Source organism: Psychrobacter cryohalolentis K5, assembly GCF_000013905.1.
GTDB classification, from domain to species: domain Bacteria; phylum Pseudomonadota; class Gammaproteobacteria; order Pseudomonadales; family Moraxellaceae; genus Psychrobacter; species Psychrobacter cryohalolentis.
Genome location: NC_007969.1, coordinates 1,268,772 through 1,326,442, shown reverse-complemented (window position 1 = coordinate 1,326,442; position 57,671 = coordinate 1,268,772). Strand labels below are relative to the sequence as shown.

47 protein-coding genes (2 of these 47 cut by a window edge) are annotated in these 57,671 nt (G+C 42.5%); 14 read left to right on the top strand and 33 right to left on the bottom strand.

What is annotated here, in order from left to right; translation table 11 throughout:
- The 9 genes from PCRYO_RS05665 to PCRYO_RS05625 all read right to left on the bottom strand — a co-directional run.
- Nucleotides 1-997: the 5' portion of a quinone-dependent dihydroorotate dehydrogenase gene (locus PCRYO_RS05665; RefSeq protein WP_011513438.1), read on the bottom strand. 38 nt of this gene lie to the left of the window's left edge; only the first 997 of its 1,035 coding nucleotides appear in the window; its start codon is at nt 995-997; the stop codon falls past the left edge of the window.
- Between the two features lie 336 nt (nt 998-1,333).
- A complete protein-coding gene (locus PCRYO_RS05660; protein WP_226939338.1) occupies nt 1,334-1,735 on the bottom strand; it encodes a DUF4870 family protein in 402 nt (133 codons plus the stop codon).
- A 268-nt stretch (nt 1,736-2,003) separates the two neighbouring features.
- On the bottom strand, nt 2,004-2,567 hold the full coding sequence (gene gspM / locus PCRYO_RS05655) for a type II secretion system protein GspM (RefSeq protein ID WP_226939337.1): 564 nt from the start codon (nt 2,565-2,567) through the stop codon (nt 2,004-2,006).
- Complete coding sequence (gspL, locus tag PCRYO_RS05650) at nt 2,567-3,865, bottom strand: type II secretion system protein GspL (protein ID WP_011513435.1); 1,299 nt, start codon at nt 3,863-3,865, stop codon at nt 2,567-2,569. The genes gspM and gspL overlap by 1 nt, the downstream gene beginning before the upstream one ends.
- A gap of 117 nt (nt 3,866-3,982) precedes the next feature.
- Nucleotides 3,983-4,441, bottom strand: coding sequence for a phosphohistidine phosphatase SixA (sixA, locus tag PCRYO_RS05645; RefSeq protein WP_011513434.1), 459 nt, complete (start codon nt 4,439-4,441; stop codon nt 3,983-3,985).
- Between the two features lie 99 nt (nt 4,442-4,540).
- A complete protein-coding gene (locus PCRYO_RS05640; protein WP_041753072.1) occupies nt 4,541-5,836 on the bottom strand; it encodes an NAD(P)H-dependent glycerol-3-phosphate dehydrogenase in 1,296 nt (431 codons plus the stop codon).
- A 198-nt stretch (nt 5,837-6,034) separates the two neighbouring features.
- Entirely contained in the window at nt 6,035-6,694 is a 660-nt protein-coding gene (locus PCRYO_RS05635) for a nitroreductase family protein (RefSeq protein ID WP_011513432.1), read from the bottom strand.
- A gap of 182 nt (nt 6,695-6,876) precedes the next feature.
- Nucleotides 6,877-7,983 carry a cell division protein ZapE gene (gene zapE / locus PCRYO_RS05630; protein WP_041753069.1) on the bottom strand — a complete coding sequence of 369 codons (1,107 nt, stop codon included), beginning with the start codon at nt 7,981-7,983 and terminating at the stop codon, nt 6,877-6,879.
- A gap of 243 nt (nt 7,984-8,226) precedes the next feature.
- On the bottom strand, nt 8,227-8,886 hold the full coding sequence (locus tag PCRYO_RS05625; protein ID WP_011513430.1) for an alpha/beta hydrolase: 660 nt from the start codon (nt 8,884-8,886) through the stop codon (nt 8,227-8,229).
- 367 nt (nt 8,887-9,253) lie between these two features.
- Between PCRYO_RS05625 and PCRYO_RS05620 the strand changes: the two genes are divergently transcribed.
- From PCRYO_RS05620 to xseB, 3 genes are all read left to right on the top strand, one after another.
- The gene (locus PCRYO_RS05620; RefSeq protein WP_011513429.1) at nt 9,254-9,622 is read left to right on the top strand and encodes a hypothetical protein; all 369 of its coding nucleotides are present in this window, start codon (nt 9,254-9,256) and stop codon (nt 9,620-9,622) included.
- A gap of 199 nt (nt 9,623-9,821) precedes the next feature.
- Nucleotides 9,822-11,366 (top strand): exodeoxyribonuclease VII large subunit, encoded by a 1,545-nt coding sequence (gene xseA, locus PCRYO_RS05615; RefSeq protein WP_011513428.1) that lies wholly within the window; start codon nt 9,822-9,824, stop codon nt 11,364-11,366.
- 58 nt (nt 11,367-11,424) lie between these two features.
- A complete protein-coding gene (gene xseB / locus PCRYO_RS05610) occupies nt 11,425-11,670 on the top strand; it encodes an exodeoxyribonuclease VII small subunit (RefSeq protein WP_011513427.1) in 246 nt (81 codons plus the stop codon).
- A gap of 39 nt (nt 11,671-11,709) precedes the next feature.
- Here the strand turns inward: xseB and pncB are convergent, their stop codons facing one another.
- From pncB to PCRYO_RS05585, 5 genes are all read right to left on the bottom strand, one after another.
- Nucleotides 11,710-12,960 carry a nicotinate phosphoribosyltransferase gene (gene pncB / locus PCRYO_RS05605; RefSeq protein ID WP_011513426.1) on the bottom strand — a complete coding sequence of 417 codons (1,251 nt, stop codon included), beginning with the start codon at nt 12,958-12,960 and terminating at the stop codon, nt 11,710-11,712.
- A 406-nt stretch (nt 12,961-13,366) separates the two neighbouring features.
- On the bottom strand, nt 13,367-15,202 hold the full coding sequence (gene msrAB, locus PCRYO_RS05600) for a bifunctional peptide-methionine (S)-S-oxide reductase MsrA/peptide-methionine (R)-S-oxide reductase MsrB (RefSeq protein ID WP_011513425.1): 1,836 nt from the start codon (nt 15,200-15,202) through the stop codon (nt 13,367-13,369).
- Nucleotides 15,203-15,807: 605 nt separating this feature from the next.
- Nucleotides 15,808-16,722: an ATP-binding cassette domain-containing protein gene (locus tag PCRYO_RS05595; RefSeq protein WP_011513424.1), complete on the bottom strand. Its 915-nt coding sequence runs from the start codon at nt 16,720-16,722 to the stop codon at nt 15,808-15,810.
- A gap of 109 nt (nt 16,723-16,831) precedes the next feature.
- Nucleotides 16,832-18,772: a glycine betaine ABC transporter substrate-binding protein gene (locus PCRYO_RS05590; RefSeq protein ID WP_011513423.1), complete on the bottom strand. Its 1,941-nt coding sequence runs from the start codon at nt 18,770-18,772 to the stop codon at nt 16,832-16,834.
- A gap of 272 nt (nt 18,773-19,044) precedes the next feature.
- Nucleotides 19,045-20,517 (bottom strand): coniferyl aldehyde dehydrogenase, encoded by a 1,473-nt coding sequence (locus tag PCRYO_RS05585; protein WP_011513422.1) that lies wholly within the window; start codon nt 20,515-20,517, stop codon nt 19,045-19,047.
- 435 nt (nt 20,518-20,952) lie between these two features.
- Between PCRYO_RS05585 and lipB the strand changes: the two genes are divergently transcribed.
- From lipB to PCRYO_RS05570, 3 genes are all read left to right on the top strand, one after another.
- On the top strand, nt 20,953-21,810 hold the full coding sequence (lipB, locus tag PCRYO_RS05580) for a lipoyl(octanoyl) transferase LipB (protein ID WP_011513421.1): 858 nt from the start codon (nt 20,953-20,955) through the stop codon (nt 21,808-21,810).
- 186 nt (nt 21,811-21,996) lie between these two features.
- The gene (locus tag PCRYO_RS05575) at nt 21,997-22,527 is read left to right on the top strand and encodes an inorganic diphosphatase (protein WP_011513420.1); all 531 of its coding nucleotides are present in this window, start codon (nt 21,997-21,999) and stop codon (nt 22,525-22,527) included.
- A gap of 135 nt (nt 22,528-22,662) precedes the next feature.
- Nucleotides 22,663-23,127 (top strand): hypothetical protein, encoded by a 465-nt coding sequence (locus PCRYO_RS05570; RefSeq protein ID WP_011513419.1) that lies wholly within the window; start codon nt 22,663-22,665, stop codon nt 23,125-23,127.
- A gap of 162 nt (nt 23,128-23,289) precedes the next feature.
- On the opposite strand, the gene PCRYO_RS05565 is transcribed toward PCRYO_RS05570, so the two are convergent.
- Entirely contained in the window at nt 23,290-23,919 is a 630-nt protein-coding gene (locus tag PCRYO_RS05565; RefSeq protein WP_041753066.1) for a DedA family protein, read from the bottom strand.
- Nucleotides 23,920-24,132: 213 nt separating this feature from the next.
- On the opposite strand from PCRYO_RS05565, the gene PCRYO_RS05560 reads away from it, so the two are divergent.
- On the top strand, nt 24,133-25,137 hold the full coding sequence (locus PCRYO_RS05560; RefSeq protein ID WP_041753064.1) for a TerC family protein: 1,005 nt from the start codon (nt 24,133-24,135) through the stop codon (nt 25,135-25,137).
- A gap of 385 nt (nt 25,138-25,522) precedes the next feature.
- On the opposite strand, the gene PCRYO_RS05555 is transcribed toward PCRYO_RS05560, so the two are convergent.
- The 4 genes from PCRYO_RS05555 to PCRYO_RS05540 form a co-directional block, all read right to left on the bottom strand.
- Complete coding sequence (locus PCRYO_RS05555; RefSeq protein ID WP_011513416.1) at nt 25,523-26,410, bottom strand: SDR family NAD(P)-dependent oxidoreductase; 888 nt, start codon at nt 26,408-26,410, stop codon at nt 25,523-25,525.
- Nucleotides 26,411-26,575: 165 nt separating this feature from the next.
- Nucleotides 26,576-27,607 (bottom strand): tRNA dihydrouridine synthase DusB, encoded by a 1,032-nt coding sequence (dusB, locus tag PCRYO_RS05550; protein WP_011513415.1) that lies wholly within the window; start codon nt 27,605-27,607, stop codon nt 26,576-26,578.
- A 129-nt stretch (nt 27,608-27,736) separates the two neighbouring features.
- The gene (locus tag PCRYO_RS05545) at nt 27,737-29,785 is read right to left on the bottom strand and encodes a BCCT family transporter (protein WP_011513414.1); all 2,049 of its coding nucleotides are present in this window, start codon (nt 29,783-29,785) and stop codon (nt 27,737-27,739) included.
- Nucleotides 29,786-30,005: 220 nt separating this feature from the next.
- On the bottom strand, nt 30,006-30,446 hold the full coding sequence (locus PCRYO_RS05540; RefSeq protein WP_011513413.1) for an HIT family protein: 441 nt from the start codon (nt 30,444-30,446) through the stop codon (nt 30,006-30,008).
- 238 nt (nt 30,447-30,684) lie between these two features.
- Between PCRYO_RS05540 and PCRYO_RS05535 the strand changes: the two genes are divergently transcribed.
- The 3 genes from PCRYO_RS05535 to PCRYO_RS05525 all read left to right on the top strand — a co-directional run bounded on the left by PCRYO_RS05535 (nt 30,685) and on the right by PCRYO_RS05525 (nt 35,008).
- Nucleotides 30,685-31,458 carry a hypothetical protein gene (locus PCRYO_RS05535; RefSeq protein WP_011513412.1) on the top strand — a complete coding sequence of 258 codons (774 nt, stop codon included), beginning with the start codon at nt 30,685-30,687 and terminating at the stop codon, nt 31,456-31,458.
- A gap of 180 nt (nt 31,459-31,638) precedes the next feature.
- A complete protein-coding gene (gene ilvD / locus PCRYO_RS05530; protein WP_011513411.1) occupies nt 31,639-33,549 on the top strand; it encodes a dihydroxy-acid dehydratase in 1,911 nt (636 codons plus the stop codon).
- A 211-nt stretch (nt 33,550-33,760) separates the two neighbouring features.
- Complete coding sequence (locus tag PCRYO_RS05525) at nt 33,761-35,008, top strand: cation:proton antiporter (RefSeq protein WP_011513410.1); 1,248 nt, start codon at nt 33,761-33,763, stop codon at nt 35,006-35,008.
- A gap of 57 nt (nt 35,009-35,065) precedes the next feature.
- On the opposite strand, the gene PCRYO_RS05520 is transcribed toward PCRYO_RS05525, so the two are convergent.
- The 4 genes from PCRYO_RS05520 to PCRYO_RS05505 form a co-directional block, all read right to left on the bottom strand.
- Nucleotides 35,066-36,538, bottom strand: coding sequence for a serine hydrolase domain-containing protein (locus tag PCRYO_RS05520; RefSeq protein WP_011513409.1), 1,473 nt, complete (start codon nt 36,536-36,538; stop codon nt 35,066-35,068).
- Between the two features lie 166 nt (nt 36,539-36,704).
- Complete coding sequence (locus PCRYO_RS05515) at nt 36,705-37,274, bottom strand: beta-lactamase hydrolase domain-containing protein (protein WP_011513408.1); 570 nt, start codon at nt 37,272-37,274, stop codon at nt 36,705-36,707.
- A 49-nt stretch (nt 37,275-37,323) separates the two neighbouring features.
- Nucleotides 37,324-38,241 (bottom strand): MaoC family dehydratase, encoded by a 918-nt coding sequence (locus PCRYO_RS05510; RefSeq protein WP_011513407.1) that lies wholly within the window; start codon nt 38,239-38,241, stop codon nt 37,324-37,326.
- Nucleotides 38,242-38,539: 298 nt separating this feature from the next.
- Entirely contained in the window at nt 38,540-39,940 is a 1,401-nt protein-coding gene (locus PCRYO_RS05505) for a 3-oxoacyl-ACP reductase (protein WP_011513406.1), read from the bottom strand.
- Between the two features lie 642 nt (nt 39,941-40,582).
- Between PCRYO_RS05505 and PCRYO_RS05500 the strand changes: the two genes are divergently transcribed.
- Entirely contained in the window at nt 40,583-42,196 is a 1,614-nt protein-coding gene (locus PCRYO_RS05500) for an acetyl-CoA C-acetyltransferase (RefSeq protein ID WP_011513405.1), read from the top strand.
- 281 nt (nt 42,197-42,477) lie between these two features.
- Nucleotides 42,478-43,491: a polyphosphate kinase 2 gene (ppk2, locus tag PCRYO_RS05495; protein ID WP_011513404.1), complete on the top strand. Its 1,014-nt coding sequence runs from the start codon at nt 42,478-42,480 to the stop codon at nt 43,489-43,491.
- 106 nt (nt 43,492-43,597) lie between these two features.
- Here ppk2 and PCRYO_RS05490 read toward each other — a convergent pair whose 3' ends face one another.
- The 10 genes from PCRYO_RS05490 to rsmG all read right to left on the bottom strand — a co-directional run bounded on the left by PCRYO_RS05490 (nt 43,598) and on the right by rsmG (nt 53,477).
- Complete coding sequence (locus tag PCRYO_RS05490) at nt 43,598-43,945, bottom strand: PilZ domain-containing protein (RefSeq protein WP_011513403.1); 348 nt, start codon at nt 43,943-43,945, stop codon at nt 43,598-43,600.
- Between the two features lie 137 nt (nt 43,946-44,082).
- Nucleotides 44,083-45,201 carry a DNA polymerase III subunit delta' gene (locus tag PCRYO_RS05485; RefSeq protein WP_011513402.1) on the bottom strand — a complete coding sequence of 373 codons (1,119 nt, stop codon included), beginning with the start codon at nt 45,199-45,201 and terminating at the stop codon, nt 44,083-44,085.
- A 142-nt stretch (nt 45,202-45,343) separates the two neighbouring features.
- On the bottom strand, nt 45,344-46,150 hold the full coding sequence (gene kdsB / locus PCRYO_RS05480; protein ID WP_011513401.1) for a 3-deoxy-manno-octulosonate cytidylyltransferase: 807 nt from the start codon (nt 46,148-46,150) through the stop codon (nt 45,344-45,346).
- Between the two features lie 48 nt (nt 46,151-46,198).
- Entirely contained in the window at nt 46,199-47,317 is a 1,119-nt protein-coding gene (lpxK, locus tag PCRYO_RS05475) for a tetraacyldisaccharide 4'-kinase (RefSeq protein ID WP_011513400.1), read from the bottom strand.
- 2 nt (nt 47,318-47,319) lie between these two features.
- Nucleotides 47,320-49,116 carry a lipid A export permease/ATP-binding protein MsbA gene (msbA, locus tag PCRYO_RS05470; RefSeq protein WP_011513399.1) on the bottom strand — a complete coding sequence of 599 codons (1,797 nt, stop codon included), beginning with the start codon at nt 49,114-49,116 and terminating at the stop codon, nt 47,320-47,322.
- 136 nt (nt 49,117-49,252) lie between these two features.
- Entirely contained in the window at nt 49,253-49,684 is a 432-nt protein-coding gene (locus PCRYO_RS05465) for an ExbD/TolR family protein (protein WP_020443268.1), read from the bottom strand.
- A gap of 89 nt (nt 49,685-49,773) precedes the next feature.
- Nucleotides 49,774-50,508, bottom strand: coding sequence for a MotA/TolQ/ExbB proton channel family protein (locus PCRYO_RS05460; RefSeq protein WP_011513397.1), 735 nt, complete (start codon nt 50,506-50,508; stop codon nt 49,774-49,776).
- Between the two features lie 84 nt (nt 50,509-50,592).
- Complete coding sequence (locus PCRYO_RS05455) at nt 50,593-51,708, bottom strand: ParB/RepB/Spo0J family partition protein (RefSeq protein WP_011513396.1); 1,116 nt, start codon at nt 51,706-51,708, stop codon at nt 50,593-50,595.
- A gap of 145 nt (nt 51,709-51,853) precedes the next feature.
- A complete protein-coding gene (locus tag PCRYO_RS05450) occupies nt 51,854-52,633 on the bottom strand; it encodes a ParA family protein (protein ID WP_011513395.1) in 780 nt (259 codons plus the stop codon).
- A gap of 127 nt (nt 52,634-52,760) precedes the next feature.
- Nucleotides 52,761-53,477: a 16S rRNA (guanine(527)-N(7))-methyltransferase RsmG gene (gene rsmG / locus PCRYO_RS05445; RefSeq protein WP_011513394.1), complete on the bottom strand. Its 717-nt coding sequence runs from the start codon at nt 53,475-53,477 to the stop codon at nt 52,761-52,763.
- A gap of 352 nt (nt 53,478-53,829) precedes the next feature.
- On the opposite strand from rsmG, the gene PCRYO_RS05440 reads away from it, so the two are divergent.
- On the top strand, nt 53,830-56,757 hold the full coding sequence (locus PCRYO_RS05440; RefSeq protein WP_011513393.1) for an ATP-binding protein: 2,928 nt from the start codon (nt 53,830-53,832) through the stop codon (nt 56,755-56,757).
- A gap of 119 nt (nt 56,758-56,876) precedes the next feature.
- Nucleotides 56,877-57,671, top strand: the 5' portion of a protein-coding gene (locus tag PCRYO_RS05435) for a helix-turn-helix transcriptional regulator (protein WP_011513392.1). Its footprint extends 342 nt past the window's final position; the window shows 795 of its 1,137 coding nt (coding positions 1-795); the start codon lies at nt 56,877-56,879; the stop codon falls past the right edge of the window.

The following is a 57,671-nucleotide window of genomic DNA, read 5'->3' as shown; positions in this document are numbered from 1 at the left end:
GTATACAAGACTGTACAAGCCCAGGCCCTTTATAAATAAGCCCTGAATAAAGCTGAACCATATCTGCGCCCGCTTCGATTTTCTTGACAGCTTTAGCGCCGCTATCGATACCGCCGACCCCAATCAATGCCACTTTACCATCCAGCTGATCAGAGAATTGTTGTAAAATCTGCGTACTAATGTGGCTGACCGGACGACCTGATAAACCGCCTGCTTGATCGCCATCGGGCAAATCTTCGACGCCTACGCGGCTCAATGTGGTATTGGTCGCAATCAAACCATCAATCTCGAAATCCAGCAGTTGCTGAGAGATATAATCTACCTGTATTGGATCTAAATCAGGCGCGACTTTAAGAACCAATGGCACATAAAAACCGTATTCTGTTGCCAATTGACTGTGGCGGTTTTTGATCGCATCTAACAGATGGGTTAATGCTTCTCCGCTTTGCAGGTCACGTAAATTTGCGGTATTTGGCGAAGAGATATTGACAGTGATGTAGGAAGCATGTGGGTAAACACGCTCTAAGCAGTAAACATAGTCATCAGCCGCTTTTTCAACTGGCGTTGCAGCGTTTTTACCGATATTAATGCCGATATTGCCTTTGTATTTACAGCGCTGCACATTTTCAATGAGGTAGTCGACACCTTCATTGTTAAAACCCATACGGTTAATAATGGCGTCTGCTTGTTTGAGCCTAAATAAACGTGGTCTATCATTACCGGCTTGCGGCTTTGGGGTGACCGTACCTACTTCGATAAAGCCAAAACCAAGTTCAGCTAAGGCGTCAATATAATCGCCGTTTTTATCTAGCCCAGCAGCGAGACCAACAGGATTAGAGAACTGCAAGCCCATGCAATCAGTTGGCTGCATAGATTGACCATAAACCAAACCTAAAACACGCGCTTTATGAGCTTTATCCAATAAGGATAAGGTCATTTCATGCGCGTGTTCAGGGTCCATATTAAACAAAAAAGGGCGAAGTAAGGCATAAGACATAGTAACGACAGACCCTGCTTGAAAGTGAAAATGAATAAAGAAAACCAATGTGGTCAAGCGCAGCGATTATATCAGCTTAGTCGAAATAAGACCAAAGTTTCATCAGCCAATTTTACTATAGAGAATATATAGTGAATTCAGTATTAAAACGATACAGCGGGACTGGAATAAATTTTACGCAGCCTCTGTCGGCGTAGGCACAGCACGCCAGAAAAATTTATTCCAGTTCCGCGTTGCAATATAGCGTATCTATTTTATTTGGAATCGACTATAGATAGCTACTCTCTATAGTAAGATATAGAGAGTAGCTATCTATAGTAAGATATAGCTCAATTATTAAGGGACAGGTCGACCATCCGCCAGAGCAATCCAGCCTCGCACGATACGGTATAAATGCCAAATAAAGGCAACGCCCATAATAATAAAACCAATGCTAGCCAGTAATACCGAGCCGACAGCGATATTACCGCTATCCGCCATAATACTCACGCCAAAGCTACCAAGAGCAAAAGTGATGATGCCAATACCCACGATAAACCACACAATACTGTACCAAAATGTTTTAATTTGCCAGTCAAAGTGCGTGGCAAGCCATGTTCCATCAGCATCACGACGTTTGGCATAATTCATAAAGATAGGCACAATCCATAGCAAACCGGCAGTAAAATAACTGAGTACATATAATAAATACGTAATGTGGTTATACGTTACTAAAGAGCGGCTTTGTTTATTATTCATATTATCACTCATCGGATTATTTATATGATCACCTGTCATGGCATACATAGCATATTGTGCTGATTATAAAACCCTACACATAAATGAGTCATGAATTTTAAAGTGAAACATTTGTTATAGCTATTTTATAGTGTCTAAGAAGCACTTTTTCAATAAGGTCTGCTGTATAAATGGGTTTGTTAGCATAAAAGCTACTGACTACTTTTGAGTAAACTTTATTCCCATGATGCCCATGCCCCATGCCCCATGCCCCATGCCTCTTGCCCCTTTATGATAAGGTCACGGTAGCCTGAACCTGAATCGCTTTAGTGAGTAAATCTTGCTGCATAGACAACTGAGTGAATTGCCAGCCTTGTTGTTCAAGCTTACCAAGGGCAGCACTCACCACCGCTTGACTCGGATTATTAAAGCTCAATTGTACCGTATTACCATTAGCAATCACTTGCGCATCTACAATGCCTGAGTTAGTCAACAGCGCATTGACACTACTAGTAGCAGGTATTACCTCTGCACCATCAGTAGTATTGGCAGCCGCTAACGCATTACTATCTATATTACCTGCTTGAGCACGCAACCAAAAATAATCAGCAACCTGCTCTTGGTACTCGCTTTTGCTATGATTGGCTGCCTGATGAATACTATAACCGCCATAACCGCCAATAAACAGTAGTAAAAAAGCAGACAATAATAGCAAAGCCAACTGGTCACGAGAAGACAGTGCTTGCCAGCGTACAAATAGCAGGTTTTGATAGCCTGTCATTCGCGCTGATAATGCACTTTTCTGCAGCATCGTTGTGCTACGTTTGGTACGGCGCTGTAGTATTTTCATCATTACCCTTTATTGCCGACACTGCTGTTGTTTTCTATGACATTGACCGTTACTTGACCGCTAAACTGCCCTTGCTCATTACCATTCACTTGCTCTAGTTTTGCCGTTAGACCTTGCGCGACGAGTGTAGCAGTAAACTGATCAAGACTGCCGCGATCAGGAGCAATCAACGTAAAGCTAAGTGCCGAAGGCTGCATAACCAATGCTTGCGCCTTTAATGACGACTGTTTAATCAAAGGGGATATACGCGAAAGGACTGCCATATGTGACGCGGGTGCTTGGCTATCGCTACGCAATTTTGGCTCTAATTGAACTTGTAGTTTGGTACGCGTACTGAGTGGCTCATTTGGAAACCAAGACTGATATTGTGTCGCAATCTCAGTCTTGGTCGCAGTTGTTGCCTCATTATATTGATACCACTGCACCGCATCGGTCGCCATCTGCAATACCAGTGCCGATAACGCCACCATCATCGCCACACGAAGATAAGGCGACAACTGCGAATCCATTGACTTAACAAAAAAGTTTAGCGCATGACGCTCTGCGTTATCAAGTGATTTTGGCGTCGTCACTAGTGTGGTTAATAACAGTTGATGCTCAGCTATCATGTCAGCTGTAATCGCGGTAAAGCTGCCTGCTGCTATAGAGTTTTCAATCTCAGTTCGATTAGCAAGCTCATTATCAGTCGTAATGATGTCAGAAACGTAGCCGGTATCGTAAACAGGGTCATCAATGGCAGGTACTATCAAAACCTCGCTTAAATGCGGAAAACGCTCAAAAATTAGCGGTAAATAGCTGACTGCCATACCTTGATATAAAGATTGGCGAAGCAACACAGTTTCTTTGTCTTGATATAGGGTGATTTGCTGCCCAGCCCCTTCTTCTGGTAGTGGCAATAATAGAAAATCAGGCAATAAAGCAACGATATTCATGCCAGCAAGCTTTGCGCTCTGTTGCCATAATTCGATATCAGTTTGTGCCAGCGCATATAGATGGTGCGTGTTGTTATGACTCATTTGTCGAATAGCTAATTGCTCAACAGGCGTTAAAGAAGTCTCTTCAAATAAGTACTGCTTGCCACTACTGCCTAACTGCTTAAGCTGAGTGCTGTTTAGCTCCGTATCGACTTGTAGCATATGGTTAGATGGAAAATAAAGACAAATGGCTTTTTGGCTATTTGCTTTATAGCGACTATAGATATCCTGTAGCTGCTGCCAACCCTCGACCAACTGCCAGTGTTGACTGTCTTCATGCCAGACCGCTAGTGGACTGTGCTGCGCTCTTAACCAAACATGTAACACCAAATGTGTCCTCAATTGTTAAAGCCATAATATATCAAAGCTATCGTTTAGCTAAAATGCAGATGATCTAGGACCATCAACAGCAGCACTATTATTAACCATCAATAATAACTTAGATTAATAAGGCTGATCCGGTACAAAGCGGGCAATCTCGCGTGCCATACCTGCCATCACAAAATCCATCTCAAACACACGTGCTTCTGCCAAAGAAAAAGACTCAGGATAGTCACTGGTTAGCAACCCTGCGATATAAGCAACGATAGACATATGACAAACCACCACCAGACACTTAGCTTCAATATCAGCAATCTCATTTAACGCTTGACGCGCATCGTCAGACGGCTTGAGACTGTCTTGTATGCTCGATGGAACAGTAGGCAATTGTGCCTGTAGTTCTGCCAGTGTTTGCTGTGCCCTCGCATAAGGACTGACCAAAAAATAATCGGGATGATAATGCGTAGTGATATATTTTGCGGTCTGCTTTGCTTGCTGCTGACCAAAATCCGTCAGCTGGCGGGCGCTATCGGGACGCGTCTCGTCTTCTGCTTGACCATGGCGCATCAAAATAATTTTCATAAGTTATCAGCCTTTTTTATTGTTGTTATATCGCCAGTTCAAATTATAAGTAACTCTCTTTTAGTGACACGCTATTGCTATTGCGCTAACAACCTCTTATTACTTATTACCCTGCTTACTTTTATCCTCTTTTGATTGGCTGTTTGCAGTTTGCATTTGCGCGGTCAGCGAAGCATTACTGTGGTCGTGCTCCATGACAAATTCAACATCACTACGAAAGCCTGCTTCCATCAAATGCAGGGCAACACCAAGCGCCGCTTTGTCTTCATAAATGACGGCATATAACGCATGAGTAATAGGCATATAAATGCCTTCTTTAGTGGCTTTTTCATGTACTTGCTGAATGGTATTCACACCTTCAGCAGTTTGTCCCAATTTTTTGACCGCTGCATCAATCGTCATACCACGACCAAGCATATTACCAATACGATAATTACGACTTAACTCGGAGCTACAAGTGGCATATAAATCCCCGACACCTGATAACCCTAAAAAGGTCAGCGGATTGGCACCAGCATGTACACCAAAGCGACTCATCTCTGCTAAGCCACGGGTCAATATCATCGCTTTGGTATTTTCACCAACCTCGTAAGCAGCTGCCATACCCATAGCAATGGCATAAATATTCTTTAACGCGCCGCCAAGCTCAACACCGCGGATATCATCACTAGCAAATACTCTAAAGAAAGCACTATGTAATGCCGCTTGTACGGCATGACGCAGTGGTTCAGATTCACTAGCGATTACCGTGGCAGAAGGCATGTTTTTCATAATTTCTATAGCAAGATTTGGACCAGACATCACGCCAAAATTTACTTCAGGTAGCTCGTCTTTGATGATGTCACTCATCAGAGAAAAAGTGTCTTTTTCCATCCCTTTGGTCAAAGAAACAATAGACTGCCCACTAATAAAAGGGGCGATACTTTTAAGCGTTTCGCGAAACGCCAATCCCGGTACGGCAATGAAGATAATATCCGTATCTTTGACTGCGGCTTGCAGCTCATGACTGTATTTTAGGCGGTCATCAAGCTTATAGCCTGGCAAGTATTTTTTATTCATTTGCGATTTTGCCATCGCTTTGACCGTACGCTTGTTGCGCACCCACAGCGTGGTATCGCAGCCATTGCGTGCCGCTAAGTTTGCCATGGCGGTGCCAAAGCTACCGCCGCCTAATACTACTAAACGCAGCTTGGTCGGATTTTTATGTATCTCTTCCATTTTTTTTGCTACGGCAGATTCCACCACACTTGGATTTAACTTTTTACGTCCAAGACTAGATTTGGTAGCACGCTCAATGATACCAGATAACAATTTATTTTGTTTTTCAGCTATTTTTTGCTCAGCTTGAGTGCTGTCTACGTTGGTATCTGTGCTTTTGTCATTAGCGCTTATCATATGTTTTATCCGAATTAACTGACTTTGTGATAAATTCATTTATGCTGAGTATACAGTGAGCGCAGCAAAATGTATGAACAATTATTTGTACAAATTAACAGTATTTTTTAGGCTACTAGCTCAGCCAAACAGCCATTCTCGTTAAGTCATTACTTAGCTATGCTCTTGGTTGCCCACTATATTATGCAATAAAGACTTTTATTGCTCAAAGCGCGTCAGTGGTTCAATATCAATCGGCTTGCGCGTTGGCATATCACAAGTGCTGGTGCCGGTATAAACAAAAGCCGTAACATAATCATCTGCACTTACATCGAAATATGCTTTAACAGCAGGCTCATTACAAAGTAACCCAGTACGCCATACCGTACTAAAACCTTGTGCCTTTAGCGCTAAGATGAGGTTTTGAACCACCGCACCCGCACTAAGCATCTGTTCAAAGGGTGGTACTTTTTTATGCGCTTGCATTTGTGTGACGACAGTAATAATAACGGGTGCACGTAATGGCATATTATAAGTTTTTTGCCGATCTTTTTCAGATAGGGTATCGCCTTCTTGTGCTGCTTTGGCTTCAGCTGCCACCAAAAATGCACGACCTAGCTCATGACGAGCATTACCCTGTGTGACGATAAAGCGCCATGGCTGTAGTTTCTTATGATCTGGGGCAGTCACTGCGCAATCGATAGCGGCTTTTATCTGGCTTTCTGTCGGTGCAGGGATACTCAGATTACCGATACTGCGCCTCGATTTAATCCAATTGATCAGTTGTTCATCGGTCACTTGTGAGTTGGTTACTATCGGACTTTCGGTATTATTTGGCTCATCATTATTATGGTTGTGACTCTTTTCAGAGGTACTCATGGTCTATCCTTATTCATTATTATAAGTGTTTAGCGGTTAGGCACATTTGCCTATTATAGGTAATATTATTATAGTTTTATGGGATATAAGTAGAAACAACCCAGCTGCTGCTATATTGTTATAGAGTAGCCAACAGTATTGGACAACAACTGGTTTTTAATATTTAAAGAATTGAATAAAATCTATGCTGCATCCGAATCTTCAGTACGATGCTCCATTTTCAGATAATCTTCTGACTGCATCTCAAGCAGGCGCGAACGTGTACGTTCAATCTCGAACGCCAGTTTTTGTCCTTGATATAACTCAAGAATCGGCTGTTGCGCGCGCACCAATAATTTGACACGGCGATCATAAAACTCATCAACTAAATAAATAAAACGTCGTGTTGGATCCCGCAAATCATCATCGAGCGCTGGTACGGCATTGATAAGTACGGTGCTGAACTGCTTAGCGATTTCAATAAAATCAGATGCCGACCGCGGCTCCATGCATAAATGACGGAAGTCGCAAAATAAGATGTCATCGGTACGCGCATTAATCCTGATTTCACGACCATTAACAGTGATAGGCTCATTACTGAATTTTTGATTGTTAGACAAGCTGGCAAAACGGTTGGCGAGCCAGTGATGATTGGCTTTGGTCATGGGCGACTCGTATAGCTCAGCTTGTTGCAGTACACGCAAGCGATAATCAATACCGGAGTCGATATTCATAACGCTGGTATGCTTCTCAACTTCGGCAATAGCTGGCATAAAGCGATCTCGGTGCAAGCCATCTTTATAGAGTCCAGATGGCTCAATATTTGATGTCGCTACCAAGGTAATACCGCGATTGAATAGCATGGTGAACAAATCACCCAAAATCATCGCATCAGAGACGTTAGAGACAAAAAACTCATCAAAACAGATAATCACCGCTTCAGCATAGATGATATCAGCGACTTTTTCTAACGGGTCGCTCTCGCCTTGCAGCTTATATAGCTCTTGATGTACCCGCTGCATAAAATGATGAAAATGTTGACGCATCTTGCGCTCAATGGTCAATGAATCATAAAACATGTCCATCATCCATGTTTTACCACGTCCTACCCCGCCCCACATATACAAACCTTTGGGTGCAACAGGTTTTGCTTTTAAAAAACTAAAAAAGCCTTTTTTCTGTACCGCGTTATCATTGAGCTGATGGTAAAGACCATCCAAGTAACTCATCGCCAAATACTGCTGCTCATCACGAGTAAACTCATCCGTGCTGATGGCTTGCTCATAACGCTGTAAGGGAGATAAACTCATAATACGACTCATCATTAAACAAAATAAATATCAGAATAAAGTATTAATACCGACAATCGCTACTAACTTATGATTTTTACACTGAGATAGTAGCAACTGGTTTATCAGAATGGCTTATCACAACCATTCTTTAGGTTAACACAGCTTAAGGTTGTAAAAATAATCCGTTAACTCTTAACAATACTGATTAGCGCAAAGCTATTTTAGGTAGCTTAAAGAGTATCAAGCGATCTGTAGCTAATACTATATGTCGCCGTTATACGTATGCTGCTCCAAAAGCTTTTTCAGCTCAGACAAGCGCCCATGGAAAAAGTGTCCTGCGCCATCAACAACGCTCACAGGAATGCCCAGTCGATCAGCAAATTCTTGCATATTATCAGGGTCGATGACTTCATCTGCATTACCATAAATCTCAAAGGTTTTATCAGCAGGTAAGTCTATATCACTGCTGTCATTTTTTTCGACTGAGGGAGCAATGAGAGCAATCTTAGATATTTCAAAATCATCCAGTCCCCATATATGAGGTGATACCAATACTTGCTCAGCCACACGCGCTGTCACATAACCACCAAAAGAGAAGCCGCCAAGCCACAATTTGCGTGCCGGAGTTTGCTCAGCAATCCATTGTAGCACGGTCATTGCATCAACTACTTCCCCATCAGCATAATCATGCTCACCGGTCGATTGTCCAACACCACGAAAGTTAAAACGTACCACGTGCATACCATTATCACGAGCAAAGCGGTACATGGTCGTCACCACTTTATTATTCATCGTGCCATCGAACAACGGATTGGGATGGCAAAGCAGCGCAACGGTATCCGTATTTGGATCATTAGAATTGTCTTGTTGCCAAAGCGCGTCAACTTCTAACACGCCAGCAGGAGCGGGAATCAATTGCATATAATACTTATTAGTTAAGAATGAATAGCTCAATTATCCTAGATATGGTTTATATTTCAAGTGATTTGCTGTGTATTGCCGCTATCTGTCGAATTTTTACTATTAATCATAGAAAATTGTCAAAAAAATATAGCAGACAGATATTGCTTCAGACAGACATTACTTATGACTTTTGGGCAAACTTAGCGCACCTTTATAGCTGTCTATTTCGGTAGGTAATACAAGCGCAATATCGAACACAATAACCGTCTAGACACTCAATATATCAATAGGGTAAATTCATCGTTTGATAAAAGCTTTAACGTATTTGTGTGTCACTTTTAAGTTCATGCTTTCATTTTTACTTTATCGGAATTAGGAAATACTTATGAAGACTTTTAATAAAACGGCTACCTTAGCAGCCACCTTAGTCGCTGCCCTCACTTTGAGTGCCTGTCAAACCACGCCTTCATCGCCCGTTATTCAACGTGCCAACTCTATTTATGAAACAACTGGTATTGCCAAGACCAAGATAAAAGCTCAGCAAAACGCACTAGATAGTGCTAAGACTACTTGCCGAGGCAAACAAGTAATTATCGTTGAGGATCAAGTGAAATATAATGGCATCTTAAATGAGAGTACAGGGCGTATGATTGGTCAAGCGAGTGCCGTGCTCGGTACTATTCTTGGCACAGGCTCACCAAATTTATCACGTGATGATGACTATGAGTATATGATCAGTTTCCGCTGTCAGTAGGTTATGTCATAAAGCTGCAGTTATATATGTAGTGTATTAGCGATAACTTAAAGCCAATAAGCTTGCGATAAAGATATAATATCAATCGCTGCTTGTTGGCTTTGCTTTTTGTGTAGAGGCTTTTAGGTTAAACTACCTTATCTTATCTTTTACCTCACCTAGCTGGTCTCTAAGCCCTCACTATCTTTGGTCTATTATTATGCGCAAACCCAACCTGTCAAATACCAAGCAAATTAAAGTATTAGCGCCTGCCAAAGATTTAGCGACCTTGGAGGCGGAATTGGCAGAACAAGAAAACAGTGTAGAAAATAACTTAGAAGATACTGTCCTGCGCCTTAGTGATTACTTATCAGCGGTCGATATGGTGATCAAGCAAACTTTTAATCACCGTGTTTGGGTCAAAGCTGAGATACGAAATTTATCTAGCAAAGGTGGGCATTATTATTTTGAATTGGCAGAAAAAGATGACGACGGCAAAGTCATTGCCAGCTGCCGTGGTAACCTTTGGCGCTTTAAAGCGGCGCGGGTTTTAGCCAAGTTTGAGCGCGCAACGGGTATGCCACTGGATCGCGATTTGACGGTTTTATTAAAGGTATCGGCAGGTTTCCATGCGCAATACGGCTTCTCTCTCACCATTGAAGATATTGACCCAAGCTATACGTTAGGCGATTTAGCGCGTCAATATGCTGAGATGGTTGACCGCTTGGCAGGTGAAGGATTATTAAACCTGAATCAGCAGTTGCCAACTCCGTTTGATATCGAGCAGGTGTTGGTCATCGCTCCTGAAAAAGCCGCAGGGCTAGGCGATTTTCAAGCGGACGCCAACAGACTCGCTAGTACAGGCGCTTGTCATTTCCATTATCATAACGCCACTTTTCAAGGTAATCATGCCCCAGCGGAGATTCGTCAAGCAATCATCAGTGCTCAGCAGCAATTTGAAAATACTTATCAGCGCCTTCCAGATTTATTAGTAATTATCCGTGGTGGCGGCGCTGTTGGTGATTTGGCTTACCTTAATGATTATGAGCTTGCTGCTTTAGTCGCTGAGCAACCTGTCCCTGTTTGGGTTGGGATTGGTCATGAGCGTGACAAAGTTATCTTAGATGAAGTGGCTCATACTAGCTTTGATACGCCATCAAAAGTCATTGCGGCTATCATGGCACATTTAGCACAGCTGGTCACTCAGACACTGCAATATCAAATGCAAATCAAACAAGCAGCGCAGCGTCAATTAAATACCGCTGAACAACAAACTGCGCGCCAATTGAGCCAAATACAATCGCAAACCATTGGTCAATTAACGGCACTACAAAAAGACAGTGCTTATGCGTGGCGTAGTATCCAACAAAGTGCACATCGTCAAGTGAAACAAGCTGCCAGACAAGCAAGCGAGCTGCATATACAGACTCAAGCCTCTGCTTATCAACAACTTTCACTCGCCTCTACTTATAGTAAAAATCATCAGAAAATTATTATGCAAAGTGCTCAGCAGCAGTTAATACAAGCGCAGCGTGATAGCGCACATCTGCGTGATATTGTACTCTTGCATCGACCGTCTCGCGTGCTTAAGCAAGGCTATAGCATGCTGACTGATGAACAGGACCAACGAATACTGACCAGTAGCAACCAGCTTTACCCGGAGCAGACCATTCATATCGTCCTAAAAGACGGTAAAGCAAAAGCACAAATCATTGACATTAAAATGGATAAGAAGCCCACAGAATTTACAGAAGCTTCCACTTAACCCCATAATAATATTTCACGATTATTTATTACTTTTACTTTAGATATTAGGAAACCTTATGACTACCCCTATACGTAAACGCAAAAAAGCCGCCCCAAAAACTTTTAAGGCGGCCTACGATATCTTAAAAACCAATGCTGCTGAATTGCAGCAACAAGATGAGCCTGATATTGATAATCTCATGACCACTGTTGAAGAATCGATTGCCGCTTATCACATTTGCGAGACTCGTATTAACGCAGTACAACAAGCTTTAGATGCCGCATTCTCTGAAGAAAACAAAACGGTTGCAAGCGAGAGCTAAATAGCCGTTTTGTCGTGCCTAAATGGCTTTTAATGAAAGCTATTCAGGCTCGTCAACTTCAAACACTTGGCGCAGATAGGCAAGATAGGTATCATTATTGATCATTGTCTTGCCTGGACTATCAGACAGTTTAGCCACTGGCTGACCGTTGCATTCAACCAATTTCAGAACAATATTCAATGGCGTGATGCCCATATCGTTGGTGAGATTGGTGCCAATACCAAAGCTGGTTTTGATTTGACCTTTAAAATACTGATGCAAATCCCACGCCTTATTCAGATCCAAGCCATCACTAAAAGTTAACACTTTGGTTCTTGGATCTATTTTTAGCTTTTGATAATGAGCAATCGCCTTATCACCCCAAAGATACGGGTCGCCGCTATCATGACGCAGACCATCAAAAAGCTTGGCAAAATACAAGTCAAAATCGCGTAAGAAAGCATCCATGCCGACGACGTCAGTCAGCGCAATACCCAAATCACCGCGGTATTCATGTACCCAAGCTTCAAGTGCGGCTTTTTGTGAGTCACGTAAGCGCACATCCAGTGCCTGAAATGCCTGCATAAACTCATGTGCCATCGTACCAATGGGCGTCATGCCAAGATTTTTTGCCAAATAAACGTTGGACGTGCCGCCCACTATATTTGGCTCAGCTTTGTGCAAAGTCTCAACCACATGAGCTTGCCAGTCTTTATTAAACCGTCTACGTGTACCAAAATCAGCAACGATAAAAGGAGGAATATCACGGCTATTGCCTGCTTGTTCGGCAGCATAACGATGTAACAACTCCACTTTCTTCTCTAAGCGGCGCTGCCCTTCTTCAAGCACACTTGCATCCGTTAATACTTTAAAATATAGCTCGTTGACAATGGCTAGTACGAATACTTCGAAGAACATCGCCTGAATCATCGGACCTTCGATATCGATAAATAGGCGACCTTTGTCATCGGTAGTCACCGTGATAAAACGACGTTTTAATTTAAATAATTCCAAGTAATCAACGAAGTCTGAACGCATAAAGCGCAAGCCACGTAAGTATTCTAGTTCATCTTCTAAAAATCGCAATTCACATAAGCTGTCTAGTTGCTGCTCTAATTGCTCTTTGATATCAGAAAGTGGATAAGCGGCATCTTTGTTATTACGGCAGCGAAAGCGGTAGACACCATGGGTCTGAGGAAACTGATGTAGCATGGCTTGTAGCATCGTAAATTTGTACAAGTCGTTATCAAGTAACGAGGTAATAATAGGCTCAAAAGTAGTAGAAGTATGGGTAATATGGGTAACGGTCATGTTACAGCCTTAAATACAAAAATGAAAAATCGCTAAACGAAGCAATCGACAAATAGATGGACATAACGATATAGTCAATGAAAAGTAATATCGACACATTATGTACTGCTGGTATCAATTTTTCTTGCTTGCTGTGCCTACGCAGACAGAGGCTGCAAAAAATTTGTACCAGCAGTACCGTAGCGTTTCTAGAGTATTTTGACTATATATATTACTGATATAACAATCATAAGCGTCTGAGTATAACGAAATTTAGGTTATTTTTCAGAGTTCACTATGGATTGCAGCAAAATTACTACGATTCATAGCAGTATTCATCACATGATTAGCCGCCTATCACCTATAAAAAAGACGCTAAGAATACTCTTAACGTCTTTTTTATAAAATTATTAAACCATGTTATTTACTAAGGTTTCGCAGGTTTGACCAGTTTGACCAATGGCGCATAGCCTGACTGAGGCATCACACTGACTGGGATAAACTGCAATGCCCCGCCATTGATGCAATAACGCAGACCGCCACGGTCTTTTGGACCATCAGGGAACACATGACCCAGATGCGAATCCGCCACTCGTGAACGAATCTCAGTACGTACCATATTAAATGCCGTATCGTCATGCTGAGTAATCACTTGCTTATCAATTGGCTTGGTAAAACTTGGCCAACCGCAGCCTGAGGCATATTTATCGGTTGATAAGAATAAAGGCTCACCGCTGACCACATCGACATAGACACCGGGTGCAAACAAGTTATCATATTCATGACTGAACGCCCGCTCAGTGCCTGCATCTTGAGTAATATCATATTGCGCTTTGGTCAAAGTATTTTTTAGCGCGCCTTTATCAAACCCAGCATAACGCTTAGGATCTAACGTCTCAGCGACAGTAGTTACTGGTGCAAGCTTAGTACGTGCCGTGTCTTCAGGCTTGTCATCAGCAAGGCTTAAATCAACATGGCAATAGCCATTCGGATTTTTCGCTAGATAATCTTGATGATACATCTCAGCTAAGTAAAAGTTGTCCAATATTTTGTTTTCAACGACTACCTTTTGCTTATATTGGCTTTGTACACGCTTAATTGCAGCATCAACTACCGCTTTATCTGCTTTGTCCCTGTAATAAACGCCTGAACGATACTGTACACCGCGATCATTACCTTGCTTGTTTAAGCTGGTTGGATCAACCACGCGGAAATAGTATTTTAAAATCGTATCAAGATCCGTTTTATCAGCATCATAAGTGACTTTGACTGCTTCGGCATGCCCTGAACCACGGATTACTTGCTCATAGCTTGGGTTGACTGTGTCGCCATTGGCATAACCTGATACAGCATCTACGACACCGTCGACTCGCTCCATATAGGCTTCTACGCCCCAGAAACAGCCACCTGCTAGATAGATTGAGCGGGTATTAATCGCCTTACCTTTGTCATTATAATAAACGCCATCATTTTGCTTAATAGTCTCAATTTTACTGTTGTTATCTAATGTTTGTACATTTGCAGGCTTAGCACTACCAGCTTTGAGTTCAGCAAAATCATTACTGGCATTCTCAGCAAGGGCATAGGCTTGCTCTGCTGACATATTACCTTTGACCAAATGCACCAAATTACCGTTTTTATCGAGTATTGCCCAGCTTGGATAAACCTGTACGCCAAGCGTATTAATCAGCTCACCTGAGGCATCAATCAATACGGGAAGCTTAGGGTAATCGGCTTGCACGCCAGCATACCAAGTGCTGAATTCGCCATCGGCTTTTTCATTCAGATGACCGGGACTTGCCACAGTGACGACATTTAAACCAGAAAATTTAGAATCCGTGCGCCATTCTTCAGTTTCTGCTAGAGTCCCTAAGCATAATGGGCACCAGCTCGCCCAAAACTTAACCAAGGTGGGTTTATTAGGGTCAATCACAGCAGCGCCATTTTTGCCCAAACCTTTAGTCAACTGCGGCAATGCTTGCATTGTTTTGAGCATATCGGATGGCAACATATCACGTGAGCTTTTTACCCCGCTATTTTGCTTGCTTGTGCTACTACTGACGTTATTCTCTGCACTACTCATCTGTCCACACGCTACCAATATACCGGCACTCAAGACCGTCGTGACACCAAACGCACTGATATTCTTTAACCAATGTGACACCGCATGCGGTGAGACTGTCGCTAAATCATTAGCGTTCTTATTTTCATGACTATTAGTATTATGATTATTCGCGTCATGATGGTTTTTTTTATGTGGCATGAGAGATCCTTTTGACGAAGTCTTACGACCATAAGCTAAAGGTTATAGGGCAGCTTATGATCTTCTTGCGCTATTAGTTAAAGTGAATGAGTAAAGGTTTTGGAGCGATAAACATACTGTAAAAGGGTGAGTCAGGCTTAGTAAAAGCTATAAGACAAAATATAAATAGAGTGTGAGGCTAGAGTTGAAACCTAATGCTGTATCTGTATCTGTATCTGTATCTGTACCTGTACCTGTACCTATAGTGGCTTTAGCTTAGATAAAGATATGACATGCTTTAAATATGACTTCCATATTAGACTATCTTAATAGTATATACTGATAATGGAGTTTTCTTTAATAGTAAAAGAGATGCTGCTACACTTTTTTAACAGCATGGAAATAGTAGAGTGATAGATTACTTTAGCAAAAACCTACCTTTTAGAAAATAATAACGATGACATAAGTCGCTATATAGTCAGTTCAAAATAAAAGCGATACGATTGTAATAACGTGCTATTGGCTATAATTTTTTCTTGCTTGCTATTCGCAGGCGTGACAGAGGCTGCAAAAAATTTATAGCCAATAGCACTGTATCGCTTTTAAAATGAATCGACTATATACACCTAGTGCTTAGCACCCATAAATCTAGCTACATATTCGTCAGTGGGATTATGACGTAAGTCGCTTGGTGTGCCTGTTTGCACCAAACGTCCACCATTCAAAATACTAATACGCTGACCTACCTTGATAGCTTCATCAATATCATGGGTGATAAACACGATCGTCTTATTCAATCGTGCTTGTAGCTCTAATAATTGATCCTGTAGTTGAGCGCGAATCAAAGGATCGAGCGCCGAAAAGGCTTCATCCATGAGCAATATAGGATTGTCCATTGCCAAAGCACGTGCCAGCCCAACGCGTTGCTGCATGCCACCTGACAGCTCATCGGGATAGCTACGCTCTAGATTGGATAGACCAACTTCATTCAGCCAGTGCCGAGCCACCTCATGACGCTCCTTGATACTCATTTTTCGCACCCGCAAGCCATAGGCGACGTTTTGAATGACGGTCATATGAGGTACCAGACCAAAATGCTGAAATACCATACTGACCGTTTGCTGACGATAGTGCTGAAGCTCTTTATCATTGAGCGCTAAGATATTAATAGCAGAAGATGGTTCTCCTTTCTCTATTGGCAAGGCATCTTTATTTGTAACTACTGAGTTAGATACTATTTTATTCACAGAGTTTTTAGCATTGATATCTGTATTTACCAATATCTTGCCACTGGTTGGATCAATCAGACGATTGATATGACGTATCAAGGTTGACTTGCCGGAGCCTGACAACCCCATAATACAATGCAGCTCGCCTGCTTTGACCGCCAAATTAATATCATAAAGCCCGACCGAATAGCCGGTTTGCTCTTTTACCGCAATACTATCCATACCCTCAGCCAGCAATGCCAATGCCATTTTTGCTTGTGCGTGACTGGCGTTATATATCTTACTGATATTTTCTAGCTGAATATGATTCATTGTCGTTCTCTTTGTTTTTATTTTTAGAATTGTTATCTATTAAGATTGATTGATGTAGTTGAGTTATTTTAAAACCGACACAAGGCATTATTATGTCTGCAAATAATCGTTAACCAATCGGGCGTCTACCAGCTTCAATGGTTTTTTGGCGCGCACGCTTACCTTGCCCAAACGCCTGAGTAATGCGGTCAATGATAATCGCCACAATGACAATCGCCGTACCTGCTTGTAAGCCTTGGCCAATATTGAGCGTTTGAATAGATTGCAATACATCTTCACCAAGACCTGGCGCTCCGATCATGGACGCCAATACCACCATAGACAGTGACATCATGACGGCTTGATTCACCCCTGCCATGATACTGGGCAGCGCTTGTGGTAGCTTAATCCAAATAAGCAATTGCAGATGCGTACTGCCAAACGAGCGTCCTGCTTCCACCATTTCATGATTCACTTGAGTAATACCCAAGGTCGTCAGACGAATAAGCGGCGGTAATGCATAAATAATGGTGGCAAACAGCGCTGGCACTTTACCAATACCAAATAGCATCAGTACCGGTATCAGATAAACAAAGCTTGGCATGGTTTGCATCACATCTAATACAGGCGTCACAATCTTACGCAATAGCTTACTTCCTGACATGGCAATGCCGATAGGAATACCAATAACCACCGTTACCCATACTGAAACGATGAGCAATGCCAAGGTATCAATCAATGCGCCCCATAAACCAAATGCCCCAATCAAGAACAACCCAGCACCACATGCTAAGGCAAACCAAATTTTACGTACAGCAAACCATGCCAATACCGTCACAAGGGCAATAATTAGCCATGGTGGGATAAGCGTTAATAGGCGCTCAATAGGAAGCAATAAATACGTTAAGGCGACGGTACTGATCGTACGGAATACGTCGCCATGATTGCGAACGACGCTGGCTAAGGTGTTATTCAGTGGAGATTCAAGTGACCATGAAGGGAAGATAGATGATAGGTCTGCTAGGTTCGTGCTAGAAGCTGTATTATCAGTCACGATAGTAGCGCCTGTTAGACTAATACCTAATTTAGCTGCAAGGTTGGTAGCTGCCTCGTCCGATAACCACTGCTGCCAAACTTGGGGGTTATCACGCAGAAAAACAAAGGCTTGCTCCTCCCCGCTACGTTTGCTTTCACTCATCTCTAAAATAGCACCATTAAGCTCAGCGGGGCTAAATTGGATTTTTTTGAAAACATCTGCAAGCTCAGGATTGGCATTGATAAACGGGGTAGATACAGCGATACCTAAAGGCGATACAGGAAATCCAGACACGCAATCAGCTGTGCCATCAGCAAGTAATAAGTCTTGCCAGCAGGCATCATCATGGGCTGGAAATTCTAATGCGGCAAAATCGTATTTTGCCATCAAACCTGTCGGCTGCCAGTAATAAAATAAGAGTGGCTTATGCTGCTCAAAAGCAGAGGCAATTTCGGCATCAAGGGCTGCGCCTGTGCCGGGATGAGCATTGTTAAAATCACTCTCCAAGCCAGTATTTTTCAGCAATCGCGTATTAAAAATCTCACACGTCCAACCAGATGGACAGTTCATAAAGCGTGATTTACTAGGGTTTTCAGGGTCTTTAAACAGCTCAGCGTATTTAGGCAGATCTTGATAACGGCGTAGACCCGGGTTTTCGTCCAGTACATATTTAGGAACATACCAACCTTGAGTTGCACCGCCCTTAAGCGTGTCACCAATAACAGCGACTTTATTCTGCTCAATAGCTTGTGTCATGATGGGTGAGCGCCCTACCCACTGCTCTCCAATGATTTGGATATCATCTTGCGACAATGCCGTTTCAAGTGCAGGACCTGCTCCCGGCACCTCCTCTACCTGACAGCCATAGCCGCTCTCAATGATATATTTTAATACACCGCTTGTGAACTGACCACTCTCCCATGTCAATGCCCCAAATTTAATCGGTGCTTGGCATGTTGGCACAGCAGCTGATACTGGCAAAGACAGTAAAAGCGAGCTTACAAGCAATAAGCTAAATGCAATCCATTGGCGCACGGCGTTATCCTATTTATTATCTTTATTATCTTTATTATGAAAGCGGCTGTCATTAGCCTTACCTGAGCAATTAATAAGCCTATCATCTACTACTGATTTTTATCTAAAACAAACAAAACTATCGTTTAGTGTTACCACAAAGTGTAGCGATTTATAACACTGATAACAAATGATTCTTTAGACAAAAAAAATAGCACCTACCGTAGTAGATGCTATTGATGGATAAATGTGAATAAATACTATCTATTCAATAAGGCAACTATTTTAAACTACTATTTCAAAAACAGTGCCATTGCCTTTTTAAATAATCCACCATAGGGCGGTAACAATATATTTAGCCCATTCAATTTGGATTGTACAAAGATAGGTTTCATATGGCTCAAACGATCAAATCCAGCTTTACCATGGTAAGCGCCTGTACCTGAATCGCCAACACCGCCAAACGGCAAGTCATGCTGCGCTACATGCATAATCACTTCGTTGATACATAGTCCGCCCGATACCGTATTGGTGCGTACTTTATCGATATCACGGCTATTATCACCGAAGACATATAGCGCTAACGGTCGTGGACGGGCGTTAATAAATGCAATCGCATTATCAAGAGTGTCATAGTGCATGAGCGGTAAAACGGGTGCAAATATCTCGTTTTGCATCAAATCACTCTCAGGCGCAGGCTCGCTGACAATAACCGGTGGCATGAGACGCGTTTCAAGATTAGACGTCGCATCAGTGAGTCTATATACACCTTCACTGGATAAATTCTCTAAATAGCCTTTAACACGCTTGAACTGCTGAACATTAATAATGCGCGAGTAATCAGGATTGCTTTCAATATTGGGATAGTGTTTCTCCATCCACTCTCTTGCCAGATGCACAAATTCATCATGATGTTGGCGCTGAATCAGTACATAGTCAGGCGCGATACACGTTTGACCAGCATTTAAGGTCTTACCCATCATCACGCGATTGACAGCATTTTCTAAGTTAGCACCCTCTAGTACTATGACTGGTGACTTGCCACCGAGCTCAAGCGTGACCGGTGTTAGATTGGGTGCTGCCGCTGCCATTACCTTTTTACCAACAGCAGTAGAGCCAGTATAGAGCAGGTGATCAAAAGGCAGCTCACTAAAAGCCGCTGCAATCTCAACTTCACCGATGACCACACAAACCATATCTGCTGAAAAATAACGTGAAATGGTTTCTGCAAACGTTTGCGCAAATTGCGGCGCCGCTTCACTCATTTTAACCATGATGCGGTTACCAGCGGTAATCGCGTCAATCATCGGTCCTATCGCCAAGAATAAAGGATAGTTCCAAGGTACCATGATACCAACCACACCTAATGGCTGTGGCAAAATCTCATTATGGGCTGGCATATATAGTGCTGAAATCGATACTCGCTGCGCCTTCATCCACCTCTTACCGTGCTTTTTGGCATGACTGATACCCGTAAAGCTCGGAAACAGCTCGGCAAATTGAGTTTCTGATTCACTACGATAGCCAAAATCAGCACTGATAGCATTAGCAAGTAGCTGTTGATTGTCACTCAGCATTAGCTCTAGATTATCGAGTTGGTCTCTACGCGTTGCCCAATCATTGATAGGCTGAGTACGGCTTAGATTTTGCATGCGTGAAAACTGTGACTGCATATCTGCTACGGTTTTGATAATACTAAGCCCTTCGTGCTCATCGTATTTAGGATGCATCGCTTGAACCTGATTGTTTTGATCGCTGTCTGTCATATATCTTCCTTGTCGTATACGTGAGAGTCAGCACGTTTTGTCAAATTTAAGACTCTATAGCTATTATTAGACACTAAGAATCACTGATATCACTCTATTATCCTCATAAAAGCGTTATCTATGCAAAAAAGTCTAGTAGTGAATAAGGCTAAAACATCATTTTCTTAGATATTACTTTTGTTTAGTACCATTTAATGTAGCCCATTGATTCCTGAATGAACAGCATCTTTAATGCACCCATGCGTTTGTATACGATGCGTATCTGCTCACTACAAGGTGGCCTTTTGTGGCTATTTTATTCTTTTATATTTTTCCAGTTCAATATAATTAAAATTAAAATTTGGGCGGCAATATGAAAACTGCTACACTCAATGACAGTAATATTAACAATAGATAGCCCATTTTACATAACAAAAACATAAGACAGCCACTCTCATGCCAAATACTATGCAGGCGCTTCATACGCGACCACTTAATGAAAATCTCATCACAAAGTCACTCACTGCTGCTGACTATGTGGCTACTCTTGATGCCATGCTATCACGCACGTTAGAGCGTATCTCTCTTAAAAAAGAGCAAGGACTGCGTACGCCTGACGAGTTATGGATTGTCGATCACAATGACGTTTATACCCTTGGGCAAGCAGGTAAAGAAGAGCATATCCTGCAACGTACTAATACGCCTATCATCAAAACGGATCGCGGTGGTCAGGTAACATGGCATGGACATGGTCAGCTGGTTATGTATTGGCTGTTTGATTTGGACAGTATCAGCTGGAGTGTGCGCAATATGGTCTCACACGCTGAGCAAGCGATTGAGGATGTGGTCAATGACTGTCTCAAGAGCACAGCATCAACTGACACCAACCATATCAGCGCCCGTGCCCGCCGTGATGCCCCAGGTGTCTATCTATATGCTGATATGGCTACAGAAACGGACAGCGCTCCTACTAGTGATGAGATAGAAGTTGATAATACCATTATGATTGGCAAAATCGCGTCGCTTGGCTTTAAAATCAAGCATGGCTTTAGCTACCATGGTATTGCCATTAATTTAGATTGTGATTTATCAGCATTTAATGCTATCAACCCTTGTGGTTATGCTGGCATGCAAATGTTGCGTTTGGCGGATTTTGTTAATATGAACCAAGCGACCAATATACAGCCAAATAACCTACCGCTTACCGATGACAAAAAAACTCTTACCTACGAGCAATTTACGCAACAGCTCATCGACAATATCGCCCAGCGTCATGCAGGAGACATCCCATTGCGTGAATTAGCGCCAAAATAGGTATTTTTTGCATAATCCTTTTTTGCATAATATCGTGCGCGCTTAGACTTAAGCATTTTGAGAAAATTTGATTCAAACTTGTTATAATCGCACACGGTACAAATTGGGCGCAGTAACAAACCTTATACGCCGACTTTAACCCTTTACGATTCAAACATTCATAACAAAAGCAAATTGGAGTATTTTATGGCAGATTTTAACAAAATTTTGGACGCAGGCGATGTTGAGGGCGGCATTATTAATGTCGTAGTAGAAATCCCAGCTGGTAGTAGCCATAAAATTGAGTGGAATCGCGAGTTGGCCGTATTTGAGCTTGATCGTGTTGACCCACAGATTTTTGCCAAGCCTTGCAACTATGGTTTTATCCCACAAACTCTTGATGAAGATGGCGACGAGTTAGATGCGCTTATCATCACAGAACAGCCTTTACCGACTGGTATTTTCTTAAAAGCGAAAGTCATCGGTGTGATGAAGTTCGTTGATGATGGCGAAGTCGATGACAAAATAGTTGTCGTACCTGCTGACGACCGTGATACAGGCAATGCTTATAACAGTCTAGCGGACTTACCAAAGCAGCTGATCAATCAGCTAGAATTCCATTTCAGTCACTATAAAGACCTCAAAAAAGCAGGTACAACGGTGGTTGAATCTTGGGGTGACGTAGAAGAAGCCAAAGAAGTCATTAAAGAGTCTATCCAACGCTGGAAAGATCTATAAATTAAAATGAAATAAAATTGATAACAGTACCGCAGATATGATGATAACTGCGGTATTTTTTTGCTTGAATTTTGACTGTACAACAAGGTTATAATACCCCAATCTACTTATTATCATGTTCAAATAAGGACAGTCATGTTTGATTCTGATTCAGGCTCAAAACCTGCCAAAGTAAAATTACCGAAAACGGTTGTTATGATGGTCGAAAAAGGCAATCTGGTCATGGCAATTAAGACGTTAGCCGCTGACGAAAATATCAGTATGGATGCTGCAAAATCTCGCATCGATGCATACGAGCTTGCTCTCAAAAATCAGCAGCAACAAAAATTAAACAGTATCGCTAATAAACAAGGGATTCCTAGTCAAGCCATGAGCTTCGACAGAGAACAAGCCGAGGACGATACTGAGCGCTTGATTAAGAGTAAAGTAAAAAGCACACCAACGGAGCAAAGCTTCCAAAGCCTACAAGAAGGCGTTGACGGTCAGCTCAATGATTTAGGCTATAAAAAACCCCTACTGCCCTACTGGGCAAAGCGACTACTCATCATTGCTATCATTATGGCTGGGTTATTTTGGATAATGTGGCGTGTGTTTGGCTAGCCTATTCTAAATGGTTCCAATATAGCGGTCTGTTTTAAGTGGTCTGTTAATAGGTTTGAAAGGTGAAAACACTGGTTCCCTTGGGGTATACATAAAATAAAATATTGAGGAATCTATCGGTAAAGTAAAGAACCGTCATTTTCCCCATAAATCGATTTTGTTTTAAACAGTTTTACTATTATGCTGATCAGATAGTCGACGTCTAATAAGCCAAACAACAATCATGACTATGGCAAGTAATAAGAAAACCTTAGAGTAAGGCGCTAGCATAGCTGCAATGACCTCATAGTTTTTACCCAAGTAAAATCCTGAAAGAGTCAATATTGTCGTCCAAATACTTGCCCCTAAAGCCGTTAATATTACAAAAGAAACCAGCGACATTTTATTCATCCCTGCAGGAATGGAAATTAGTGAACGAATACCAGGCACCATGCGACCAAAAAAAACCGCTTTTTTACCATGTTTATCAAACCAAACATTGGACGATAAAATATCCTCAGGCTTAATAAACACGTATTTGCCGTACCTTTTAGTAAAAATCACTAGTCGCTCTTCATTGAATAAAGATCCTAGATAGTAGAGAGGTAGAGCGCCTAAAACGCTGCCAAATGTACCTGCTGCTATGACCAATAGTATATTTAAATCACCTTTAGCTGACGCAAAACCTGCTGCTGGCATAATTAGCTCAGAAGGTATAGGTGGAAAAACATTTTCAGCAAACATGGCAAATATAATGCCAAGATAGCCAAACTTTGCCATAATAACTAGCACCCATTCACTCATTTGATGCATTGGTTTACCTTATCTTGTTAGTGATTTATTTACCATTTAAATAGGTTCAAATAGTAATATGTCATTAGCTTTTCTAAACTAAAATTGGTGTAGATGAAAAGAAATAAAATCTGTATATTAGATTTTCTTCTTAGGGCTTTGGCACTGATATAACGGCATATCAATTGCAGCTAAATATCATAGCGACCCCTATTATTATACTTGAGGAACATTGTGGAAACCATCGGCACCCCTTGGCTATATGCCATTTTTTTTGTAATAGTCGCAGTTATGTTACTGATCGACTTTTTAGGCTTTAAACACAAAGATATCCCAGAGAGTTCCAACGTAGACGTAGTAAAAAATCAACACCAACCTGTATCTATTAAATTGGCTGCGCTATGGAGTATCGCTTGGGTCAGTGTATCTGCTTTATTCGCAGGCGGATTATGGTGGTATTTAAATGCAAATTTGGGTACAGCAGTTGCTAACCAAAAAACTTTAGAGTTTGTGACTGGTTATTTAATCGAAAAATCACTAGCGATTGATAACGTGTTTGTCTGGCTCATGATTTTTGGCGCGTTTGCTGTTCCACCTGCATTACAGCGTCGTATCCTATTATATGGCGTGATAGGCGCTATTGTTTTACGTACTATTTTTATTCTTGCAGGCGCATGGCTCATTCAAGAGTTTTCATGGATACTTTATATATTTGGTGCGTTTTTGGTTTATACCGGCTATAAGTTTTTAAAAGGTGGCCATGACGAACCTGTCGACCTTGAAGAAATGAAGCTATTAAAATGGCTGCGTCGCCATATGCGCATTACGCCCACGATGCGAGGCGAAAAGTTTTTAGTGCGTGAAAACGGTCTATTGTGGGCGACACCTATGTTGGTAGTGTTGATTTTAGTCGAAATCTCTGATGTTATTTTTGCAGTTGATTCTATTCCGGCTATTTTTGCTATTACCACTGATCCATTCATTGTATTAAGCGCCAACTTATTCGCTATTCTAGGTCTACGTGCTATGTTCTTTCTATTAGCCGGCGCAGCAGCCACAATGCACTACTTACCATATGGGCTAGGTGTAATCATGACCTTTATTGGTATAAAGATGCTTCTACTTGAGGTCTATCATGTACCAATTGCAGCTTCTTTAAGCTTTATTGCAATAGTGCTTGTTATTACTGCATTGATGTCATGGCGTTATGCTAAAAATAATCCGCAGGCGCAGATATAAACCAATATAGTACTAACTTGGTAAGCGCTTGATGCCAAGTTGGTACTAAATATATCAAGTCCCTCTAATATTTTCTAAATACTAAGAATTGAAGCAAGGAATAAAGCTTACAGTAATAGGAATTAAGATAGTCATGATGGATGTCTTAATTTCCATTACGTATATGCTTAAGAGCACATCTGCATTTTTTTAATGAGTTAGTTCATCAACATATCTCTTGTAACAAAAGGCTTAAGTTCTCATTAGGAAACCGTCCTTCTTCCCATAACGAGCCTTATGTTAAATAGAAATCCACCGCCTACCTATTTATTAATATTTTAAGGCACTAAAAAAGGATACCGAAGTATCCTTTTTGATTTTATGTTAGCGCTAATAGAATACTATTCTAGTGATGCTCACCCGGTAAGATTCTGGCAAAGGCACGTTGAGCAAGGTTTGGTTTTTTATCTGTGGTCTGAGCGGCACGAGTGCTCGGGAAAATGCGATAACCCATCGATTGAATACCAACGTTAATCGCTGGTGCTAATGAATAAGTAGCCGACGCAAACTTGCCCATGTTACTGGCAATACTGTTTGGTTTATGAACAATCGCTTTGGCGACCATCATTGCGGCCTCATCTGGCATAAGCGCTGGCATATAACGATAAAGCTTAGTTGGCTCAATCATCGGCGTGCGTACCAATGGCATAAAGATATTGGTTATCGTCACATTATCGCCTTTGACTTCGGCAGCTAGACAACGGCTAAAGGCATCCAAGGCCGATTTTGAGGCGACATACGCGGCAAAACGCGGACTGTTTGCCAATACGCCAATGGATGAAATATTAACAATTTGACCCGTTTGACGTTCAATCATCGTCGGCAAAAACCCAAGAATGATTTTGACTGCGCCAAAGTAATTAATATCCATGGTACGCTCAAAATCATGGAAACGTTCAGTGGATTCGTGAACCGAGCGTCGAATCGAGCGACCGGCATTATTTACCAAGACATCAACGTGACCAAAGTCCGCCAAAATTTGCTTGCTAACTTTTTCAATGGCATCCATATTGGTCAAATCACAAGGATAATAACTTGCCTTACCACCAAGCTCTTCGATACTTTCTTTAACCGCTTTTAGCTTCTCTTCAGTACGTGCCAACAAAATGACATGAGCACCACATTCACTAAGCAAAAAAGCAGTACGCTCACCAATACCGCTTGATGCCCCCGTTATAATAATATTTTTGTCTTGAACTGCTTTACCGATTGCTTTTTTTGAGGGGTTAGCCATGAAACATCCTTTTAAAAATTAGACTTCCGTTAATATTTACCTAAATCATAACAAAGAAATATAGGTTAAAGGAAATAAATAAGCAATAAAGCCAGTTTAACTGGATAGACATTCTTACTAGATGAAGTATGGATCACTTTGTGCTCGACATATGCTCTTCATTGTTTATTCATGAGCATTCAAAAAATCCTCTACCACACGGAACTGTCCGGCGGTACTTTCCTCACCATACATGGCTTGCCTAAAGGCGTTAGAGTTCGGAATACCGGTGGTATACCAAGCAATGTGCTTGCGAGCAATACGGCAGCCTGAGTATTCACCATAAAAACCGTATAGCTCTTCTAAATGTGTCAGTACAATTCCTTTTATCTCGCTAACACTGGGTGATGCCAGCGTCTCACCTGTGCGCAAAAAATGCTCGATATCGCGAAATATCCATGGTTGTCCTTGTGCAGCGCGTCCAATCATCACCGCATCGCAGCCGGTCAGCTCATAAACACGCTGCGCTTTTTGCGCACTATCGATATCACCATTGGCAATTACTGGAATACTGATGCTTTCTTTGACTTCACGAATCAGCTCATAGCGCGCCTCTCCGGTATACATATCTTCACGCGTACGCCCATGGATGGCAATAGCAGCTATACCCGCTTGCTCTGCTCGCTTTGCAACACGCAAAATATTTTCACGGCCATTCTCATAGCCCAAGCGCGTTTTTAAAGTAACGGGCGCATCGACGGCATTCACCGCAGCATCTAGCAAGCGCGCAACCAAATCCTCATCTTGCAATAGTGCAGAGCCTGCCAATTTACGGCAAACTTTTTTGGCAGGGCAGCCCATATTAATATCAATAATTTGTGCACCATTATCAATCTGATAACGCGCCGCTTCTGCCAATTTATCAGGTTCAGCTCCAGCAATTTGTGCCGAAATTGGCGCGATTTCATTATCAAAATTGGCACGATAGAGCGATTTTTTGCGCGCATACAATGCCGTATCAGCGATAATCATTTCACTGACTGCATGACCTGCACCAAAAGATTTGCACAATCTGCGAAAAGGGTTGTCTGTCACGCCAGCCATCGGTGCAACTATCAAACGGTTCTCAATCGTCAAGCCGCCAATCACGAGTGGCTGCAATAAAGGGTGGTCTGAGGTAGGATTAGACGAAGGTAAAACTGGAGAATCAATAGACATAAAAAACGGCTTGATTGGCAATGAAAACAAGCCGTTATTCTAAGGATTCGTGCGCATATTGCAAGGGATTACGTAATCATTTGCTCAGCTCATAAAGTTTATCAACATTGAATGTCCTGTTTAATATACCTATTTATCAAACACACTGCCCTGCTCAAGCGTTATATCTTCATCATGCTCTTGCATACGCCACGGTAGAATATCTGGTGAAACATTGACAAAGTGTAGATATTTCTCAAACTGATCGATAATGTCATTAATAATCGACACTGATTCATAACCATATAAATCATAGGTCTGACCACCACGGCGCAAATACACTTCAGCACGGTAATGGTGCTCTTGCGGCAATTTGTTTGCCATATCTTCCGTATAATAATCAGGAATATCATGCTCTGATAAGCGAACCTCGTACCAGAACTCCACATTATCGCCACTTCTCAATTCTAATACAGCGCGGTTATTGATCTCATCATAATTCACATCAGGTAACCAACCTGTATCGGCGAACTTCTCAGCCACTTCGTTCATAGAAGATAAAATTGTTCCTCTGATATAACTAAGCACTTTATCGCGTGTTGGCTGCTCAGTCATATAATCAATACGCTCGCGCCAAGCCTCTAGTTTCAGTAGATGCGGCGGCAAATGGTTATCGTTACCTAAACTCTGGTTACGATGACCTTCAATACGTAGCGCTCGCCACATGCCAAATATCGAAATCAATATAATAACGGCAAAGGGTAAGGCGCTGATAATAGCAGCAGTCTGCAATGCTGTCAGTCCACCAGCTACCAGTAAAGCCGCGGCAACTGCCCCTTCAGTCACTACCCAAAAGGTACGTTGCCACCATGGCGTATCACTGCGTCCACCCGCTGCAAGAGAGTCAATCACCAACGACCCTGAATCTGATGAGGTCACAAAAAAGGTAATAATTAATAGTACTGTTAATGACGACACTATCTGAGTAAAAGGCAAGTTCTCTAATAATTTAAATAACGCAATTGCTTGGTTGTTCTGCACTTCAGTAATGAGTGCATCGTAGCCATCAACCATAATCATATGGAGCGCTGTATCACCAAAAACCGCGAACCAAAAGAATGTAAAGAAGGTTGGTACTAACATCACGCCTAATACAAACTCACGGATAGTACGACCCCGACTAATCTTGGCAATAAACAATCCGACAAAGGGTGCCCAAGCAATCGTCCATGCAAAGATAAAGAGTGTCCAACTGCCGATCCAATCACTCGATTGATAAGCCTGTAAACTAAAAGTACGCTCAACAATATTGCCTAAATAGCTGCCCGTGTTTTCCATAAAGGCGTTTAGAATAAAGATGGTTGGACCCACGATAAAAACAAACAGCATCAGCCCCGTTGCTAACATCATGTTCAAAATTGAGAGTCGCTTTACCCCTTTATCCATGCCAGCGAGAACAGATGCCAAAGCTGCTAGTGTCACCAGCGCAATGATAATCACCTGAACTGTAATACTAACAGGTATCGTATTTGGTAATAGATAATTTAACCCGGCATTGATCTGTGATACAGAAATCCCCAAACTGGTTGCGATACCAAACATCGTGCCCACAATGGCAAACACATCAACAGTATGTCCAATCGGACCATAAATTTTATCACCAATGAGTGGATATAGTGTTGAGCGCATTGACAAGGGCAAGCCATGACGAAAAGAGAAATATGCCAGTGACAGACCAACCACGCCATAGATCGCCCAAATATGAAAACCCCAGTGAAAATAGGCAATTTGCATTGCTTCTTTTGCGGCCTCAATAGTCTGCGGCGTTGAGAGTGGCGGACTGGCAAAGTGTATGACTGGCTCTGCTACGCCGTAAAATAGTAAAGCAATCCCATACCCTGCAGAAAACAGCATGGCAAACCACTCAAGAAAATTATACTCAGCCTGAGCATGATCTGGTCCCAGTTTAATACTGCCATAAGACGAAAACGCCAAGACAAGGATAAACATCAAAAATATAGCGACTGCTAACATATAGAACCAGCCGAAAGTCTCAGTGGTAAAATTCAGAACGGTGCTAAATAGTTCCCCAGCAGACTCAGGATTAATGGCAGTACCAATCACTAATAGCAGCATAATGGCTGCTGCCGGCACGAAGACGGGCAAAAGAATAGTGGAACGGGAGGATTTGTTCTTCATAAGCAGATTCTTATATTAACGATCAAGTAGACTTAATGTTTACCACAAACCGATTACTAACCCCAGTATTGCTGCCCATTTGTCACATTACTTGAACTATTGTTACAGCACTATTACCTAAAAACAAAAAAGGCAACTTGTTAGTTGCCCTTTTATTATTATCTAAAGAGTAAGTACTATCTGTTCTTTTAACTCAGAACAACGATAGACGTTTTTAAAATTACGCAGTAATAATCGCTGCCAGTTGTTCAGCTGTTTTTGCAAGCTCGGCATGATCTGCTTGTGTGACGGCATGGCGACCAAGCTCATGAATACTAGAAGGAATCAGGTGCACATGATAATGAAACACCGTTTGCCCCGCTTCTGCACCATTTAGCTGCATTTGGACAATGCCTTCACGATTAAATACCTGACGTTGGGCTTCCATGACTTTTTTAGCCGTCATCAACACAGCTGCCGCATATTCAGGTTCAAGATCAGCTAAGTCCACCGCTTTTTGCTTAGGAATGACCAAAACATGCCCCTTTGCTTGTGGCATGATATCCATAAAAGCAAGAGTCTTATCATCTTCATAAACTTTATGATAAGGGATATCGCCATCGAGCATTTTGGCAAAAATATTATCGTCTTTATAAGTAGTTTGCGGATTGGCTTGGCTCATTATCTTATTCCTTTAACCTGTATTATTATTGAATCAAAGTTAGTATTGTTTGGATAGCGAGTATTAAACGAATACTTACACCATTAAATATAGTGGACGAAATCTCACTTAAGTACAAGTATCAGATAATCACTGATTGATCTTCATGAACTAACTTGCTGCTCTCGTTGATGATTAAATTATTGACGAGCCATGCGCGATAAATGTTATATTAATCTACTCTCTCGATGACCTTACCATGATGGATTTGACTGCCTTGCCAACTCAATTATCTAATAATACTGACGCTCATACGCAGTCTATCAATGACGCTACCATAAACGATGGTGAGCATGAGCAAACGCTTGGGGCAAATAACCCTCCAGCTACTGACCCAAATGCCATTATATTAGCGCAAGCATTGACTGATAAAGCCATCAGTTGGCGTATTCATAACTGTAAAATCAGTCAAAAGACCATCACTCAAGACTTACCGCTGCCATTTTTATATCATTATGACAGTTTGGACGATGTCGTTAAGCAGACCTATCCTTTAACCCCAAAGCTACTGGCACAATTTAATACACCGATGACAGCGCAAGAAGCTGCCAAGCTAATTGGTATCGATGAAGCACTCATATCCAATCCGTGGCATGTCAAGGTGATTGGCTCATTGGTGGTATTTAGCGAAGCATTACAACTCGCTGTGCGTTTGCATTGGACCAATACTGGTAAAGAGACGCAGCAGATTTATACTAAAGATAAAGATGATGCTATCATTGCAGCCTTTAAAGAATGGCAGTTTTTTGGTCGTATTGATATCCTGTATAAAAACAACAAACAAGCACTGATTAGTATTGACGAGCTGAGCATTGATACAGAAACCAATCAGCCGCTACCATTGACGATAGAAGCCAATATGGAGTATCAATACCTACCAGCGACTCACGCCTTAGTCGTCATTGCCAAGCTAGAAGCAGATAAAGCTGAACTCCCTTGGTTTGAAACCGCTATTTTGGAGCGCATTGCATAAATGATTGACCCTTAAGTCTTTTTTGTTATAGGTTAATTATTTTCAGTTACTCATATCTAATGGTATGGTAACGACTTAGTATTATTCACTAGTACTCGCCCGGTATAAAAAGCACACTATCAACATTGCAGCGGATGCTGCACATATTAATAAATCTCGCTCATTTGTAAGGAATACCACATGGATTACAATTCAAAAACCTCTACCGGCGGTCGTAATATGGCAGGTGCTCGTGCCCTGTGGCGCGCAACTGGCATGACTGATGGCGACTTTGGCAAACCTATTATTGCAATTGCCAACTCTTTTACCCAGTTTGTACCCGGCCATGTGCATTTAAAAGATTTGGGACAAATGGTTGCACGCGAGATTGAAAAAGCGGGTGGCGTGGCAAAAGAATTTAATACCATTGCTGTTGATGATGGTATTGCCATGGGTCATAGCGGCATGTTGTATTCACTACCGAGTCGAGATTTGATTGCTGATTCTGTCGAGTATATGGTCAATGCCCACTGCGCCGATGCGCTAGTATGTATTTCTAACTGCGATAAAATCACTCCGGGTATGTTGATGGCAGCCATGCGCCTCAATATCCCCGTCGTCTTTATTTCAGGTGGCCCAATGGAAGCGGGTAAAATTATCGCCAGCACGGTCGCACACAGTCATAATAATGATGGTAGTAGCGACGTCCATAGCACTGACAGTAAAGGTAATGCCATTCGTAAGCTTGACCTCGTTGATGCGATGATGGACGCGGCCGATGATAGCATTAGTGATGAAGATGTCGCTGCTATTGAGGCCTCAGCGTGCCCGACTTGTGGGTCGTGCTCTGGCATGTTCACTGCCAACTCGATGAATTGCTTGACCGAAGCATTAGGATTGGCATTACCGGGTAATGGCTCGCTATTGGCAACCCATTCGCTACGTCGCGAGCTATTCCTAGAAGCGGGTCGTACTATCGTGTCACTAGCCAAACGTCGCTACGAGCAAGATGATGATTCAGTCCTACCGCGCTCTATCGCTACTAAAGCCGCGTTTGAAAATGCCATGACTTTAGACATCGCCATGGGCGGCTCTACCAATACTATTTTGCATTTGCTTGCTGCTGCACATGAAGCCGAAGTCGACTTCAAAATGCACGATATTGACCGTTTAAGTCGTGGCGTCCCTTGTTTGGCTAAAGTTGCCCCTGCTTCACAAAAGTATCATATGGAAGATGTGCATCGTGCTGGTGGTGTCTTTGCGCTATTGGCCGAGCTTGACCGTGCTGGTTTGCTGCATACCGATTTGCCAACTATCCATAGTGCCACGATGAAAGAAGCGATTGATAAATGGGATATTATGAATCCTGACAATCTTGAAGCACGTGCACGCTATATTGCAGCCCCTGGTGGCGTACGGACGACTGAGGCTTTCTCACAATCAAAAGAATGGTCAAATCTGGATGTGAACCGAGAGTCAGGCTGTATCCGAAGTGCCCAACATGCTTATTCAACTGATGGCGGTCTTGCCGTTCTATACGGAAACATTGCTGAGCGTGGCTGTGTGGTCAAAACTGCCGGCGTTGATGACAGCATCTTGGTTTTCACCGGACGTGCACGCATCTTTGAATCACAAGATGATGCAGTAGCAGCGGTGCTTGATGATCAAATCGTCGCAGGCGATGTAGTTATCATCCGTTTTGAGGGTCCAAAAGGCGGTCCTGGTATGCAAGAGATGCTCTACCCGACGACTTATCTAAAATCTAAAGGCCTAGGCAAAGAATGTGCGCTGCTTACAGATGGTCGCTTCTCTGGTGGGACATCAGGCTTGTCTATTGGTCATGCCAGCCCAGAAGCCGCTGAAGGCGGCGCCATTGGCCTAGTGCAAGAAGGCGATACTATCCATATTGATATCCCAAACCGTACCATCAATATGCAGGTCAGTGATGAAGAGTTAGCTGCTCGCCGCGAAGAAATGGAAAGTCGTGGACGTGATGCTTGGAAACCCGTTAGCCGTGAGCGTCATGTCTCTCCTGCTTTACGTGCCTATGCTGCAATGACCACCAGTGCCGATACGGGCGCTGTACGTGACGTCAGCCAAGTTGAACGTTAGACAATAATATTTAAGTACCCTTCTTGAACTGAATTTATTAAGCCTGCGCAATGCAGGCTTTTTTTCACCAAAAAACAACGTATCTGTCTATTTAATCACTATCTGATAACGATTTTTTGCGATATTTAGATGTTTTTACCGTCATTATAAACGGCTACTAAGTGTGACTTTTTTAAACTTTAAATTAAATATAACAGCGTGCACCAACCTCATGATTGAAAATTACAATTTATTCTTATTGGTTTGCGGCATTGCCTTCGTATTCGGTGCGCTATTTCCGATTATCTTTAAACGCACGCCTATCTCCTTGCCCATGCTGCAATTAAGCTTTGGTTTGATGATGGGCTATTTTTGGACAAGTTTGGCATTTTTGAACCCTATCGATAATGGACTGATTATCGAAAAACTGACTGAAATCGTAGTGTTGGTTTCTTTGGTCGGTGCGGGTATCAAGATTGATACTGAGCTGTCTTGGCGATTATGGCGTCCGACGATGCGCCTACTCCTGATTACCATGCCCATCGGTATCTTTGCGATGGCAGTATTAGGTTACTATGCCTTTGGTATGACAATAGGTGCTGCGATTTTACTCGGCGCTGTCCTTGCCCCAACGGATCCGGTATTGGCCTCTAGCATTCAAGTTGGACCGCCCAATACCGGAGGTGAAGATACACCACGCTTTACCTTAACCTCAGAGGCAGGGTTAAATGATGGGCTTGCCTTCCCTTTTGTATATCTTGCGATTAAGATCGCAGAAGCCTATAGCGAAGGAGAGCGTTTTACGGGCGATATGCTGTGGTCTTGGTTTACCCATGATGTATTGTGGAAGATTGGCGCAGGGTTACTGGTCGGCATCTTCGTTGGCAAAGTCATGGCAAAGTTGGTGTTCTCAAAGTATAGCCGTGAGACGACTATGTCTCAAGGTTATGTGGTCATTGCCTTAACTTTGGTGGCATATGGATTGGCAGAATACGTCCATAGTTATGGCTTTATTGCCGTGTTCGTCGCGGCATTTGCGTTCCGTCGTTCAGAATCTGAACACACTTACCATCATAAATTACATGATTTTGCTGAGCAATCAGAAGGTTTACTCATGTCACTGGTGCTTGTCATCTTTGGCATGTTCCTTGGACAAGGTCTACAAGCTGGCGTTGAGCTAACATGGCGCGTCTATATCGTCAGCTTTACTTTTTTATTATTGATTCGTCCGCTTGGCGGCTTTATTGCCTTATCAGGGCTGAATCTACCGCGTACTGAAAAATACGCCATATCAGCCCTAGGTATCCGCGGCATCGGTACCCTGTACTACTTATCTTATGCACTCAACCAAGGGTTTTTTAATGATGAAGATGCCCTTAAACTTTGGATAGTGTGCTCAATTGTAATTTTAGCGTCTATTTTTATACATGGTCTAACAGCAAAACAGCTGCTTAAAATGACACCAAACAAAGCGCAATAATAAGATGAACAGTATTTCTTTAACTAAAAAATGCTATTTATAAAGCAATAATGCTGATTAAATCTCAGCATCAATTAGACCTAGTATGGCTTCCGTCAGCGCAAACTGGCGGATATCATTGAGCATGGTCACATCAAAATTATGGACAAAGGCAAACGATAGCTGCCGCTCAGGGTCGCACCATGCAACCGAACCGTTATAGCCCATATGTCCAAAACTTTGTGGCGCATGAAATTTTGTATCGTGAGTGTTTACCTCAAAACTATCGCTATCACAGATACTAAAGCGGCGATGATAACCCAAGCGCCAATCCATATGGGCTGGCATAACGGCATCCATACCAGTGACTTGCGGCGTTGATAGCTGCTTAAAAGTTGTTTCATCAATGAGTGTTTTCCCTTGCCACATACCACCATTAGCCAACATCGCATAAATCGTCGCCAGTGCATGTGCTGATGCGACGCCATTGGCAGCAGGGATAGTAGCTTGTAAAGTCTGCGGATGGTAATAGTCAATCGGCTCTTTGCTCGCAAGTAACAGGGCTGCTTTATAGTTTTTAAGATTCAGCTGACTGTTATCAAAGTATAAACGGTTGATTTGTGCCGTATCCAATGTTGGCAATACTTTCCCTCTCTGCTCTTTATTATCAGCTGTTACTGATTGGATTACATACTGATTGGCTGCTTGTTGTTGCCAGCAGGCATAGCTTGGTAAATCGCTATAAGTTTGCAAGGTATCTACTGAATCTGGTTTTAAAACTGGTTTATGACGGCGGGAACGTGACTGCGGTTGTGAGCTTTCTTGTGCATTTTCTGACACTTCTTCTACTGACTCAAAGTTTTTAACCAATCGCGCAACCTTGTCGACCTGATTTTCTGGTACACCAAAGTAGCAGCTGTTGGCAATACCTAATGGCTCTGTTAGATAATGGCGTAATGCTTGAGCCAGTGGCATCGCAGTAACGGCTTCTATCATGCCGCCCAGCACCCAACCATAGACCAAGGCACTGTAAGCACTGTCGTATAATTCCGCCTGCTCAGGGGCAGTCACAGGCATTGCTGCAATTTTCTCTAGCATCATATTCCAATCAAGGACAGTTTCATTATCGAGGTCAATACTTTGAATCGAAAATAGATCGGCTTGATGCGACATCACACTGCGTAAAGTAATTTTCTCTTTATTTTGCGCGCCAAATGCTGACCAGTAATAGGCAATCGGTAGGTCATAATCCAGTTTTTTCTGTGATACCAATACATGAACCAGTGTCGTCAAGATGCCTTTACCAGTCGAAAAGTTCAATGATAAAGTATCTGGATTCCATGATAAATCAGCACGTGCCAGTCCCACACTTGCCTGTGCGATACATTTGCCAGCTTTATAAACCACTAATGCGCCGCCTGCCGGCGCATCATCAAGCTGCAAATCTGTTAGCAACTGTTGAAGGCGACGTTGGATATGATTGTCAGTATATGTACCTACGGTAGCGTTTTGCTGGGTAGCTGTAGAGATGCTTTCATTATTATTTTTCATAAGTGCCCTGTTCTATTTTATATTTATGAAGTTATTCAGTTTAAAGCCTGTCATACATCTTATCAGCATAAAAAATCTCTATCCTCCAAAATATTTTTATAATGTATCACACAATAAAAAAGGCAACCCTAAGGTCGCCTTTTTTATTGTTAGGGATATTTATGATTTAACGCGGTACTAGCAATCGATTATGAACCTCTTCTGCAAGTTTAGTCAAACCATGACTACGCCCACGCTCCATAGCCGTATCCATTTTACGTCCACGTAACCAACCAGCCCGTAAGGCTATGGCAGCGCCAACACGATTGCCAGAGCCACAATGCATGGCAATTTTTTTGCCATGATGCTGACGTAGTATGTTATCAAACGCCAGTATTTTAAGCTGTTTCAAGTCAGCAGTACCATTGATAGGTAAATGCTCGTATTGCATGCCTGCCTGCTCTACAGCTGTACTTTCATCGAATTTCAGCTCTTCATCAGGCTGCAAGTTAATAACCAACTCAACTCCAGCTGCTGCCAATGCGGCCACCTTTTCATCATCAAGCGCACCGCATACGATGGTATTTTCATCAGGACGAAAATATGGCTCAAATATGGTGGCAAGATCGATGCCATTATCGTTGCCATTATCGTTGCTACTAGTGTCGGCACTGCTAGCATCAGCAACTGTTGCTTTGTCTACCGCAGCTGAATGAGCAGAGCATTCGGTGCTTTTTGAATTTTCATGTAAAGTCATAAGGATAAATGTGTTCAATAGTAATGATTTTTGATATAAAAATTATATTTTACTTTGCTTCATCCTGCAAGGTAATCACACCAGCAAGATGCGGCTTGTCATTTTTTGCACTAAACAAACCAAACTGGCAAGTATCTTCTGCGCCTTTTAACTGAGCAAGTGGATCAGCGATAAGCTCTACTTCAGATGGTAAGAAAATAGGCAGCTTAAATGACACCTCAACCGTACAAGCATCAGGCAGCTCGCCCATCATCGCCAAACACTTAGCTTTTGACCACATACCATGAGCAATAGCTTTTGGAAAACCAAAGGCACGCGCTGATAATGGATGCAAATGTATCAGGTTAAAATCACCAGAGACAAACGCATAACGGCGACCGATATCTTCTGGCACTTCAAAAATACTGTGAACACCCTCTTCATTGATTGATGGCTTAACGGCTACTGGACGCGGCGTACTCTTTTTGTCCTTACTGCTGGCAGGTTTTTTGCTGCGTGATAGATAAGTCGACGTGCCTTCCCAAATGATTTCGTCTTCTGCTTTTACCGTGGTGACAAAATCAAACTGCTGACCTTGGGCATGGTCACGCAAATTATCAAACATCACTGACATAGCAACTGTTTCACTCTGCTCAATGGCACGATACTGGGTCACGCTGTTATCGACGTGAACCAGTCCTAGCATAGCAAATGGAAATGGCTCTTTGACCATCATATTCATCTGTAATGCCTGTGACAGCACCGAAAAATACGTAATTGGCACATTGCCATCGTCTGCAAAGCCGCAAATTTTACGATAATCATTTAGATTACTTTGATCGACATGCAAATCATCTACAAAATACGTCGCTTGCGGCAACTCATCGCGGCTAACTTTACCATTATTACCGATAGGCAATAGGCTTTTGACAATATTTGCATAGGTAGTATGCGCTTTGGGCAATGCATCATAATGTTTGTCTGACATAATACATCCTAAGTTGGGATTGAGTAGTTTTTTGATGGCATTTAATATGCTATGAATTCGATGACTAAAATATAAGATGAAATCCTAAAATAGGCGCAACGGTGTTTGGCTTATTGTCACTTTGTTTTTATCATAAAAAAGCCACCCTTGGGCAGCTTTATTACAAGTTATGAGCAGTTTTTTCGTAAGCATATGTGAAGTAACCTCAATACCTTGCTTAATAAAAGCAATCAGCGACCAGCTTTATGGCTCACATATCCCTCGTTATTATCTGCATTTTCATATGGTATTAGGACAATTATGCACCCAATAAGCTTTGACCACAAACGCGGACAACGTTGCCATTTAGACCACCAGAAGCAGGCGATGCAAACCATGCGATGGTTTCTGCAACATCGACTGGTAAACCGCCTTGGCTCATCGAGTTCATACGACGACCTGCTTCACGGATAGCAAATGGAATCGCTTCAGTCATTTGCGTTTCGATAAATCCTGGCGCAACTGCATTGATGGTCATGCCTTTTGCATTGTCTTCTAGCTGCTTGGCGGTTGCATTGACTAAACCAATGACACCAGCTTTTGAAGTCGCATAGTTGGTTTGACCCAAGTTGCCAGCGATACCTGAGATTGATGACACACAGACGATACGTGCAGCATCTTTTAGTACATCGTTATCTAGTAAATAACGGTTGAGCTTAGCGATACTGCCCAAATTGATATTGAGCACCATATCCCACTGTTTATCATCCATGTTTGCTAGTGTTTTATCGCGTGTGATACCAGCATTATGAATCACTGAATCCAAACCACCACGTTTTTGTGCAGCTTCTGCGATTTCTTTACCAGCATCAGCACTGGTAATATCCACCGTCAAAGCCGAACCACTAATTTCACTTGCCACTTTCTGCAAGTCAGCTTGCTGCTGTGGTACATCTAAACAAATAACATGCGCCCCTTCACGAGCCAATACACGGGCAATTGCTTCACCAATACCGCGACTTGCGCCAGTGACTAGCATGGTTTTGCCACCTAGTGGTTGGTTCCAATCGACATCGACATTGGAACCATTACTGACACGTACGACCTGTCCTGACACATAAGCTGAACGCGCTGACGTGAAAAAACGTAGCGTTGAGTCTAAATTCTGCTCTGCGCCTGCTTCCACATAGATAAGCTGTGCAGTAATACCACGTTTAAACTCTTTACCAACTGATTTTACAAAACCTTCAAGGGCACGCTGCGCCAATGCGGCTTCGATATCAGTCAACGCTTCTGGTGGACGACCAATGACGATCACTCGACCTGATTTTTCGACACGGCGCGCAACGCTATGAAAGAACTCGTACACTTGTTTGAGCTCTTCAGCATTGCTAATATTGCTGGCATCAAACAATAAAACTTTAAACTTATCATCACTGCCAGTATTGGCTTTGGCTTTGACGCCTGCATCCGACAGGGTATCTTTTACGTCATCACCACTATTTACAAAGATTTCCGTATGCAGCTCTGACAAAATACGAGCCACTGACGCACTAACTGCGTTATCGCCACCATTAGCACGACCAACCAGCACGCTGCCACGTACCAAAGGTTGACCACTATCAAAACGGTCAAGATCTACTGGCATTGGTAAGCCCAAATTCTTTGCGACCTTTTTACCAATAGACGACTGAACAAAATCACCATAACGGTCTGACATAATATAATCCTTTAATTGATGAGTAAGATAATAGTAAACAAGAATAAAATGTATCTATGATGAAATGCGCGCTACTAAAGTGCATTGATTATAAAAACTACCTGTATAAAGCGACATTAACATCATCATTTATAAATAATAAGTACTTATTAAATAGGTTAGAAACGGTCTTAACTATACACATTCATACCGAATAAGTCCAAAAACCACTAATGTCCATAGCAATATGTAGACAAGCCAGTATACAAGATGGTCTATTTTTCTGCCGTTAAAGGATTTTGGTTTGTGCTAAAATAAGACCTATAAGTTATAGAAAATCCATTTATCGATAACAATATATTATCAAACCTACGATTATGCAATGCTTTTAATCAGTACTAGCCAGTTTATAAAGCTTGTATTTATCCTTGTAAACACTGCAATATCTACGGTTAAGCGTCACATCGTTTGCTAAAGATATACAGTAAGGTTATAAAAAGCGTCTTATGCTGTATGACAATAATGTGTAATATATATCGCAATAAATGGTAATACGTATCTAGAGTATTTTAGGTGTTTTTAGAATAAAGACTTCTATTATTTAAATATTTTTTTGATAACTTCCCTCTTCTATTTCTACCCATATTTTTTAAGGATAATATTATGAGTAACAAAAACAATCATCCAGATAGTCCTATAGTTGAGACCACCGTGGTAAAAGCCAGTGATGCTAAGAGCACCGATACTGCTGTAAAATCAGACACCACTGATGCTAAAAAAACAGATGCCAAAGCAGAACCAAAAGCTGATAGCGCTAAAAAAGACACCGTAGCAAAAGATAGTAAAACCACTGCTACGAAAGAGGATAACGCAGCTAAAGAAAGTGCGGCAAAAAGTAACAGTGATAAAAAAGAAGCATCTAAAAAGGCTGACGCGACTCCTGCTAAGAAAACAAATACTGTGGCTAAAAAAGCAAGTACGACTAAGCTTAGCTCAGGTCAGAACCGTGTGGCTATCCTAGGTGGCAACCGTATCCCATTTGCTCGCTCAAACGGCTCATATGCTGATGTTAGCAACACGGATATGCTCACTGCTGCGTTAGATGGTTTGGTCGAGCGTTTTAACTTACAAGATGAAAAAATCGGTGAAGTCGTTGCTGGTGCAGTTATGAAACTGAGTCGCGATATCAACCTGACTCGTGAAGCGACATTAAATACTGCACTTAACCCACATACCCCAACGTATGATATCTCTCAAGCTTGTGGTACTGGCTTGCAAGCGACGTTTGCTTCTGCCAATAAAATCGCGCTTGGTATCATCGATTCAGCTATTACTGGCGGTGTTGATACTACTTCTGATGCGCCTATCGCAGTCGGCGATGGCTTACGTAAAGTATTGATTAAATTGGGCGCAGCTAAAGACAATAAACAACGCCTAAAAGCATTGATGGGTCTAAACCCGAAAGATTTACTTGATACGCCGCAAAATGGTGAGCCACGTACTGGTTTATCCATGGGCGACCATCAAGCGATCACTACGCTAGAATGGAACATCAGCCGTGAAGCGCAAGATGAGCTTGCCTTCAATAGTCATCAAAACCTAGCACGCGCTTATGACGAAGGTTTCTTTGATGATTTAATTACCCCATATAAAGGTCTGACCCGCGATAACAACTTGCGTCCAGATACCACTTTAGAGAAGCTAGCTAAGCTCAAGCCTGTTTTTGGTAAAAAGAATGCCAAGCCAACCATGACTGCTGCTAACTCTACCCCATTGACTGATGGTGCATCTTGTATCCTATTGGGTACTGATGAGTGGGCGGCAGCACATGGTCTAAAACCATTGGCTTATATCGTCCATCAAGAAACAGCGGCTGTTGATTTCATCGGTAAATCTGGTGATACAGAAGGCTTGCTCATGGCACCGGCCTATGCCGTACCGCGTATGCTTGAGCGTGCTGGTTTGACGCTACAAGATTTCGATTTTTATGAAATCCATGAAGCTTTTGCTTCACAAGTATTATCAACGCTTGCTGCATGGGAAGACGAGAAGTTCTGTGAAGAGCGTCTAGGTCTTGACGCGCCACTAGGCTCTATCGATCGTAGTAAGCTAAACGTCAACGGCTCATCACTTGCTGCAGGTCATCCATTTGCTGCAACCGGTGGTCGTATCCTAGCCACTGCTGCCAAACTATTAGATCAAAAAGGCTCAGGTCGTGCGCTTATCTCTATTTGCGCCGCTGGCGGTCAAGGTGTGACCTGTATCTTAGAAAAATAGTGATATGTAAATACAACGTGTAAGACTGATGCAGTTTTAAAAATACCCTTTAATCTATTGATTAGAGGGTATTTTTTTATCTAAATAAATATTGGCTACTTTATTAACACAATAATGAAGCTTACTCTACTCATAGAATTGAGCGGGCTATGCTAAAGTAAAGATGGGTATAAAACAGAATAAAGATATTTGTAAAAACGACACTTATATCGACGTACTTTTGGATTCAACGGGCTATAAGATAGTAACAGCATAATAAAAATATTTATCAGGAGCGCATCATGGGTAAAAAACCCTTAATAATTGACCCGACATCTTTAACCGAGCAAGAACGCAGTAAATTAACTACACCTGAGCAAGTGACATTCATAGAGCGTATGGATAAAGATCTTTTGAACGATGAGTTAAAACGCAAGATGCATCAAGACTTAATTGACAGTTATGATGAAGAGCTTGAGAATGAAATAGACGATTATGTACGCGATTTCCGGTTTGATGGTCGCGAGATGAGTGAGCAAGAGCGGTTAGATCGGCGTACCTACTTTCAAGAGCTGGTACGTTTACAACGTGAGCTGATTAAACTGCAAGATTGGGTCGTTGATCGCGGTGAGCGCATTGTGGTGATATTTGAAGGGCGTGATTCTGCGGGTAAAGGTGGGGCGATTAAACGTATCACCCAACGATTAAACCCCCGTGTTTGTCGAGTGGCTGCGCTACCTGCACCTACTGAACGTGAACAATCACAGTGGTATTTTCAGCGTTATGTGGCGCATTTACCTGCTGCAGGCGAGATTGTCTTATTCGATCGTAGCTGGTATAACCGCGTGGGCGTCGAGCGTGTTATGGGGTTTTGTACGGATGCGCAGTACGAAGAGTTTTTTCAATCAGTACCAGAGTTTGAGCGTATGCTGGTACGTTCGGGCATACGTTTGGTAAAATATTGGTTTTCAATTACTGATGATGAACAGCATTCTCGATTTATGAGCCGGATTCATGACCCACTGAAACAATGGAAGCTGTCAGCGATGGATTTGCAGTCACGGCGACGCTGGGAAGATTATACAAAAGCAAAAGAGACGATGTTTGAGCGTACGCACATTCCTGAAGCGCCTTGGTGGGTGGTTGAGGGCAATAATAAAAAACGTGCAAGGCTCAATTGTATTGCCCATTTACTTGAGCAAATTCCTTATAAAGAAGTGCCACGCGATGAGGTGGAGCTACCTGATCGTAAGCGTGATGATGAATATTATCGCGAGCCTATTCCTGATGATATGTATGTGCCGCCGCGCTACTAATTATTAGCATTCACACTGTCTAAAAAATATTGCTCATAAAGAAGCCTTATAAAGAGTTATAAGGCTTCTTTTATATAGTTATTATGATTGCTGATAAATATTAAAACTACATAGTATAAGTAGCCTGCAAACTGTCGATCTTACCTGCCAATAGACGCTCAACTTCGTTCTTTATTCTTAATCCCGTAATGTCCGTGCCCATTTGGACTGCAAAACCTACTGGTCGACCACTTTGAGCTTTAGAATTAATCCAAACTACCTTGCCATTCATAGGCAAACGCTCGCTAGAATTGGGCAAAGTAACAGCAATAAAAACTTCGTCACCCAGTTTTTGCGCTCGATCAGACGGCACGAACAATGCCCCATTGGTAACAAAGGACAGATAGCTTGCATATAGCATATCTATGTTTTCAATATGACAGGTTAAAATCCCACCACGTCCTGGCATTGCCATATTCAGCTTCCTTTATCCATGAGGTTTACAGTATTTTTTCACACAGGGTTATCTTGTATAGTATTAGAGTATACATACTGATAATAAGTTAGTGGCATGCACTGATATGCGAAAGCATCTTTAGGCTTTGTTGTCTATTACAAGCAAGCCAAATCTTGCATCAGCTTATCATAGACGAATTTTTCTTGCACGTTTTGTTGCAGCGCAATTTTTGTCTGTTGTAAGCTATGCGCAAACACCTCTAACCCACTATCAATAGGTTGATAATCATTTAAATTAATTAAAAAATTAATGTCTTTTTGCTGCGCTTCAAAGCCCAAACCAACACGGCGGATATCGATTATCATGAGTTCAGACAGCTGGATAAATTCGACAATACCAAGCTGGGTTTGCCAATAATCACTTGCCGCCACGCTACTGCGCTTACCGCTACGTAATGCCTGCCATGTTGTCAGCCATAGCGCGCGCTTGCTATACCACGGTGCCTGAGCCAGTGCCACAGCTGCTAAAGGCGCACCATTTGCTAACTGGATAAGCTGCTCAATGGCATCTGTACCAACTGCTTCACGATGGACATTGCTGCCCAATGCTTTAGTCACATAGTCCACTGCGACAGCAGGGTCAATCGTCTGTAATGCCAATTGCTGAACGCGGCTTTTAATCGTTGGGAGCAGCTGCGCAGGGGCATCACTAATCAGAAATAAATGGACTTGGGCTTGGGGTTCTTCCAAGGTTTTAAGTAGCGCATTGGCGGCGGCAATGGTCATTTTCTCAGCATGATCTAATACACAAATACGCATTCCCTGCCCGCCTTGATAAATAAAAGGCTGCAAGGCACGAATATCATCCACCTTTATTTTTAATGACGCGTTACTCGCTGTCTTAGCAGATTTTTTATCTTTTGTACTATTAGCTAACGCTTCTTTTTGAGCGCTGCTATCAGCATTGACTGGCAGGCTGACTAGCGGTAGCACTTGTAAGCTTGGATGCGTACCTGATCTAAGCCATTGACAGCTCTCACAATGACCGCAAGCGCCGAGTGGATGCTCATCACGCGCGCGGCATAATAACCATGCCACCAATCGCCATACAAAAGCGCGCTTGCCCATGCCTTGCATACCAGCTGCTAACAGCGCATGAGGTAGAGATTGCTGCGGCGCTAGTACCCGCATTGTCAGCTGCGACCAAAGTTCGTGTTGCCATGGCAATAGTGGCGCAAAATACATATCATCTGTCATATTTGTCAGCTCACTCATGGCACTCACTTAATATTTCTCAATTAAAAATCTGTGTTAGAGCATAATTTCTAAGAGTAATTTGGAATAAAAATAATGCTATAAAATTTAATTAAAACTATTTCAATAGAAACTGTATTTTTATTGCTTAGGCTATTCCGCATTAATAATCTTGGAAATCTGTCAAACTCATGGCATTTAAACGATCCAAATCTTCTTGCGTATCGACACCTGCAGGTAATGAGCAGGCGGCTTTAGCAATGGCGATATGTCCACCATTTTCCAACACACGTAATTGCTCTAAGCTTTCCAGTATTTCAAGCGGCGTTTGTGAGCAGTGGACAAATTGCTGTAGCAAACTGACGCGATAAGCATATAAGCCTAGATGACGATAGGCATTTTTTGGCGGCTGTTTACTATTCTCACTGGTTAATACCACATCACGATTACAAGGAATCGGCGCGCGACTAAAATAAAGCGCCCGTTGTTGATCATTGGACGTCTGACTGACCACTTTAACGACGGATGGGCGCATAAAAGTATCATAGTCCTCGATTGGCTCACATAAAGTTGCCATGACGCTCTCTGCATCTTGTACCAATAATGTTTTAACTTGCTCTAACAACAATGGCGGCACTAGTGGTTCGTCACCTTGCATATTAACCACTATATCATGGGCAGCCCAGCCTTTGATGGCAGCCACTTCAGCCAAACGGTCCGTGCCTGAAGCATGTTCACTGCTTGTCATCACCACATCAAAACCTGCATCTAGACAAATTTTTGCAATCGATTCATCATCGGTTGCAATACACATATCATCGGCAAAATCCGCCAATCGTGCTTTTTCAGCCACCCAAAGTATCATAGGCTTGCCATGAATGGTTAATAATGGCTTGTTAGGTAAACGCGTACTTTTTAAACGTGCAGGAATGACGATATGAGTTTTGACGGGCATAAGGGCTGATGACATAATCTGTTCCTATAAAACCTTTTAAATCTTTATATGATAAACGCTATATTATTGCTTTCTCATGCTTATATCGATGTCCAAGGTTTGCAATTGCTGTTGTAAACTCTCGTAACAACTGTCTGACAATACTGCCGTCACTGGCAATACCCATAATCTGCTGACCAGCTCTTTATACTCATCACTCAGCGCTTGATTAATAATGGCTTGCATTATCAAAGCTCTTATTTTCACGGCATCTTTACTGGTCACGATAATAGGATGGTCAGCATACTGCAACAGTTCATCCAGACTAAAATCATAATGGTCAGGATAAGGATGCGGAATAACTTCAAAACCAAGCGCATTTAAAGTATCAAAAAAACGCTGAGGATACCCAATACCGCTCACCGCATGTACCTGACTGCCTTTCTCAGGTGCCATGGCTACTACGGCTAAATTATCTATCTGATTATTAGATGACCACAACAGTTCTAAATCATCTGGTTGTAAATGCATCGTTAAATGCTCAGTTAGAAGGGTATTATGATCAGATTTATTGTATATCGATGATGCGTCTGGCTTGTGATGATAAATGACATTTGCATCCTTTAGGCGTGATATGGGTTCGCGTAAAAATCCTGTCGGTAGCAACTGTTTATTCCCAAACCCTCGCGCCGCATCTACCACAACCCATTCAATATCACGTTGCAGCGCATAGTGCTGCAAACCATCATCAGCTATAATAAGCTGTAGATCTGGATAAGCCTCTAGCAAAATAGCAATCGCTTGCTGACGGTTAGGAGATACGGCCATGGCTGTCCCTGTCGTATTAACAATGAGACATGGCTCATCACCGACCACATTAGGGGGGCTCTCTGTAGTAACCAATGCTGGCATCTGGCTACTATCACCGCCATAACCGCGACTGATAACCCCTACTTTAATGCCTTGCTGCTGCAAATGTCGAACCAAAGCAATAATTAATGGTGTCTTTCCGCTACCACCCACCGTGATATTACCAATCACCATAACTGGAATAGGCGCACGGTAACTGGCAAGAATACCTACTTTATAAGCTTGGCGGCGCAGTACCATTAACAGTGCATACAGCCAACTCACTGGCAACAGTAGCCAAAGCCAAGCTGCTTTGCGTTGCCATGCACGTGTTATTATCGTTTCAATATTCATAATTATTCAAAATCACGCGCATACATCTGCGCATAATGACCATGCAATTGCATCAGCTGAGTATGGGTACCAAGCTCAACAATCTGACCACCATCTAGTACAGCAATACGGTCGGCGGACTCAATTGTAGTCAATCGATGCGCAATAACCAATGTTGTGCGATTCTTCATAATATTATCGAGCGCTTTTTGTATATAATATTCTGACTCATTATCTAAAGCACTAGTAGCTTCATCCAATATCAAAATTGGCGCATCTTTTAGCAGAGCACGTGCAATCGATAGACGCTGACGCTGACCGCCAGAGAGTTGTAAACCTTCAGCACCGATTTCACTTTGATAGCCATTTGGCATTTGCATAATAAAATCATGAGCAAAAGCATCTTTTGCTGCTTGCTCAACTTCAGCTGGAGTTTTATGAGCCAAACTGCCATAAGCAATATTATTAAACACAGTGGTATTAAACAGTACCACTTGCTGATTGACCATCGCAATCTGGGCACGTAAGCTTTCAAGCTTAATGTCTTCAATGGGCATACCGTCTAGCGTAATCTGCCCTGAAGAAGTGGTTAATGTACGTGTGAGTAAATTGACTAAAGATGATTTACCCGCGCCACTACGTCCAACGAGCGCTACTGTCTCGCCTGCACGTATATCCAAATTAAAGTCGTGTAGTGCCACGGTTGAGTCTGGATAAACCAAGCTGACATTATCCAGTTTAATCTCACCTGCCAAGGTAGGACTAAGCACACCAGTATCTGCTTCTTCCGGCTCATCTAATAAAGCAAATATCGATTCACCAGCTGCAAGCCCTCTCTGTAACTGTTGATTGACATCCGTCAATGAGCGTACTGGCTTACTTAAGAGACCTGCTGCTGCGATATAAGAGATAAACTGACCTGCTGAGATATCGTCTATCACCGCAGGGCGTAGCGCTAGCCAAACCACGACTGCCATTGCCATTGCCATCAATAACTGTACCGCTGGGGTATTGATACTATTGGTCACAACAACCTTCATGCCTTGGCGTAGGTTTTTCTTAGACGTCACATCAAAGCGCTTAGACTCGTATACTTGTCCACCATAATTCTTGACCACCTGATAACCATTGATGACTTCATTGGTGATATGACTGACATCACCCATCGTTTCTTGAATACCTTTGGAAAGCTTCAAATAACGCTTTGAGGCAACCCGGATAAGCCATAGAATCGGTGGCAGCACAACGAATAAAATCAGCGTCAAACGCCAGTTGCTATAAAGCAAAAAGCCCATCAAGGCAACCACGGTCAGACCGTCACGTAATAACGTTTTCATTGAGTCGGTACTGGCAGCGGTCACCTGCTCAACATCAAAAATAAGCTTAGACGAAATCGTCCCTGCCGGATTGGCCAAATAGAATGAGCTTGGCAAACGCAGTAACTTATTAAACACCTCTACGCGCAGCTCATAGACCAAATTTCGTGACACCAATGCCGTATAGTAATTACCTAAAAAGCTACCCACACCGCGCACAAAGAACAGCATCACAATAATAAACGGAAATAAATCCTGCTTACTTTGATCGTTCTGATTGATAGCATCGGTGATGTATTGCAAGAGTTTAGCAATCCAAATCTCGGTGGCGGCATTAATAGCAAAACCGATAATAGTGAGCAATATTGCCCACCAGTATGGTTTTAAATAAGCCAGTAAACGCATGAGCGTCTTGCGTTTAGGCGGATTTAACGTCGCCACTGTTGGTGCTACTGGTGTTTTAGCAGAAGTTTTTGTAGAGTCAGGTTGGTAAGCTTGGCTCATAAAAGCCTCAATATAGGTATAAGAACGAGAGTGAATGGCACTAATAAAGCAGTAACTTGCAATGATGTATATAGCCATAAAAAAGAGTGATGGTGCTTAATACTGAGAACACGCTATAAGCCAAGCTTATTCAGATTTATTGCGGTAACGCTTGACCAAGTGGTACAACGGTACTGATGTTTATATTTAAAAAGCCCAATTTGCCAGCGATATCCATCACTCTTACCACTGATTGATGTGTGGCATTGGCATCAGCGGCAATCACAAATAGCATATCACGATTACTGCCCGCCTCTTGCTGCAACATACTGGTGAGTTCAGCTTCATTGCTGCTGGCAAGGGTAATACCATTGACCAAATAGCTGCCATCTTCTTGCACGGCTACCTCAATACTGTTTTTATCGTCGGTCAGTGCCACACCTTCCGCTTCAGGCAAAATAATATTTAAGCGGCTAAAGTGATTGAACGAGGTTGCTAGTAGCAAAAACACGATTAAAAATAATAAACAATCAATCATCGGGGTCAGATTAATTTCAAGCGGCTCAACGGTTGGTTTTCTAAAGCGCATGTCACTCTCTTCAATAGTCGTGATATTCGATACTAATCTGACCAATATAGCGTTTTCACAATGCCACGATGGAGCTGCTAAAAACACAACTATAGAGTAGCCGTTGCCGTTTCATCTAAACCAAATCTGTCAATTGAGTGCTGATCTCTTATGCTATCATCTACTGCAGCATGAGTAACTTGCTTAGATGTATTAGGAATATGGGTGTTTTCTAACAGTTGATAATCGTATAACTCTTGAACCATCAATCCTGCTTGGGTTTCAAATTGCGCATTGATATCGATGATACGGCGCTGAAAATAGCGATAGGCTACCAACGCTGGGATGGCAACTATCATGCCAGCCGCAGTCGTAATCAGAGCTTGCGACACCCCTGCAGCAAGCATTGTTGGGTCTTGCATCGCACCATCAGTAATCGCTAAGAACGATGAGATAATACCCAGTACTGTACCTAACAGGCCAAGTAAAGGGGCAATCGCTCCGATAGTACCAAGCATATTGATATTTTTTTCTAACTGATGGACTTGTACGCTTGCACGATTTTGCATATGCATCGTCATCGACTCTAAGCCGTATTGACGATAGAGCAAACCCGTTGCTAGGATATCACCTAACGCAGTCTTTTCTTTGACATTCATTAGCTGCGTACGACCAATGTCACCATTTTCACGGAGGCGAGTAATCAGCTGCTCACGCAATCTATTTGGGGCAACCTTGTTAAACTGTAAGGTATGGCTACGCTCAATAATAATCACCAATGCTAAAATAGAGCACAACACAATAGGTGTCATCAGCCAACCACCCGCTTTTACCAACTCCCACATATCAACTCTCTTCTATATTTTGATAAAAATAGCGGTCATCAAGACTATTTAAATAAGCATTAGATTAAATACACACGCAATATTTTAAGCCTGTGCTTCCATATGCTTAATTAAAGCGGCTAATTGATCTTGACTGTGGAAGAATATCTCAACACTACCCTGCCCGTCTTTTTTATGCTTAAGCTTCACTTCAGCGCCGAGCATATCTGTTAGTCGCTGCGTCAAACGCTCAACATCACGAGACTGTACTTGTTCGATGCGACTGGCTTTTGGCGCTGGCTGCAAAATAGATTTAACAAGCTTTTCAGCTTCGCGTACGGTCATACCACCATCGATGATTTTTTGAGCAATGATAGGCTGCTGCTCAGATGATAACGCTAAAAGCGTACGCGCATGACCCATATCTAAGGCGCTAGTAGCTAGGTGATCTTTGACCGTGTCGTGCAACTGGTTTAAGCGCAGAAGGTTTGATACGGTAGTACGTGCTTTACCCACGACTTCAGCAATCATAGCGTGACTCATACCAAATTCAGTATGAAAACGCTGTAATGCTGCTGCTTGCTCAATCACGGATAGATCTTCACGCTGGATATTTTCAATTAATGCGAGGGCAATCGCCAGCTCATCTGACAAAGCACGCTCAATCGCTGGAATGACTGACTTGCCTGCCATTTTCGCCGCACGCCAGCGGCGTTCACCGGCGATGATCTCGTGCGTAACAAAAGCTTCGCTTTTATCTTCTGTGGCGAGTAATGGACGAATAACAATAGGCTGCATGACACCATGCTGTTCGATAGAAGATGCCAATTCTGCCAGTGCCGTTTCACTCATGTCACGACGCGGTTGATACTTACCAGCCTGCAAACGGGTAACATCGATTTGCACCAAACTGATTTGGTCTTCAGAACCGTTACTTTCACTCACGTTTACACGATTGCCATTGGCAGTATTTTTACTTACTGTACGCGGTGTACGAGCTTTACGTTGATTGGCATCTTTTGACTCAGAAGCGGCAGTAGATTTTGCATTAGCGGCAGTTTTGACCGTCGCTTTTGTCTCTATTGGATCAGCTGGTAAAGCCTGCTCACGCACGGCTATATCGTCTTGCAAGGCAGAGGCGGTGATTTGCTTTTCTTTTTTGATTGACCCTAATAAGGCGTCTAAACCTCGATTGGCAGCCAACCCTCTTTTCTTCGCCATGATTACCTATCCTCTAACGCTAAAATAAAAGCCAAATGTTTTAAATTCAATAATAAATACGATGTGCACAATTTTGTTATCTGGCTGATTACTCCAGTGATCCATTATTTTTTATAATTGATCATTTTCTCTTATAACCACATAACTATCGACTTTGTTTCATGACTTCAGCGGCCAATTTCTGATAAGCACGTGCGCCCTTTGACCATCTCTCATAAGCAATGACCGGTAGACCATGCGCAGGCGCTTCAGCCAAACGGATATTTCTTGGAATAATGGTTTGATACATGATCTCACCAAAGTGCGCTTCCAGTTCAGCAGACACATCACGGGCGAGCGTATTGCGTGCATCAAATAGCGTTCTGACCACACCGCGAATATATAACTTAGGGTTCAACTCTGTTAAACGCTCTATCGTTTGAGACAAATCCGCCAAGCCTTCTAGTGCATAATACTCGCATTGCATCGGAATAATAACGCTATCAGTCGCTACCAACGCATTAATTGTCAATAAATTTAAGCTGGGCGCGCAGTCTATAATCACATAATCATAGGCAAGTTTTTGTGCCGCTTTTTGAGCTTCAACTAAATCTGCCATTGCCGTTTTAAATAACTCATGGCTGTTGGTTTTGCTCATCAAAGTGATGTCCATACCCGCCAAATCACGATTGGCACCGATGACATCGAATCCTGCCGGACTGTTAACAATAGCGTCAGATAAAGCCACCCCATCAAGGAACACATCTGCTATCGTCAGTGCCAACTCATTCTTATCGACACCCGTACCACTGGTCGCATTACCCTGTGGGTCTAAGTCAATGAGCAGTACGTGCTTGCGTTTGGCAGCCAAGCTGGCGGTCAAATTTACCGCCGTTGTGGTCTTACCCACTCCGCCTTTTTGATTCGCAATCGCTATGATTTCCATACACTCACTCAATTTAATTAGGATCTGTTACTAATTTTATTAACATGCTCTTTTACTGAAAACATAAACATGAGCACAGCATTTACCATAAAAAAGATAGTTTCATGGTAAATGCTGTGCTCATAGCTTAGACATTTTTATAAGACAATTCAATTAAATGACGACTATCATGTAAACGTGGCACGTTTAATTTAATGGTCTTAAACTGCCAATCGTTACTTAAAGCGTCTAACTCTTCTTCACTTGGCGCTTTGCCTTTCATCGCACATAGATAGCCATTATCTGCCAATCGCGGCTCGGCAACTGCAACAAAATCTATCAAACTGGCAAATGCTCGAGAAGTAATCACATCATAGCTTGCCTCGTGCGCTTCAATGCGCGATGCGATAGGCTGCATATTACTCAAACCAAGCTCACTGCTCACTTGCTTAATAAAGCGGATTTTTTTCTGATTGCTATCAAGCGCTGTACATGAGCGCTCAGGCTGACAAATAGCAATAATCACTGCCGGCAAACCTGCGCCCGTACCAATATCGAGCAGCGACCCCGAGGGTAAATGGGTTATAATAGCCAAACAATCGATAACATGTTTGATAAGTGCTTCTACCGGATCAGTAATCGCGGTCAGATTATACGCTTTATTCCATAATAAAAGCTGGTCTAAATACAATAATAAGCTGCGCTGCTGCTGGGCACTCAATGTTAGACCCAACTCGTCTATTGCTTGCGCTAAGATATTCGCCAATGTCGGTAATTGTGCGCCAAGCTTTACAAAGCCTGTCGGATCAATATGGATATTACCCATGTTAGCAGAGGATAAAGAAGCTTTAGTGGAGTCTGACATACAAGGGTTTATCCGTTTTTGACATGTGAACCGTCTATTTTATCATGCAGGCTGCTTATTGAATAGTTGCAGATTGCGCCAATGTGCGTCATCTTATACTATCTACGCCTATATTGAGCTGTTATTCTTCTTTAACTGTTCTACTATTATCGTTTTATAATTACTATTAGTACACTTTTATTGGCTAAGACATAATTGCCCATGATACAAAATTGCGCTCAATGATTGCTTCAAAAAACAGCGATATCTTGTAAGATGTTCTATTACTATAAATGCTAATGTATTCATTGCCACATCAAAAAAACCAAAATCAATCATCATTTAATACTTTTAAGCGACTGACCCTATTCCTATGACAGAACAGACAAACATACCCCTGAATAAAGACCAACAAGACATTAGCGATAATACCGCAGAGGCTATGATGCCTATTAGTGACTCAAGTAACAAGCATCCCCATGAAGAGCCCTCAGCCAATAAGGAATCATTGGATAAAAATTCCTTAGATAAGAAGAAATTGGATAAAAGCTTAAAACGTAAAAAAACGGCTCGTAAGTCGGTAGAAAAAGAAAATATCCCTAACGCTACTGATGCGCCTATTACACCTCATCCTATATTCATAGAAGTCAGTCAGCGCTGCCTCGTCGCGACAAACCAGCTTAAGCGCTATAGTAAACCCAGTCTGCTGCCAGCCGATACTCGTAGCGCACCCGATTTAGATATTGGTTTTGGGCAACAGCGGGCGCTTAAGGCATTGCATACGGCACTCGATATTCATGCTAGTGGCTATCATGTGTTTGCGGCTGGCGAGAATGGTTTAGGTAAACGTACGGTGATTAGTCGCTTGCTCAGTCTTATCGCAGCCGATGCACCGACGCCGGATGATTGGGTATATGTACACAACTTCACTGACCCTCGGACTCCGTTAGCACTACGCTTACCTGCTGGTCAGGCCGCTGTCTTGCAACACCAAGTCAATACTTTGTGGCAACAAGCCAAAAAACGGCTGAGTCAACGCTTTCGCAGCGATCAGTATCAAAGCAAGATAGAAGCCATCAAAAATGACACACATCAAAAGGAAAGTCACGCCTATGATGTGCTCAATGCTGAGGGCAAGCAGTATGATCTAGCGTTAACGTTTCGGCCGTTTGATAATAAAGCCGTTTTTGTTCATCCAAGCCAGCTTGCAACAGAAACGAGCGATATGGATGATAAAGAAGACAAACTCTCTAATAGTCATAAAAACAATACCCTTATCAATGACAATAAGGAAGCGGCAACCGCTAGCACCGATGAGAGCGATATTAAGGCTAATGATAGTTCATATAGCAGCGAATATGAAACTGAGCTAAATAATTTTGCTCAAAAAAATCATATGCAAAGACGGCTGAGTCAGCTGACGATTGCTTTAGAGCAATTAGAAGATGAAGCCAATGATGCCATCGAGTCGCTACATCGCAATATTGCCAAACGGGCACTACAGCCGTTATTTACCCCTATTTATGAGCAGTTCAGTGCTCAACCACTGGTCGTTGAGTATCTAAAAGTAGTCTTTGCCGATATGGTTACTCATGTCGAGCGTATCGTTAATGGAGATGATGAAGAGTTTGTAACGGCATTGCTCGCCACGACGCCTAGTAGATATGCGGTCAATGTTATTAGCAGTCATGAGCCTGATAGTGGTGCGCCCGTTATCTTTGAAGACTTGCCTACTCACTTAAATTTATTAGGTCATGTAGAGCAAATCACTCAATTAGGTACGGTTACGACCGATGTCAGCATGATTCGTGCCGGCGCTTTACATCGTGCTAATGGAGGTTACTTACTGCTTGAAGCGAGTCATTTGCTTGAGCATCCTTATGCGTGGCAAGGTCTTAAGCGTGCACTACAGTCTCGTAAAATTAAACTCTCAAGTCTTGAGCAAATGCTGACCTTAACAGGTAGCTTATCTTTATCTCCTGCGCCCATTGATCTTGATATAAAGGTCATTTTATTGGGTGAAGCTGATTTGTATTACGAATTACTGGAGCTTGAGCCGGAGTTTGATGCGGTATTTAAGGTACGTGCTGACTTCCACGATGATGTGGTTCGTACTCATGAGCACGAGCTCGCGTTGGTCGGAAAGATGGCAGATATCATTGATTACGCCAATCTTTATCCATTTGATAGAAGGGCACAAGCTGCTCTACTTGAGCATTTAAGTCTGCAAGCAGAGGATCAAGACCGTCTAAGTCTGCACAGTGATTTGCTTATTAAGCTGTTGCATGAATCCAATCGCCATGCGCGTTTGGGCGGACAGGATATCGTCAGTGCCAAACATGTGGTACAAGCTATTGAAGATATGGATGAGCGCTCAGGATATTTGCGCGACCTCTATTGGGATGAGCTCAAAAACGGTCAGCAGCTTATTCAAACTCAAGGAGAGGCAGTTGGGCAAGTCAACGCCTTAACAGTGGTAAGCTATGCCGATAGTGAGTTTGGCATGCCTGCCCGTCTCACAGCGGTCATTCAGCCAAATATCGGTACGGGTGAAATCCTAGATATCGAGCGTGATGTTGATTTGGGCGGTAGCTTGCACGCCAAAGGTATGCTGATTATGACGAGCTACTTACGAGCGTTATTTAGTCAGCACCATGCACTAAATTTTAGTGCTTCACTGGCTTTTGAGCAAAGCTATGCGCATATTGATGGTGATAGCGCGACTGTCAGTGAGGGCTGTGCCCTGTTATCTGCCTTAGCAAACGTACCGATTAATCAATCCCTTGCTATTACAGGTTCTATGAATCAGCTTGGTGAAGTACAAGCCGTCGGCGGCATCAATTCCAAGATTGCAGGTTTCTTTGATGCGTGCCGCGAGCAAGAATTGACTGGACAGCAAGGCGTGGTCATTCCTATGGCAAACGTCAAACAGCTTATGCTGCGCGACGATATCATTACTGCTGTAAAAGCAGGTAGCTTTCATATATATGGGGTGCACACGCTCAGTGAAGCGCTCACATTAATGACGGGATTACCTGTCGATACAGTGAATAAGAAAAGTCGCTACCGCAAAGAGACGTTGTTTGGTAAAGTCTTAAGTCGTTTGATGCTATGGGATGAAAACCAAAATACAGATGATGATATTGACGATAAAAAATCAAAAAAGAAAGCCAAAAAGAAACGCCAAAAAAAAGAAGATAAGAATAAAGTCTCTAAGAAAGAAAAGGCTATTAAAGAACAGCTTATTAAAGAGGATAACGACACTATCGTAGAAAAAGTTATTATAGATGAAGCACGCTAGATATTAGGGTGCTCTCTGCAATGCTATATAATAACCATCTGCCGATGTCCTTTCATGCTCATACTAATGTGAATAACCCGCTGACTTTATAATCGTGACATTACAAAGGTTATCTTTTCATGACTGTATCTCATACCGACATTGCTCATACTGACAACGATAATCGCGACACTCAACAGGCTACTGATGAGCAAGCAAACGCTGTTGCACTTTCAGACAATAAAGCCGCTGATGATGCAGCCGATAGTCGTCATGGCGCTGCGACAACAGCGCGGCAGTGGCAAGTGTTGTCGCAATTAAAACGTAATCGCTGGGTCGGCACCACTCATGTCTACGAGCAGCTGATACTGGCAGGTTTTGATATCAGTTTGCGCACAGTACAGCGCGACTTAAACGCCCTTGCCAAACGTTTTCCTATCGAAAAAAATAACGCCAATCCACAAGGTTGGCGCTGGGAAGACGATGCGCCGCTTCAAAGCTTGCCGCATATGAATCTATCACAAGCGGTTGCCTTTAATATGGTGGAAGCCAATCTAAGCCAGCTGCTACCGCCAGTTATTTTAGATGAGTTATTTCCTTGGTTTGATTTGGCACGTCGCCAACTTAAAAACAGCAAAGTAACCCATTCATGGATTGATAGGGTTCGTATTGAACCCGCGACCCAGCCTTTGATTGCACCGCACATTGATTTGGACAGTAAAGATAATATTTATCATGCTTTATTTTATCAATTACAAATCAAAGCCAGCTATACCCGTAGCAACAAATCCCAAGCCAGCGAATATACCTTAAACCCTATTGCTATTATTCAGCGTGGGGTGATTATTTATCTGCTCGCGACCCGCACTGATGATAGCGAAACTATCATTCGCACCTTTGCCCTACATCGATTTGCCAGTGTTGAGATATTAGAG

Coding starts and splice junctions, on each gene's coding strand:
- PCRYO_RS05660 (WP_226939338.1), bottom strand. CDS start 1,735: ATGAATAATAAACAAAGCCGCTCTTTAGTAACGTATAACCACATTACG.
- gspM (WP_226939337.1), bottom strand. CDS start 2,567: ATGATGAAAATACTACAGCGCCGTACCAAACGTAGCACAACGATGCTG.
- sixA (WP_011513434.1), bottom strand. CDS start 4,441: ATGAAAATTATTTTGATGCGCCATGGTCAAGCAGAAGACGAGACGCGT.
- PCRYO_RS05640 (WP_041753072.1), bottom strand. CDS start 5,836: ATGATAAGCGCTAATGACAAAAGCACAGATACCAACGTAGACAGCACT.
- PCRYO_RS05635 (WP_011513432.1), bottom strand. CDS start 6,694: ATGAGTACCTCTGAAAAGAGTCACAACCATAATAATGATGAGCCAAAT.
- zapE (WP_041753069.1), bottom strand. CDS start 7,983: ATGAGTTTATCTCCCTTACAGCGTTATGAGCAAGCCATCAGCACGGAT.
- PCRYO_RS05625 (WP_011513430.1), bottom strand. CDS start 8,886: ATGCAATTGATTCCCGCTCCTGCTGGCGTGTTAGAAGTTGACGCGCTT.
- PCRYO_RS05620 (WP_011513429.1), top strand. CDS start 9,254: ATGAAGACTTTTAATAAAACGGCTACCTTAGCAGCCACCTTAGTCGCT.
- xseA (WP_011513428.1), top strand. CDS start 9,822: ATGCGCAAACCCAACCTGTCAAATACCAAGCAAATTAAAGTATTAGCG.
- xseB (WP_011513427.1), top strand. CDS start 11,425: ATGACTACCCCTATACGTAAACGCAAAAAAGCCGCCCCAAAAACTTTT.
- pncB (WP_011513426.1), bottom strand. CDS start 12,960: ATGACCGTTACCCATATTACCCATACTTCTACTACTTTTGAGCCTATT.
- msrAB (WP_011513425.1), bottom strand. CDS start 15,202: ATGCCACATAAAAAAAACCATCATGACGCGAATAATCATAATACTAAT.
- PCRYO_RS05595 (WP_011513424.1), bottom strand. CDS start 16,722: ATGAATCATATTCAGCTAGAAAATATCAGTAAGATATATAACGCCAGT.
- PCRYO_RS05585 (WP_011513422.1), bottom strand. CDS start 20,517: ATGACAGACAGCGATCAAAACAATCAGGTTCAAGCGATGCATCCTAAA.
- lipB (WP_011513421.1), top strand. CDS start 20,953: ATGCCAAATACTATGCAGGCGCTTCATACGCGACCACTTAATGAAAAT.
- PCRYO_RS05575 (WP_011513420.1), top strand. CDS start 21,997: ATGGCAGATTTTAACAAAATTTTGGACGCAGGCGATGTTGAGGGCGGC.
- PCRYO_RS05570 (WP_011513419.1), top strand. CDS start 22,663: ATGTTTGATTCTGATTCAGGCTCAAAACCTGCCAAAGTAAAATTACCG.
- PCRYO_RS05565 (WP_041753066.1), bottom strand. CDS start 23,919: ATGCATCAAATGAGTGAATGGGTGCTAGTTATTATGGCAAAGTTTGGC.
- PCRYO_RS05555 (WP_011513416.1), bottom strand. CDS start 26,410: ATGGCTAACCCCTCAAAAAAAGCAATCGGTAAAGCAGTTCAAGACAAA.
- dusB (WP_011513415.1), bottom strand. CDS start 27,607: ATGTCTATTGATTCTCCAGTTTTACCTTCGTCTAATCCTACCTCAGAC.
- PCRYO_RS05545 (WP_011513414.1), bottom strand. CDS start 29,785: ATGAAGAACAAATCCTCCCGTTCCACTATTCTTTTGCCCGTCTTCGTG.
- PCRYO_RS05540 (WP_011513413.1), bottom strand. CDS start 30,446: ATGAGCCAAGCCAATCCGCAAACTACTTATAAAGACGATAATATTTTT.
- PCRYO_RS05535 (WP_011513412.1), top strand. CDS start 30,685: ATGATGGATTTGACTGCCTTGCCAACTCAATTATCTAATAATACTGAC.
- ilvD (WP_011513411.1), top strand. CDS start 31,639: ATGGATTACAATTCAAAAACCTCTACCGGCGGTCGTAATATGGCAGGT.
- PCRYO_RS05525 (WP_011513410.1), top strand. CDS start 33,761: ATGATTGAAAATTACAATTTATTCTTATTGGTTTGCGGCATTGCCTTC.
- PCRYO_RS05520 (WP_011513409.1), bottom strand. CDS start 36,538: ATGAAAAATAATAATGAAAGCATCTCTACAGCTACCCAGCAAAACGCT.
- PCRYO_RS05515 (WP_011513408.1), bottom strand. CDS start 37,274: ATGACTTTACATGAAAATTCAAAAAGCACCGAATGCTCTGCTCATTCA.
- PCRYO_RS05510 (WP_011513407.1), bottom strand. CDS start 38,241: ATGTCAGACAAACATTATGATGCATTGCCCAAAGCGCATACTACCTAT.
- PCRYO_RS05505 (WP_011513406.1), bottom strand. CDS start 39,940: ATGTCAGACCGTTATGGTGATTTTGTTCAGTCGTCTATTGGTAAAAAG.
- PCRYO_RS05500 (WP_011513405.1), top strand. CDS start 40,583: ATGAGTAACAAAAACAATCATCCAGATAGTCCTATAGTTGAGACCACC.
- ppk2 (WP_011513404.1), top strand. CDS start 42,478: ATGGGTAAAAAACCCTTAATAATTGACCCGACATCTTTAACCGAGCAA.
- PCRYO_RS05490 (WP_011513403.1), bottom strand. CDS start 43,945: ATGGCAATGCCAGGACGTGGTGGGATTTTAACCTGTCATATTGAAAAC.
- PCRYO_RS05485 (WP_011513402.1), bottom strand. CDS start 45,201: ATGAGTGAGCTGACAAATATGACAGATGATATGTATTTTGCGCCACTA.
- kdsB (WP_011513401.1), bottom strand. CDS start 46,150: ATGTCATCAGCCCTTATGCCCGTCAAAACTCATATCGTCATTCCTGCA.
- lpxK (WP_011513400.1), bottom strand. CDS start 47,317: ATGAATATTGAAACGATAATAACACGTGCATGGCAACGCAAAGCAGCT.
- msbA (WP_011513399.1), bottom strand. CDS start 49,116: ATGAGCCAAGCTTACCAACCTGACTCTACAAAAACTTCTGCTAAAACA.
- PCRYO_RS05465 (WP_020443268.1), bottom strand. CDS start 49,684: ATGCGCTTTAGAAAACCAACCGTTGAGCCGCTTGAAATTAATCTGACC.
- PCRYO_RS05460 (WP_011513397.1), bottom strand. CDS start 50,508: ATGTGGGAGTTGGTAAAAGCGGGTGGTTGGCTGATGACACCTATTGTG.
- PCRYO_RS05455 (WP_011513396.1), bottom strand. CDS start 51,708: ATGGCGAAGAAAAGAGGGTTGGCTGCCAATCGAGGTTTAGACGCCTTA.
- PCRYO_RS05450 (WP_011513395.1), bottom strand. CDS start 52,633: ATGGAAATCATAGCGATTGCGAATCAAAAAGGCGGAGTGGGTAAGACC.
- rsmG (WP_011513394.1), bottom strand. CDS start 53,477: ATGTCAGACTCCACTAAAGCTTCTTTATCCTCTGCTAACATGGGTAAT.
- PCRYO_RS05440 (WP_011513393.1), top strand. CDS start 53,830: ATGACAGAACAGACAAACATACCCCTGAATAAAGACCAACAAGACATT.